Raw genomic sequence first — 56,469 nt, forward strand, 5'->3', positions numbered from 1 at the left:
GGCCGGCCGTCCAGGGCGCCTCCGGCCCGGGCGGCGGCGGCCGGCACGGCGGGCAGGGCTTCCCGGGCAACGGGCGGGCGTTCCAGCCCGGCCAGAACGGCGGCGGGCAGAACGGCGGCTGGCAGAACGGCGGCGCACCCGGCTTCCCCGGCGGGGGCGGCGGGCAGAACGGCGGCCGGCCGGGCGCCCAGGGCGGGGGCAACGGGTTCAACGGCGGGGGCAACGGCGGCCAGGGCGGCTTCAACGGCGGCAACGGCGGCAACGGCGGCTGGCCGGGCGGCGGTTCGGGCAAGGGCCCGGGCGGCGGCAACGGTCACCGCGAGCGCGGCACGGGCGCCAACCCCGACACCGGCAACCCCGACACCGGCAACCCCGGCAGCGGCGAGGATCCCGGCGCCTTCGGCCCGGGCGGCGCGGGCGGCCCCGGAGCGGGCGGCATGGGCGGCGCGGGCGGCATGGGCGGTCTGCTCGGCGGCACCAAGGTGAGCGAGGAGGCCTCCGCCCTGCTCAAGGAGAACGCCGACCAGTACACCTGGGCGGCCGCCACCAGCGGCTCGCAGAACGCCGCCAGCTACCAACTCGCCACCGGGAAGCCGGTGATGGCCCTCGGCGGCTTCAACGGCACCGACCCCTCGCTCAGCCTGGCCGGCTTCCAGAAGTACGTCCAGGAGGGCAAGGTGCACTGGTTCATCGCCGGCGGCTCCCACCGCGGCTTCGGCGGGGCCGAGAGCGGACGGGGCGACACCGGGGAGAAGGAGTCGGAGACCTCCCAGATCGAGAGCTGGGTGACGAGCCACTTCACCGCGAAGACGGTCGGCTCCACCACCTTCTACGACCTGACGGCCCCGACGTCCTGACCGTCCGACCTCCTGACCGTCCCACCCCAGGGGGCGCACCGCAGCCGGCGGTGCGCCCCCTTCGCGTTGCCCCTGGCCAGCTCCCGCCGGCCCCCGTCAGCTCCCGTCAGGCGGACGGGCAGTGCGTCCCGGCGGCGGGCAGCGTGCCGTCCACCAGGAACGCGGCCACCGCGTCCCGCACGCACCCGCTCTTGTCGTAGCCGGTGTGCCCGTCGCCGTCCCGGGTGAGCAGGACGGCGTCGGCGAGGGCGGAGGCCATCCGCTGCGCCCACGGGTACGGCGTGACCGGGTCGGCGGTGGAGCCGACCACCAGGATCGGGGCGCTGCCCTCGGCCCGGATCCGGGCGGGCCGTTCGGCGGTGCGGTACGGCCAGGAGCGGCAGTCCGGGGCGAACAGCGCCGCCGAGGTGTCGTGCCGGCTCATCAGCGGGGCGCGGGCGGCGAGTTCGGCGCGGTCGGTGCGCAGGTCCCCGGTGCCGGGGGCCATCAGGGCGTCCGCGCAGCTGATGGCGACGAAGGCGTCCGCCGCGGTGGAGTAGCCGCCGTCCTCGGCGCGGCCGTTGGCGCCGTCGGCGAGGGCGAGCAGTTCGGCGGCGTCGCCGCGGGTGATCGCCGGGTCGAGGGCCTGGCGCAGCCGCTCCCAGGAGCGGTGGCCGTCGTAGAGGGTGTCGAGGGTGCCGTTCCAGGCCAGGGTGGCGGTGAGGCGGCGGCCGTCGGCGGCGGGCAGCGGGTGCGCGCGCAGGCCGTCCAGGAAGTCGGCGAGCCGCTGCGGGGCGGCGGCGCGGTCGCGGCCGAGCGGGCAGCCGTCGCGGCCCGCGCAGTCGGCGGCGAAGTCCCGCAGCGCGGTCTCGGTGGCGGCGGCGGCCTCGACGTTCATCCGGACCGGGTCGAGGCTGCGCTCGAAGGCGCCGTCCAGGGCGAGGCGGCCGGTGCGGGCGGGGAACTCCTCGGCGTAGAGGGCGCCCAGGTAGGTGCCGTAGGAGCTGCCGAGGAAGTCGAGCCGCCGTTCGCCCAGGGCGCCGCGCAGCACGTCCAGGTCGCGGGCGGTGTCGCGGGTGGAGAGGTGGGGCAGCAGCGTGGCGTACCGGGCCTGGCAGGCGTCGGCGAGCACCCGGCCGCGGTCGTAGCCGGGGTCGTCGGTGCTGGTCCACTCGTCCCGGGTGCGGTCGTCGAGGCAGTGCACGGGGGTGGTGCGGCCGGCGCCGCGCGGGTCGAAGCCGACCAGGTCGAAGTGGTCGGAGAGGGTGCCGCGGTAGTCCTCCCAGCCCCAGACGACCCGGTCCACGCCGGAGTTGCCCGGCCCGCCGGGGTTGAGCACCAGTGCCCCGATCCGCCGGTCGGCCTCGGTGGCGCGGATCCGGGAGACGGCGACGTCGATCGTCTCGCCGCCCGGATCGGCGTAGTCCAGCGGGACCTTGAGTCCGGTGCACTGCGCGACCGGCTCCCCGGCCGGGCGCTCGGGCCGGTCCGGGCAGTCCTTCCAGTCCAGCGGCTGGAGGTACAGGGCCGCGAGCGCGGGGGCGGCCGTGCCGGGCACCAGGTCCTGGGGCCCGGCCGCGGCCGCGGTGCCGGGCCGGCGGGCGCCCGGGTCCGACGGCCCGGTGCAGCCCGCGGCGAGCACGAGGAGGGCGACGGTGAGCAGGGCGCGGAGCGGGCGCCGGGGGTTCGACGAGTGCACCGCCCACGAATACCACCCGGCGCCCGCTGCCGTCACACCAGCACCTGCCGTAACGATTCCTCAGCCGCCGCACTGCTGCAGCATGGCCTGCTTGTCGGCCGCGGTGACGGGGAGCTGGTACTTCAGGGAGACCTGGGCGAAGCGGACGGCGTAGGAGCAGCGGACGGCGGTGTTGGCGGGGAGCCAGGTGGCCGGGCCGGAGTCGCCCTTGGAGCCGTTCTGCGAGCCGTCGGCGGGGATCAGGTTGAGCGGGTCGTTGGCGATCTGGACGCGCTTGGCCTTGTCCCACTTGGCGGCGCCCAGCTGCCAGTCGTAGGACAGCGGCATCACGTGGTCGATCTGGATCTTCGTGGCCTGCTGCTTGGTCCACTGGACGTTCTTGCCGGTGTACGGGTCGTAGATGGTCATCGCGGTGACGACGCAGTTCGATCCGTCCTTGCGCTCGACGGCGGTGCCGTCGCGGGCGAGCAGGTCGTTGCGGGTGTCGCAGTTGTTGTGGCCGAGCGGGACGCCGTCGACGTTGTCCGTCCAGGCGGGGCCGAACTCGTTGCGGTCGTAGCCGTCCTTGGGGCCGGCGGCGGCGGTGGCGACCTTGGCTATCACGTCCCGGCCCGCCTTCTGCTCCTCCGGCGTGGTCAGCGGGGCCAGGCCGGGCTTGGTGCCGTCCGGGTTCTGCAGCGGGCTGGTGCCCAGGCCCCCGGCGGGCGCGGCGGAGTCGCCGCTCTTGTGGTCACGGCCGCCGAGCAGCCAGCCGGCCAGCGCGAGCGCGCATATCAGGAACACGGTGGCGGCGGACAGGGCGGTGCGGCGGGCGGGCACGGATAACTCCCGGGATCTGGGGCGGGTTGACGGCGAACCAGCAGATCAGCCACCCCGAGAGCAGGTCAAGGCGACGCCACGCGAACCCCGCCGACCATGTCGAAGCTCACACCCCGGGCGTCAGCCGCCGATGGCGGACATCGGGCGGTCGGGCCGGACGAAGCCGGCGGAGTTGACGGCGTGTCCGGGCCCCTTCCCGGCCACCGAGGCCCGCCAGGCCGCCTCGATCCGGTCGTCGTCGGCACCGCCGCGCAGCAGCGCGCGCAGATCGGACTCCTCCGTCGCGAACAGGCAGTTGCGCAACTGGCCGTCGGCGGTGAGCCGGACCCGGTCGCAGCCCCCGCAGAACGGGCGGGTCACGGAGGCGATCACCCCGATGACGGCGTCCGTGCCCGCGACCCGCCACTCCTCCGCCGGGGCGTTGCCCCGCCGCCCCACGGGCAGCAGGTCGAAGCGCTCCACGAGCCGCTCCAGGACCTCCGCGGCGGTGACCATCGCCGAACGGTCCCAGGCGCCCTGCGCGTCCAACGGCATCGACTCGATGAACCGCATCCGGTACCCGTGCTCCACCGCGAAGGCCGCCAGCTCCGGGATCTCGTCCTCGTTCACCCCGCGCACCGGCACCGCGTTCACCTTCACCGGCCCCAGCCCCGCCGCCCGCGCCGCCGCCAGGCCCGCGAACACGTCCGCGATCCGGTCCCGCCGCGTGATCCGCGCGAACCGCTCCGGGCGCAGCGTGTCGAGGCTGACGTTCACCCGCTCCAGCCCCGCCGCCCGCAGCGCCACCGCCGTGCGGGCCAGCCCGATCCCGTTCGTCGTCAGCGACACCTCCGGCCCCAGCGCGGCGATCCGCCCCACCAGTTCCGGCAGGCCCCGCCGCAACAGCGGCTCCCCGCCGGTCAGCCGCACCGAGGCGATCCCCAGCCGCCCGACCGCGATCCGCACCAGCCGCACCACCTCGTCGTCGCCCAGCGTCTGCGCCCTCGGCAGCCAGTCCAGGCCCTCGGCCGGCATGCAGTAGGTGCAGCGCAGGTTGCAGCGGTCGGTCAGCGAGACCCTCAGGTCGGTGTGGACCCGGCCGAAACGGTCCAGCAGCGGGCGCGGTGCGGTGTTCATCGACCCAGTACAGGGGCCGGCGGGCCGCAGGACCAGCGGCCGAACCGCCGGGGGGCGGCCACCACCTGCGGGTTCCCCTTGTGCATTCGTACAACTGTGGGTTGGTACGGCTGCGCGGCGGCGGCACCGGCGGGCAGGCTGGGCCCATGCAGACCACCGAAGACCCGACCGGGCCCGTTGCCGCGCTGGTGCTCGCCGCCGGGGGCGGGCGACGCCTCGGCGGGCGGCCCAAGGCCCTGATCCGGTACGCGGGCCGCCCGCTGGTCGAGCACGCGGTGGCGGTGGTGCGGGCGGGCGGCTGCGCGGACGTCACGGTGGTGCTGGGCGCGGCCGGCGAACGCGTCCGCTCGACGGCGCACCTGCCGGGCTGCCGGCTGGTGGCCAACCCGGACTGGGCGGGCGGCATGGGCTCCTCGCTGCGCGCCGGGCTGGCCGCGCTGGCGCCGGAGGTGTCGGCGGTGCTGGTGATGCTGGTGGACACCCCGGGCGTCACCGCGGCCGCGGTGGCCCGACTGCTGGCCGCGCACCGGGCCGGCGCGGAACTGGCCGCGGCGGCCTACGGAGGACGGCGCGGGCACCCGGTGCTGATCGGCGCCCGGCACTTCGCGGAGGCGGCCGCCGGCGCGTCCGGCGACGCCGGGGCCCGCACCCTGCTGGCCGCGCACCCGGGCGCGGTCACGCTGGTCGAGTGCGCCGACGTCGCCGTCCCGGACGACCTGGACACCCCCGCCGACCTGGCCCGCTGGTCCGCCGGCTGACCGCACCCCGCCGACCGGGGTGTCCGAAGCACCCGTGGTGGGAACCGGCCGGGCGCACACCCCTGATCCGACCCTGAGGATTGCCCCATTCCGTGCCAAGGACCCAACGTTTCGGGGAGCATGGAAACCGTTCCACCACCCGACTCGAACGGACGGAGCCCGCGATGGCCGGACTGCCCGAAGACTTCACCGGACACGACCCCGCGAGGCCAGGGCACGGGGCGGGCGGTGGCGCCCGGGCGATCCGCTGCCCCGCCTGCCGCCGCGAGCACCTCTACGAGCCGCCGTCGCTGCCCTGTCCGTGCGGCGCCTCGCTGAAGGTGCCGCTGCTGCGCGGCGGGGTGCCGGTGCAGGTGCGGTTCCGCTCCTGGGAGGACTCCTGGCTGAGCATGCGCTGTCCGCACTGCGGCCGCTCCGACCAGTGGCCGCAGCCCGAGTTCACCTGCAACTGCGGCGCCACCGTCCGGCTGCCGGTGGACCGCACCACCCGGCTCGGCGGCGGCACGGCCGGCCCGCTCGCCACCCCCGGCCCGCAGTCCTCCCGCCCGTACCCGGCCCACCCGATGGGCGCCCCGGTGCCCGCCCCGCCCGGCGGCTCCGGCGGCCAGCCCAAGCCCTTCCGCCACCGCGCGCCGTTCCGCCCGCACCCGGTGCGCACCTCGCAGGACGCGGTCTTCACCGCCGCCCGCTACCTGGAGTGGCTCGGTTTCGACGACCTGGAGCTGACCGAGGCCCAGGAGCGCGACGGGGTGACCCTGCTGGGCAGCCGGATGGTCGCCCAGGTGGACACCTGGACCGAGCCGGCCGACGTGAAGTCGGTCGAGTGCCTGTGGCTGCAGACCCTGCACGCCGAGGAGATGGCCGCCGCCATGTTCACCCTGGCCGGCTACTCGCACCAGGCCACCGTGCGCGGCGAACAGCTGCTGGTCGCCCTGTTCAGCCTGGACCTGGCGGGGGTGCCGCAGCCCGCCAACGGCGCCGCCGAGGCCCTGATGGAAACCGGCTGGACGTCCTGACCGACCGGAGGCCGCCGGGGCGCGTCCGCCAGGGCGTGCCTTGTGGATCAGGCCAGGCCCTAGATCATTTCCCCCGCGAATGCAAGAACCTCCGCTCGTGATCTGGTGCACAAGCTCACCCCCGTGTTGAATTGCCGCCACAGCGCGGGCCCTTGCGCTGCCGTCGCCGTGCCGCCGACAGTCGACGGCGGCGACGCCGGGCAGGGCCGCGCCCCGCTGGATGGCGCACACAAGGAGGTGGCGTTGTCAGAGCACGGATGGGGCCCGAACGGCCCGAACGGGCGGGGGCGGGCGGCAGCGGAGGAGCCGGGCGACACCGTGTGGCGACTGAGGTCCCGGGGGTGCTGGCAGGAGGCGGCCGAACTGCTGCGCCCGGCCGCCGAACAGGACCCGACGGCGGCCCTGGCACGGGCCGAACTCCTCATCGAGCAGTGCCTGTTCACCGCCGCGCAGTGGACCCAGGCGGAACAGGCGCTGCGCCTCGCGGAGGCCGTGGTGGCCAGCACCGAGCAGCGCGCGGCCGCGGCCTGCGCCCGCGGCTTCCTGGCGTACGTGGCCAGCGTGCTCGGCCCCCGGGACCGACTGGACGAGGCGCAGGCCGCGCTCGGACGCACCTCGGCACTGCTGCCGCCGGACGCGCCGGGCCGCCCGCTGCTGGACTTCCGGCGCGGACTGGTCGCCGAGAACCTGCTGCGCGACCGCGGCGCCGCCTGGATCGCCTACCGCCGGGCGCACGACGGCGCGGGCGAACGCGGGGACGAACTGCTGCGCTCGTACACCTGGCGCCACCTGGCGGCACTGGCCCTGGCCCGCGGGGACCGCGACCACGCCCGCGAGGGCTTCGACGCCTCGCTGCGGCTGCGCGAGCAACTCGGCTTCACGGTGGGGGTGGCGCCGGCGCTCGCGGCGCTCGCCGAGGTGTCCGAGCCGGCCGAGGCCGCCCGGCTGCGCGCCGAGGCGGCCCGGCTCGTCCACGCCCTGGGCGGCGTGCCGGTCTGGCTCGCGCGCCAGTTGGGCACCACCCGCACGCCGGGGCCTGCCCCGGAAGGGGCCCGCACGCCGGGGCTCCCCCCGGACGGGGCCCACACGCCGGGGCCTCCCCCGGACGGGCGCATCACCCGCGAGACCTGGGGGACGATCAGCTAAGGTGAGCCTAACCTGGCCGGGGTGAGCAGTACCCCGGCCGGGTTCGCCTTGCCGTTCCCCGGGCACCGCCATGCCCCGGTCCGGCCGGGCCCGGGCGGGCCACCACCCCGACCGGGCACCGCCGGGCGGTCCATGGGCGGTCCCCGGTCGACCCGATGGGGCCCGCCCATGACCGCGAGCAGCACCCGGCCCGGCCCCACGCCGTGCGCCCCCCGCACCACCGAGGCGCACGCCCTCACTCCCACGCCGCCCGCCGACGCCCCCGGCGCGACCTCGTACCACCGGCTCACCGCGCTCGCCCCCGTCCTGCGGGTGCGCTGCGCCCCGCCCCGCCGCGGCGACGGCTGGATCCCCGCCGCCGACCTGACCACCCGGCCCGAGGCGGTCCGCGAGCTGATCGCCCACGACGCCCGGCAGGGCCTGGCCCGCTACGGGCGGCCGCTGCGCCCGGACGTGGCGGCCGGATTCGGCCTGCACCGCGTCGTGTGGCCGCTCTCGCTGCTGTTCACGCTGCCGTGGTTCCTGGAGCGCCGGGTCCTGCTGCTCGGCCCGGAGGACGTCTCGGTGCGCCGCGGTGCCGACCGGGTGGAGCTGACGGTCCGCCCGGAGGCGTTCGCCTGTCTGCCCGACGACCCGGCGGGCGGCGTGCCGCAGGCCCGTACGGTGCCGGACGCGAACGCGTTGGCCACCGAACTGCGGTGCGCGCTGGGCGGGTTCCTGGAACCGGTGCTGGCCGCCTTCCGGCCCGAGGTGCGGCGCGGGCCGCGGGTGCTGTGGGCGATGGCCACGGACGCGGCGGTGGAGGGGCTCTGGTACGCCGGCGGGCTGCTCGGGGAGCAGGAGCGGGCGCGCGCCGAGCTGTCCGCGCTGCTGGAGCCCCCGCAGGCGGGCGGCGCGGCGGCGGCACCGGCGTGCGCGCCCGGCGTGACCGGCGGCCCCGCTCCGGCCCCGTCCCCCTTCACCCCGGGTGCCGGTTTCGCCGCGCCGGCGGCCGGGTGCGGGGATGCTTCGGGCACCGACCGGGCCCGGGCCAGCTGCTGCCTCGTGTACACCGCCCAACCGGAGGACATCTGCGGCGGCTGCCCCCGCGTCATGCGGGGTTGACGAAAACACGTGCGAGGCCGGATCCGGAAAGCCCGGAATTCCGGGAATAACCCGCTTCAAATGCATAAGAAAATGCGATTGTCGCGGGGTCAGAAATCCCTCTACTCAGCGCATTGGCACCGAATCGGCCATTCCCCCGCCGAGCATCCGCCATGATGGTCCCCGCCATCACGACGCAGGAACGCGACGCAGGAAAGCGAGGCTGGTTCCGGCGATGAAATTGTCCGACATACCGCTCGGCTGGGCCGTCACCGGAGGTGCGGGGCTGCTGGTCAGCGCGCTCCTGGTGGCCCTGGTCCGGAGCCGGGGATCCGCCGCCGCCGGAGGGCCGGATTCCTGGGAGCGTTCCGAGGAACGGCGCCGCCGCAAGGAATCCCTGTACGGCGGCGCCTCGTACACGCTGCTGTTCTGCTGCGCCGGTGTCGCCGCCGCGCTGTCCTTCCACGGGCTGGTCGGCTTCGGGGTGCAGAACCTCGGGCTGTCCGGCGGCTGGGAGTACCTCGTGCCGTTCGGCCTCGACGGCGCCGCGATGTTCTGCTCGGTGCTCGCCGTCCGCGAGGCCAGCCACGGTGACGCCGCGCTCGGCTCCCGGCTGCTGGTCTGGCTGTTCGCCGGCGCCTCGGCCTGGTTCAACTGGGTGCACGCCCCGCGCGGCTTCGGCCACGCCGGCGCCCCGCAGTTCTTCTCCGGCATGTCCCTCTCGGCGGCCATCCTGTTCGACCGGGCGCTCAAGCAGACCCGCCGGGCCGCGCTGCGCGAGCAGGGACTCGTCCCCCGCCCGCTGCCGCAGATCCGCATCGTGCGCTGGCTGCGCGCCCCGCGCGAGACCTACGCGGCCTGGTCGCTGATGCTCCTGGAAGGCGTCCGCAGCCTCGACGAGGCGGTGGACGAGGTCCGCGAGGACAAGCGGGAGAGGGCCGTGGAGCGGGAGCGCCGCAGGCTGGCCGGCCGCCGCGAGCGGGCGGAGATCCGGGCGATCAGCCGCAGCAACAGCGCCTGGCGCGGTCGCGGCGGCGGCGCACGGCAGTTGGAGTCCGGTTCGGAACCCGCCATAGCCGGCGGGCCCGCGGCGGAGCGGCCCGCCGGGCCGCGCGAGGTCGAGGCCGCCGAGGGCGCGGTGGTGCCCGCCGAGGGCACGGTGGCGCAGCCGGGCCTGCCCGCCCGCCCGGAGCGGCGCACCATCGACCTGACCGTCGACGAGGACACCGTGACGCTGCCCCGGCTGGACTCGCTGGAGCGCAAACTGAAGGACCTGGAGCAGCAGTTCGGGTGACCGGACCTAGGTTGCGGGCGTGCCGCTGAGCTCGAACCACATCCGCTTGCCGGAGCCGCGCGGCTCCACGCCCCAGGCGTCCGCCAGCGCCTCGACGAGCATCAGCCCGCGCCCGGAGGAGGCCTGCTCCCCCGGGGTCCGGCGGGTCGGCCACAGGTCCGACTCGTCCTCCACCTCGACCCGCAGCCGGGCCCGGCCGCCGTCCGAGGCCGGCTCCCGGTAGAGCCGGGCGGTGAACATGGCGTCCCGGTCGGTGTGCCGGATGGCGTTGGTGACCAGTTCGGAGGAGAGCAGTTCGGCGGTGTCGATGAACTCGGCGACGCCCCAGCGGCGCAGCGCGTCGCGCAGTTCGGCCCGGACCTCGGAGATCCGCGCCAGGTCGGCCTGGCCGATCCGGCGGCGCAGCTGCTGGGCGGCCAGGCCGCCGGCCGGACCGTCCCAGCGCAGGAGCAGCAGCGCTATGTCGTCCTCGCGTTCGCTGGAGTCGGCGGCCTGGGAGGCGATCCGGTCGGCCAGGTCCTCCAGCGGGTCGCGGGCCGCCTCCTCGGCGGGCGGCAGCGGACGGGCGAGCGCCCGGGTGAGCCGGGCGATGCCCTCGTCCAGGTCCATGCCGCGCGCCTCGACCAGGCCGTCGGTACAGAGCAGCACCGTCTCGCCCGGGTCCAGGCTGAACCGGGTGACCCGGTACTCCTGGTCCGGGTCGATGCCCAGCGGCAGCCCGCCGGCCACCGGCACCACGGCGGCGGTGCCGTCCGCCCGGCGCACCACCGGGTCGAGGTGGCCGGCCCGGACGGCGTAGACCACGCCGTAGTCCACGTTGACCTCGGCGTAGGCGCAGGTCGCGAAGTGGTCGGTGTCCAGGTCGGCGAGGAAGCGGGAGGCGCGGGCCATCACCGCGGCCGGCGGGTGCCCCTCGGCCGCGTAGGCGCGCAGCGCGATCCGCAGCTGGCCCATGATCCCGGCAGCGTGCACGTCGTGGCCCTGGACGTCCCCGATCACCAGGCCGACGTGCCCGCCCGGCAGCGGCACCACGTCGTACCAGTCGCCGCCGATCTGCAGGCCGGAGCCGGCCGCCAGGTAGCGCACGGCGGTCGTCACCCCCGGCACCGACGGCACGGTGCGCGGCAGCATCACCCGCTGGAGGCCGGCCGCCAGTTCGTGCTCGGCGTCGTGCAGCCGGGCCCTGGCCAGGGACTGGGCGACCAGCCCGCCCAGGGTGGACAGCAGGGTGCGCTCGTCCGCGTCCAGCTCGCGCTCGTCGTCGAAGCTGACCACGCAGACGCCGATCGCCCGCCCGCTGGCCACCAGCGGCAGGAACGCCCAGGAGCCGCGCCCGGTACGGCTGGTCGGCTCCCAGACCTCGGGGTAGGACGCGCGGAACTCCTCGCGGGTCGGGATGAACACCGGCGCCCGGTGGCGCACCGCCTCGGCGGCCGGGTGCCCGGCCGGCAGCACCGTGCGGTCCCAGACCGCCAGCGCCTCGGTCCGGTAGCCGGAGGCGCCGAGCACCTGCGCCCGGCCGGCCTCGAAGGAGGCCAGCACCAGGCCGTCCGGCGGCAGTCCGGGCAGCGGCAGTCCGGTGAACACCCGGGCCACGTCGCGGACGGTGACGGCTTCGGAGAGGGCGCGGGCCGCCTCCTTGATGAACCGGGAGCGCTCCTCGCGCAGCAGGGCCATCCGGTCGGCGCGGTCGCGCTTGTGCAGTTCGACGGTGGCGTCCCAGACGAAGCCCACCATCCGCGAGGCCCGGCCGAAGGCGTCCGCGAGCACCCGGCCGCGGAAGCGCACCGCGCGCATGGTGCCATTGGGCCCGACGGTGCGGTAGTAGGCGCCGCACTGGCCCAGTTCGGCCACCGCGCGCTCGACCCGGCGGCGCACCACCGGCGCGTCCTCGGGGTGCAGCAGGGCCAGGAAGGAACCGGCGGTGCGGTCGAAGCGGCCCTGGTCCATGCTGTCCAGGCCGATGATCGCGCAGGCCCGGTGGTCGCCCTCCAGGACGTCGCGGCGGATGTCCCAGTCGAAGGAGCCGATGCCGTTGGCGGCCATCGCGGGCTCCAGCCAGTCCGGCATGGTGTCCGCGGAGGCGGGCGGCAGGCTGCCGGGGAGCACCGTCGCCAGCCGTCCGGCGGCGAGCGCGGGCGCCGGGCGCGGCACGGGCCGGCGCACCGCCTGCGCGGGCGGCTTCGCCCGGCCCGGCCCGGCCGCGGTGGGGCCGGCGGGGGGCTGGTCGACCGTCACGGGAGCGGGACCGGCGGGGTTCGGACCGGTGGTGTGGGTGGAGGCTGCCTGCTGCGGTTCGGCGGTGGGCGCACCGGATGGAAGCGCCGGCCCCGGCGACTCGGGCTCAGTGGGCATGCTGCTCCTGCCGCTGCCGTGGCGGACCGCGCCGACCGTCCGGACGGGCCGCGTGGCGGTGTGATGGGTGGTGCTGGATCGGACGGTGTCGACGGGCGGGGTCGGTCGAGGTTCGGTCTCCCCGCTGCTTCCCGCACGTGGACACACATTCCCACCATCCTGTCCAATGTTGGGCCGAGCGGCAATGGTAACGGGCCGGAAATCTTCCGCTCCGCCTTCTGTTCTGGGCATGCTTCGAAGGCGAATGAATCGACGGCGAACGGTGCGGCGGGCTGCGTACCCCCACATGCCCCGCGCCCCGAGCGCCCCGGGCCCGTGCTCCGCGCTCCGTGCCCGCGCTCCGTGCCCGCGCTCCGTGCCCGTGCCCCGCGAGCGGCCGGGCTCAGGGCAGGGCGAGCTCGAACCAGGTGACCTTGCCGTCGCCCCGCAGCTGCACGCCCCACGCGTCCGCGAGCGACTCCACCAGCAGCAGGCCGCGCCCCGAGGTCGCGTACTCGGCGTCCGGATCGCGGCGCCGGCCGGGCAGCCGGGTCGTGCCGTCCTGCACCTCGATCCGCAGCCGGTGGTCCGACCCGAGCACCGCGTCGAACACCGCGCCCTTGCCGGTGTGCAGCAGCGCGTTGGTCACCAGCTCGGAAGAGAGCAGTTCGGCGGTGTCCGACAGCTCCGGCACCCCCCAGTGGCTGAGCGCCGTCCGCAGCCGCCGGCGGACCGAGCCGACCGCGACCAGGTCGGCCGGGTCGAGCGTCAGGTGCAGCCGGCGGTGCAGGGCGCAGCCGGGGGCCGAGGTGCCCGGCAGGGTCGTCCCGGTGCCGCCGGCCGCGCCCGGGGCGGGCCCGGACCGGTAGGCGTCACCCGAACTCGTCCGCTGCCGCGGGAATCGCGACTGACCGTCCATCAACACATGCCCCCGCCCTCGAATCCGAGCCCCCGCCTCCGGATCCCCCGCCGGCCGGGTGGCCCCCACGTTCTGACCACCCATCCTCATGCCCAGTTGACGGCGTTTGCAACAGTGTGCGTCCGATCACGTGGGGTGAAAGGGGCACGGGGAGGTTCACGTGATCCAACTGCCCGCGCCGGACAGGTTTGCGAAGCGCAGAGCCTGTTTTCGAGTCCGCCCCCGCCCGATCCCGCGCACACCCAGCGCCCGGGCGCCGGCCCGCGCCGCCCTCCCACTCCCCGTCGCACCCCGCCGCGCGCCGGGCCCCGTCCTGCTCCGCGCGCCCGGCGCACCCCGGCCGCGCGCCCTCCCCTCCGGGGCTCCGCCCCCGCCGCTCCGGGGCTTCACCCCCGCCGCGCGCCCGGCGGGCCGAACCCCTGCGGACCGGCAACGCTGGACACGGCGGCCCGGTCCGGGTTCAATGGCCCGAGATGTTTGAACGACGTTCTAACATCGCCCCCGAAAGCCGACCCCCTCCCCCGGCGACCGCGAGCGAGGAACCGTGCGACTGACCCCCACCGAGCGGGACCGGCTGCTGATCTTCACAGCAGCCGAACTGGCCCGCGCCCGCCGCGCCCGGGGCGTACGCCTCAACATCCCCGAGGCCACCGCCCTGATCGCGGACACCGTCTGCGAGGCCGCCCGCGACGGCCGGCGCCTGGCCGAGGCCATCGAGGCCGGCCGCAGCGTGCTCACCGCCGCCGACGTGCTGCCCGGCGTGCCGGACGTCGTCACCGTCGTCCAGGTCGAGGCCGTCTTCGACGACGGCACCCGCCTGGCCGTCGTCAACGACCCGTTCCGGGGCGCCGGCTCGCTCGGCGACGAGGCCCCCGGCGGCGCGCTGATCGGCGACGGCGCCGGCTACGACCCGGTCGAGGAGACGGTGCTGCTGCCCGTCCACAACACCTCCCAGGTGCCGATCTCGGTCACCTCGCACTTCCACTTCTTCGAGGCCAACCCGCGCCTCGCCTTCGACCGCGCCGCCGCCTACGGCACCCACCTGGCCGTCCCGGCCGGCTCCTCGGTGCGCTTCGACCCGGGCGCCACCGTCCAGGTCGGCCTGGTGCCGATCGGCGGCGAGCGCGTCGCGATCGGCTTCGCCGGCCTGGTCGACGGCCCGCTGGACGCGCCCGGCGCGAAGGAGGCCGCCCTGGCCAAGGCCCGCGCGACCGGCTACCTGACCACCTTCGACGACGCGGAGGTGCCGTCATGACGTCCATCACCCCCCACGACTACATCTCGGTGCACGGCCCCCGGGCCGGCGACCGGATCCGGCTCGGCGACTCCGGCCTGATCGTCCGCGTCGAGTCCGACTCCCAGGCCCCCGGCGAGGAGTTCCTGGCCGGCTTCGGCAAGACCGCCCGCGACGGACTGCACCTCAAGGCCGCCGCCGTCCGCGACACCTGCGACGTGGTGATCAGCAACGTCCTGGTGATCGACGCCATCCAGGGCATCCGCAAGACCTCGATCGGCCTGATCGGCGGCCGGATCGCCTCGATCGGCCGCGCCGGCAACCCCGACACCCTCGACGGCGTGGACGTCGTCGTCGGCACCGGCACCACCATCGTCTCCGGCGAGGGCATGATCGCCACCGCCGGCTCCATCGACACCCACGTCCACCTGCTCTCGCCGCGGATCATGGAGGCCTCCCTCGCCTCCGGCGTCACCACGATCATCGGCCAGGAGTTCGGCCCGGTCTGGGGCGTCGGCGTCAACTCCCCCTGGGCCCTGCGCCACGCCTTCAACGCCTTCGACGCCTGGCCCGTCAACATCGGCTTCCTGGGCCGCGGTTCGTCCTCCGACGCGGCCCCGCTCGTCGAGGCCCTGGCCGAGGGCGGCGCCTCCGGCTTCAAGGTCCACGAGGACATGGGCGCCCACACCCGCGCCCTGGACACCGCGCTGCGCGTCGCCGAGGAGTACGACGTCCAGGTCGCCCTGCACACCGACGGCCTGAACGAGTGCCTGTCGGTGGAGGACACGCTCAAGGTGCTGGAGGGGCGGACGATCCACGCCTTCCACATCGAGGGCTGCGGCGGCGGACACGTCCCCAACGTGCTGAAGATGGCGGGCGTGCCCAACGTCATCGGCTCCTCCACCAACCCCACCCTGCCGTTCGGCCGCGACGCGCTCGGCGAGCACTTCGACATGATCGTCTCCGCCCACGACCTCAAGACCGACCTGCCCGGCGACGCCGCCATGGCCCGCGACCGCATCCGCGCCGGCACCATGGGCGCCGAGGACGTCCTGCACGACCTCGGCGTCATCGGCATCACCTCCTCCGACGCCCAGGGCATGGGCCGCGCCGGCGAGACCGTCCGCCGCACCTTCGCCATGGCCGGCAAGATGAAGGCCGAACTCGGCCCCCTGGACGGTGGTTACGGCACCACCGAGAGCGGCGACGACAACGAGCGCGTCCTGCGCTACATCGCCAAGCTCACCATCAACCCCGCCATCGCCCACGGTCTCTCCCACGAGGTCGGCTCCATCGAGGTCGGCAAACTCGCCGACATCGTGCTGTGGCGCCCCGACCACTTCGGTGCCAAGCCGCAGCTGGTCCTGAAGGCCGGCTTCCCCGCCTACGGCGTGGTCGGCGACCCCAACGCCTCCACCGACACCTGCGAACCCCTCGTCCTCGGACCGCAGTTCGGCGCCCACGGCGCCACCGCCGCCGACATCTCGGTCGCCTTCGTCGCCCAGGCCGCCGCCGACGGCGCCTACCTCGACCGCCCCGCCGACGGGCTGCCCACCCGCCGCCGCCGCGTCGGCGTCCGCAACACCCGCGGCATCGGCCCGCGCGACATGGTCCGCAACGCCCGGGTCGGCCGCGTCGACGTCACCCAGACCGGCCTGGTCTCGCTGGACGGCGAACCGCTGCGCTCCGAACCCGCGGACAGCGTCTCGCTCAGCCGCCTCTACTTCCTCTGACACTTCCGCTGACACCTCCGCCGAACGCCTCCCCCCACTAGGACTCCCGGATGACCACCCCCACGCCCGCCTCCCTCGGCTACCGGATGCCCGCCGAGTGGCACCCGCACGACCGCACCTGGATGGCCTTCCCCACCGCCAACCCCACCTTCGACACCCCCGAGAACCTGCACGCGGGCCGCGAGGCCTGGGCCGCCGTCGCCAACACCATCGTCCGGTACGAGCCGGTCACCCTGGTCGTCAACACCGGCGAGACCGCGGACGCCCGCCGGTACGTCTCCGAGCAGGTCGAGATCGTCGAGCGCCCGCTCGACGACGCCTGGATGCGCGACATCGGCCCGTCCTTCCTGATCGACGGCAAGGGCTCGCTGGCCGCCACCGACTGGATCTTCAACGGCTGGGGCGCCCAGTCCTGGGCCCGCTGGGACCACGACCAGCACATCGCCGAGCACATCAGCGAACTGACGGGCGTCCAGCGCTTCGCCTCCCGGCTGATCAACGAGGGCGGCGGCATCCACGTCGACGGCGAGGGCACCGTCCTGGTCACCGAGACCGTCCAACTCGGCGAGGGCCGCAACGCGGACTGGACCAAGGAGGAGGTCGAGGCCGAGCTGCACGCCTTCCTCGGCACCACCAAGGCGATCTGGCTGCCGCGCGGACTCACCCGCGACTACGACGAGTTCGGCACCCGCGGGCACATCGACATCGTCGCCTCCTTCGTGCGCCCCGGCGTCGTCGTCGCCCACGTCCAGCCGGACCCCGCCCACCCGGACCACGCGGTCTGCCAGGAGCTCGTCGCCGTCCTGCGCGCCGCCACCGACGCCCGGGGCCGGGCGCTGGAGGTCATCGAACTGGCCGCCCCCACCGTCCTGCTGGACGAGGACGGCGAACCGGTCGACTACTCCTACATCAACCACTACGTGGCCAACGGCGCCGTGATCCTGTGCGCCTTCGACGACCCACGCGACCAGGAGGCCGCCGCCGTCCTCGGCCGCGCCTACCCGGGCCGCACCGTCGAACTCGTCGACGCCCGCGAGATCTTCGCCAACGGCGGCGGCATCCACTGCATCACGCAGCAGCAGCCGAAGTCCGTCTGATCCCAGGCCACTTGAGGTACCTGGGCCACCTTGGGCACCTGGGCCACCCGGCTGCCGGGGCGGGGGCACCTCCCCCGCCCCGGCAGCCTTCCGACCTCCGCACCACCGAGGGAGCGCACCGCACATGGCCGACCCCCGCCCGCGCCGGCCGGCGCGCCCCCGCGAGGAGGTCTTCGCCACCGCCCGGGCCGCGATCGCCGAACACGGGCTCGCCAAACTCACCATGGCCGGGCTCGGCAAACAGCTCCAGATGAGCGCCGGACACCTGCTCTACTACTTCGGCAGCAAGGACCAGCTGCTGCTGGAAACCCTCCGCTGGAGCGAGGACCAGCTCGGGGCCCGGCGCCGCGACGCCCTCGCCGACCGCTCGCGCGACCCCTGGCAGCGGCTCGACGCCTACCTGCGCCTCTACCTGCCCGACGGGGCGGGCGATCCGCGCTGGATCCTGTGGGTCGAGGTGTGGGGGCGCTCCCCCGCCAGCGCCGAGATCCGCCAGGGGCAACAGGAGATCGAGGCGCCCTGGCAGGCCGACCTGGTCGCCCTCATCGAGGAGGGCACCGCCACCGGCCACTTCACCCCCGGGCCCGCCGCCGACCGGGCCACCCAGATCCGCGCCCTCCTCGACGGCCTGGCCGTCCCCCTCGCCATCGGCCTCCCCGGCACCCACCGCCCCGCCGCCCTCACCCAGGCCACCGCCGTCACCGCGATCCTCCTGCGCACCTGACCAGGGGCTGCGGCGGCGAGGGAGAAAATATACCGACCGGTCTATAGATTTCCCTCGGTGACGCGACGGCGCGATGCGCGCGCGTGATGCGTGGCGTGTGGGGCGCGTGGCGTGTGGGGCGCGTGAGTGCGCGCGGTGCACAGGAAGTCGGCCCGGTCGACTTCCTGCGCGATCCACTCCCGTCGGCGCGGTCGGCGCGGTCGTGACCAGGGAAAAATATGTCGGTCGGTCTACATATTCACTACCCGCAAGCGCGAGCAGCGCGCGAGAAGTCGGGCCCGCCGACTTCTCGCGCGGCCGGGAAATCTGTCGGTCGGTCTACATATTTCGCCGCGGGAGGGGCCCGGATCAGGCTAGGGCTTGCTCAGGTAGGTGAGGACGGCGCGGACGCGGCGGTCGGTGTCGTCGTCGTCGGTCATGCCGCCCTCACCGTCGTCCTGCCGATCGCCCTCATCGGCGTCAACCGATCCCGGGCGTCTGCCCGCCCTGGTACGCCGCGGTGCAGGTCGTCTGGGTGCTGCCCGCCCTCCGGGCCGCAGTCACCGTCCGCGGCTCCGCGCCGCGCGCCGCCTTCCCCCCGGGTGCGCCGAACGGGTGCGCTGACCGGGTGCGCTGACCGGGTGTCGGGCGCGGCACCGGCGGGCCGGCGGCGCTCCAGCCGCCCCGCGGTCGTCATGCGGTCGTCATTCGGTCCAGACGGCGGCGGCCGTGCGGTCGTCGGCGTAGCCCTTGGCACGGACCTGGACCTGGCGGAGGAAGTCGACGGTGCCGGGCGGGTGCGGGTGGGCCCAGTGGGTGGACAGGAAGTGGGCGACAGCCGGCTCGTCGGCGATCGGGCTGGCCAGGCCGGGGGTGCAGAGCAGCAGCACGTCGCCCGGGGTGGCGGGGACCAGCCGGAAGCGGAACGGCCTCGGCTCCTCCGGCGGCTGCCGGCCGTCCGGGTGGTGCAGCAGGCGGGCCGCGTAGGCGTCGATCCAGTGGCCGGAGCGCAGCAGGTAGAGCCCGCCCGGGCCGACCCCGAAGGCCGCCCGGTGGCCGACCGCCGGGTCGAGCGACAGCAGCAGGCAGTGCAGCGAGGCCGGGGACGGCGTGCCGTCCTCCTCGTTCCCGGGCACGAGCGCGCGCAGCGGGGCGACGGCGCCGGTGGCGAGCCGCTGGAGGCCGTAGCGCAGCCGGTCCCGGGCGCCGTCGCGCAGGTCGGCGGCCAGGCCCTCGCGGCTGCGGCCGACCGCGGCGGCCAGATGGCGGCAGGCCTCGCGGGTGCTGGTGGCGACGGCCCCCGGGGCGAGCGCCTCGTCCGCGGCGGTGCCGGTCCGGTCGATGCCGGCGAGCACGGCGAGCAGCAGCCCGTCCGGGCCGTCCCCGAACCTGGTGATCAGCAGCGCGTCCCGCCGCGACTCGCCCCGGTAGCGGGCGGAGTCGCCGCGGACGGAGACGGCGCGCAGAACGGACGGGCCGTACTGGGCGCCCTCCAGGACGGTGTCCGGCACGAGTGCCCCGAGCACGCCCGGGTCCGCCTCCGGGACGGCGGTCGGCTCCGGCCCGTAGGTCGGCGGGCGCTCGCCGATGTGCGGCACGGTGGGGGCGCCGTCGGAGAGCGGCGAGCGGACGGCCGGGCGCGGGTCGGGGACGGTGGCGGTGGCGTCGGGTTCCTCGGTGGCCTCGGCTTCGGGCTCGGGCTCGGGCTCGGGCTCGGGCTCGGGCTCGGGTTCCTCAGTGGCGGCCTCCGGTTCGGCCTCGGGTTGCGGTTCGGGTTCCGGTTCCGGTTCCGGTTCCGGTTCCGGTTGCGGCGCGGGCTCGGGGGCGGGCTTGTCCAGGGAGACCGGTGTGGGGAGGGTGTTGGCTTCGCTTTCCTGGACGTCAGGGGCGAAGACCCGCTCCTCGTCCGCCCGCTGGGGTCCGATGACGCCGATCGCGGTGTCGAACCAGTCGTCGATGCTGTCCCGTTCCAGCACCTCGGCCGCTGCCGGCACCACTGCCGACTCCGGCTCCGGCTCCGGCACCGCTGCCGACTCCGACGCCGGATCCACGCCCAGCACCGGCCCCGCGTCCAGCACCGACTCCGGTTCGGCCGTGCGCTGCTGGCCGATGAGGCCGACCGCCGTGTCGAACCAGTCGTCGACGCTGCCGTCGCCGGGGTCCGCGTGCGGGGTGTCGGGGAGGGTGCCCGCCGGGCCGTCGTAGACCGTGTCCCACCAGCCGTCGTCCGGCCGGTGCGACTGTGCGGGGGCACCCTGCTTGCTCATCTGGCGGCTCCTGGTCGGTCCGTGGTCGCGCCGCCCCCGGCGGGGCCGGACTCGACGTCATTGTCTCCAAGTGCAACGACGCTGTCCGGGTTTCGGCGACAACCGGTCAGCGCCGGGCCGTTCCCGGCCACCGCGCCCACCTCGGGTTTCACCGGGGAATCCGGCCCCGCGTCCACCCCCGGGTTCACCCCCGGGTTCACCCCCGCGTTCGGTCCCGTTCCGTCCGTGCTTGCCGGATGTGCCCGGAGCAGGGCGTTTCCGGGGTGTTCGGGTCCGGGAGCGGCCGAAAATGGGGGTGGAGGAGGGGCATCGCTTCACTCGTTCGGCTGATTAAATGTGCGCATGACCGCGTCGGCCCCCAGCTCACCTCGACCGGGGAGGGCCGCACCGGCGGGCCGCCCGGTGGGTGTGCTGTGGGTCCTGCTGCTGGTCGCGCTGCTCACGACGCTGCCGTGCGCCGGTCAGTCGAAGGCGGTCGGCGCGCACGCCGCTCCGACGCCGACCACCGTCACCGCCGCCGTCACCGTCACCGTCACGACGGTCGCCAGTCACGTCCCGCACGCCGGCCCCGCCGCCAAGGCCTCCGACCAGCGCCAGCGCGCCGGGGAGCAGCGGCACTGGACGTGGTGCACCGCCGACGGCGGGCAGCCGCGCCGTGACAACGGCTGCTCCAGCCACCCGTACTGCGCGCAGGACGCCCAGCTGCCGAACCCGCCGCCGCATCCGCAGCCGGCCGCGTCACCGCTCGCGCCGGCAGCCGAGGCGCTGCCCAGGGTGGTGCCCGCCGGGCTGCTGGACGGTCCGCATCCGGCACCCGATCTACACGAGCTGCAAGTACACCGGTCCTGAGCGGAACCCACCGCCCGGCATCCGCCGGCGGATCCGCCCCTCCCCTTCTTTCAGCTGACCGCCGCGCCTCCAGCAGTGCGCGGCGGGGACAAGGACAACCACCATGGGTTCCGCCTCGAAGCAGTCCAGCAAGCAGTCCGGCAAGCCCGGCCCGACCGACCGCCGCGCCCGGATAGCCGAGCTGCGCGCCGGCGAGCAGCGCCGCGACCGCCGCAACAAGGTCATCGCCTCGGTCGCGGCCGGTGTGCTGGTGATCGGCGCGATCGCCACCGGCACCTGGATCGTCATGGACGCCAACCAGAGCAAGAAGAAGGAGCAGGCCGCCGCCAACGCGGACATCCCGGGCGTGCAGACCTTCGGCGAGCTGAGCCGCACCCACGTCAAGGACAAGGTCAGCTACCCGATGACCCCGCCGGTCGGCGGCGACCACAACGCGATCTGGCTGGACTGCATGGGCCACGTCTACGACCAGCCGGTCGAGAACGAGCGCGCCGTCCACTCGCTGGAGCACGGCGCGGTCTGGGTGACGTACAACGGCAAGGCGACGCCGGACGACATCAAGACCCTGTCCGACAAGGTCAAGACCACCCCGTACTCGCTGATGAGCCCGTACCCGGACGAGAAGGGCACCATCACCCTGAACGCCTGGAGCACCCAACTGATCGTGGAGAGCGCCAGCGACCCGCGGGTGAACCAGTTCTTCACCAAGTACGTCCAGGGCAAGCAGACCCAGGAGCCGGGCGCCTCCTGCACCATGGGGCAGATGTGACCGCCGACGCGGCGCCGCCCGAGGACGGCTCCGAACACGCCGCCCGCGAGGAGTTCGCGGACGAGGCCGAGGCGCCGCGCCCGGCCCGTCGGCGGCTGTGGTGGCCGGCCGCGCTGGCCGCCGCCCTCGCGTTGGCCCTCGGGGTGCCCGCCCTGGTGGCGAGCGGGACGTCGGCGTCCGGGTCGGCCTCGGTGGCCGTCCCGGCGGACGACTCGCCCGAGGCCGGGTTCGCCCGCGACATGGCGACCCACCACCAGCAGGCGGTGGACCTGTCGTTCATCGTCCGGGACCGCACCGGCGACGACGCGACCCGCACCCTCGCCTTCGACATCATCAACACCCAGGCCAACCAGCGCGGGATGATGATGGGCTGGATCGACCAGTGGGGGCTGCCGCAGCACTCGGCGGCCAAGCCGATGGCGTGGATGAAGATGGGCCACGACTACCAGGCCCACGACGGTTCGCTGATGCCCGGCATGGCCACCAACACCCAACTGGCGAAGCTGCGTTCGCTCAGCGGGCGGGACGCCGAGGTGTCCTACCTGCAGCTGATGATCCAGCACCACAAGGGCGGCGTCGAAATGGCCCAGGGCTATGTGGACCTGGCGAAGAACGACGCCGAGAAGCGGCTCGCCCAGTCGATGGTGGTCGCACAGACCTCGGAGGTGCAGCTGATGACCGACATGCTCACGGAGCGCGGCGCCGCACCCGGCGTGCCCGAGTCCTGACCCACCCCACTGCGCGTGTCCTCGGACGGCCGGGGCGCGGTCGACGGTCCCGTACCGTGCGTACCGTGCCCCGGCCGTCCCGCGTCCGCGACAAGCCCCTGGAGTTCCCGATGACCCCCGCCGCACCCTGGCTGATCGCCGGACTGGGCAACCCCGGCCCGTGGTTCCGGCTGACCCGGCACAACGCCGGCTTCCTGACCGTGGAGCGGCTGGCCGAACGGTACGGCGCGCGGTTCCGACGGCGCGGGATCAGCGCCCTGGTGGCGGAGATCGAGGTCGACGGCCACCGGGTGGTGCTGGCCAAGCCGCAGTGGTTCGTCAACCTGTCCGGCCGGCCGGTGTCCGGTCTGCTGCGGCGTTACGGCGTCCCGGTCGAGCACCTGGTGGTCGTGCAGGACGACCTGGACTTCGCGTTCGGCACCGGACGGCTCAAGCGCGGCGGCGGCCCCGGCGGCCACAACGGCGTGCGCTCGGTGGGCGAGGTGCTCGGCACCCCCGACTTCGTGCGGCTGCGCTTCGGCATCGGGCGCCCGCCGAAGGGGCAGAGCGTCGGCGACTTCGTGCTGAAGAAGTTCTCGGACCGCGAACAGGCCGCCCTGCCAGGGGTGTTGGACCGGTGTGCGGACGCGCTGGACACGCTGGTGCGACGCGGCCTCAACCGGGCCCAGGACGCGCTGAACGTCCGCTCGGAGGCTTAGGGGAAGGGGCCCCGGCTTCAGGCCTGGCGGACCGGCCGGGTCAGGGCCACGGCCGCCACCGCGACCGCCGCGAGAGCGAGCAGCACCGTCCGGCCGCCGGACGCCGGGCCCGCCAGATGGACTCCGAGGACGGGCAGCGCGGTGCCGAGCGCCGTCCCGAGGCTGCGGGCCATGTTCACCATGCCGCCGCCGACCGCCGAGCACTGCGCCGGGATCGCCCGCATCACCAGCGCGTTGTTGGCGGGCAGCAGCAGTCCCAGCCCGTAGCCGGCGAGCAGCAGCGGCACCGCCACGGCCGCCCCGGAGACCGGCAGCAGGGCGAACAGCAGCAGCCCCGCGCCCGCGAGCACCGCGCCCGCGCGGCAGCGGGCGACGTCCGACCAGCCGCGCGGCAGCAGCGCGCCGCCGACGGTCGCGGCGAGCGCGAACGCGGCGGGCAGCAGGGTGATCACCAAGCCGGCCCGGGCCACCGGCACGCCCGCGCCGGTGAGCAGCACCGGGCCGAGCACGAGCGGGCAGAACAGCAGCAGGTAGCCGATCAGCGAAACCACCAGCCCGGACCGCACCCCGGGGGTGTTGACCAGGCCGGGCGCCAGGATCGGCCGGGCGGCCCGCCGTTCCTGCCGGACCAGCGCGAGCGCGAGGACGGCGGCGGCGAGCAGCAGGGCGGCGGCGGCCCAGCCGGGCAGCGGCAGTCCGGAGGCGGTGGACAGGGCGAGCAGCAGCGCGGTGGTGGAGCCGGTGAGCAGCAGCAGGCCGGGCAGGTCGAAGCGGGCTCCGGACGCGGTGGCGGGCACGGTCGCGGGAGGGCTCGCGGCGGCACTCGCGCGGGGGGCGCCCCCGGCGCGGGGAGCGGGCAGGCTCGCGGCGGCCCCTGCGGGCGGGGTCCCGGGATCGGCGGTGAGCGGGCCCCCGGTACCGGCGATGAGCTGCTTCCCGGCACCGGCACCGGCGGCGGGCGGGGGCCCCGTGCGGGTACGGGGCAGCAGGAACCATCCGGCCAGGATGCCCAGCACCCCGATCGGCACGTTGATCCAGAACACCCACCGCCAGGAGGCGTGCTCCACCAGCAGCCCGCCGAGGCTGGGGCCCAGCGCCAGACCGAGCCCCTGGGCCGCTGCCTGGATGCCGAGCGCGCGCCGCATCGCGTGCTCCGGGACGCCGCGCGCCACCAGGGCGACGCTGTTGGCCTGCATCATCGCGCCGCCGACGGCCTGGACGGCCCGGCAGGCGACCAGCACGCCGAGGCTTCCGGCGTATCCGGCGCCGAGCGAGGCCAGGGCGAAGACGGCGAAGCCGCCGAGGTACATGGTCTTGCGGCCGATGAGGTCGGAGAGCCAGCCGACCGGGGCGAGCAGGGCGACCAGCACCAGGAGGTAGGCGAGGGCGACCCATTCGACGGCCGCGAAGCCGGCGTTGAAGTGCCGGCCGAGGGCCGGGAAGACGAGGGCGGTGACGCTGGCGGTGAGCTGGCCGAGGAAGGCCCCGAGGCAGACGGTGCCGACGGCCAGCCAGTGGGCGTGACGCCAGCCGGCTATGCCGCGGGGCCGGGGCCGCTCGGTGAGCAGCCGCGCGGCAAGGGCGGTGGCGTTCATGGCACAAATATATCGGACGCAGATATGTTCTTTCTACGAGCTGCTCGCTTTCCGACGGGAGCCCGCAGAGTTCCACCGAGCTCCACGAGGCCCCGCAGAGTTCCGGGAGGCCCCCGCTCGACGGTGGACAACCCGCCGGACCGGCCCGTACCAGGCGATACGCTGTCCGCCATGCCGTCGTCACCACACGTCCCCGACCCCGCCACCGAAACCCCCGAAACGGCGGTCGACCACGCCCGGCGGCTCACCGACACCGTCACCCGCCTGCGCCGCGCCCTGCGCAGCAGCATCCGCACCGACTACCCGTGGGAGTCCCTGCCCATGGCGCAGGTCGAACTCCTCCAGACCCTCGCCGCCGCCCCCCTGCGGGTCGGCGAACTCGCCGCCCGGCAGCGGCTCGCCCCCAACACCGTCAGCGGGCTGATCGGCAAGCTCCTCGACGCCGGATTCGTCGACCGCCAGGCCGACCCCGGCGACCGTCGCACCGCCCGCATCGCCCTCACCCCGGCCGGCCGGCGCCAGCTCGACGACTGGCAGCGCGCCCACGAGCGCCGCATCGCCACCGCCCTCGACACCCTCGATCCCACCGACCGCGACGCCGTCGTCCACGCCCTGCCCGCCCTCGAACAGCTCGCCCGCGCCCTCGCCGAGACCGGCCAGGGCCCCGACCAGGCCTGAACCCCGGCCGGGCCCAAACCGGGGCCGATCCGGGGCCGAGCCGGGGCCGAGCCGGGGCCGATCCGGGGCCGAACCCCGGCCAGCACCCCCGGATGCCTGCAAAACCGCTGGTCACCTACCCGTACGGACCACTACCGTCCCCGGCATGAGCACAGCACAGGTACAGATCGAGCCCTGGACGGACGCCGACCTCGCACTGCTGCGCCGGGTCAACACCCCGGAGATGAAGAAGCACGTCGGCGGCCCCGAGACCGAGGAGCAACTCCTCGTCCGGCACCGGCGCTACCTGGACTTCGTCCCGTCCGGCCTGGGCTGCATGTACCGGATCGTGCTGCTCCCCGAGGGCGAGGCCGTCGGAACCGTCGGCTACGGCACCCGCACCTGGGAGGGCGAGACCGTCCACGAGATGGGGTGGAACGTCCTGCCCGGCCACCAGGGACGGGGCATCGCCGTCGCCGCCACCCGCGCCGCCGTCGCGGCCGCCCGCCGCGAGGCCGCCCACCGCCACCTGCACGCCTTCCCCTCGGTGGACAACCCGGCCTCCAACGCGGTCTGTGCGAAGGCCGGGTTCAGCCTCGTCGGCGAGACGGACTTCGAGTTCCCGCCCGGGCGGCTCATGCGCAGCCACAACTGGCGGGTGGACCTGCGGGCGGCGGGCTGAGCCGCGCCGCCGCCCGGGCGGACGTGTCAGAACAGCGTGCCGCTCTCCAGCTCCAGCAGCCGGCGCTTGCAGTCCACGCCCGCCGCGAAGCCGGTCAGCGAGCCGTTGGCGCCCATGACGCGGTGGCAGGGGCGGACGATGAGCAGCGGATTGGCGCCCACCGCGCCGCCGACCGCCCGCACCGCGCGCGGCGACTCCCCCGCCAGATCGGCGAGTTGGCCGTAGGTGACGGTCTCGCCGTACGGGATCTCGTCCAGGGCGGCCCAGATCCGCCGGCGGAACTCGGTGCCCGCCGGGGCGAGCGGGAGGTCGAAGGAGGTGCGCTCGCCCGCGAAGTAGGCGGTCAGCTGGGCGACCGGCTCGGCGAGCGCCTCCGGGTCGAGGACCCAGTCGTCGGCGGGCTCGGCCAGCGCGTACTTCTGCCCGGGCGCGGTGACGGTGGCCAGCGCCGCCGCGCCGCCGCCCTCGGGCAGGACGCCGGACAGCAGCAGCCGGCCGAACGGGCTCTCCATGGTGGTGTAGACGGTGGTGCTCATGCCTCTGCCTTCTCCGTTCCAGTGCTGGCGCTCGTGGGCCCGGCCCACAGCCGGTGCACGGCGTAGGAGCGCCACGGGGCCCACGCCTCGGCCGCGCGGGCGGCGTTCTTCGGGTCGCCGGGGGCGCCGAGCCGGACGAGGCCGTGCTTGACGCCCACATCGCCCGGGAGGAAGACGTCCGGGTCGGCGAGGGCCCGCATCCTCAGGTAGCCGACGGTCCAGGGACCGATGCCGGGCAGGGCCAGCAACCGGGCCGCGGACTCCTCCCGGTCCACCCCGCCGTCGAGTCGCACCGCCCCCTCGGCCAAGGCCGCGCACAGGCCGGTGAGCGCGCGGCGGCGGGCGGCGGGCATCGCGAAGTCCTCCGGGTCGGCGGTGGCCAGCACCGCCGCCGGCGGGAACAGCAGCCGCAGGCCGCCGCTCGGCTCGGGCAGCGCGGTGCCGTACTTCTCGGTCAGCCGGCCGGCCAGCGTACGGGCGGCGCCGACCGTGATCTGCTGGCCGAGCACGGCGCGGACGGCCAGCTCGTGCGGGTCCACGTGGCCGGGCGAGCGCAGGCCGGGGCGTTCCCGGACCAGGGGGCCGAGCACGGGGTCGGCGCCGAGCTGCTCGTCGACCGCGTCCGGGTCGGCGTCCAGGTCGAACAGGCCGCGCAGGCGCTGGACGGCGGTCGGGAGGTCGCGCAGGTCCCCGAGCAGCAGTCGGCAGTCGAGCCAGCCGCGGGTGCGCGGTTCGCCCGGCGCCAGCCCGTCGACTTCGGCGATGCCGTGCCCGTACGGGAGCGCCAGGGTGCGCCGGTACGTGCGGACGCCGGGGCGCGGACCGGGGACGACCTCCTCCACGCCGGGGACGGCGCGCAGGGCGAGGAAGTCGATCAGGTGGTCGCTGTCGAGCGCGCCGCGGTAGGCCAGGCGCAGGGTGAGGCCGCCGGCCGGGGTCGCGACGCGGCGGCCGGCCACGACCTCGGCGCGCAGACCGCTGGGGGTGCGGTCGTAGACCTCGCGGACGGTGTCGTTGAACTGCCGCACCGAGGCGAAGCCGGCGGCGAACGCGATGTCGGTGACCGGGAGTTCGGTCGTCTGCAGCAGCAGGCGGGCGGTCTGGGCGCGGCGGGCGCGGGCCAGCGCGATCGGTCCGGCGCCCAGTTCGGCGATGAGCTGGCGCTGGAGCTGGCGGGAGCTGTAGCCGAGGCGGCTGGCCAGGCCCGCGACGCCCTCGCGGTCCACCACGCCGTCGCCGATCAGGCGCATCGCGCGACCGACCAGGTCGGCGCGGTGGTTCCACTCCGGGGAGCCCGGCACGGAGTCGGGGCGGCAGCGGCGGCAGGCGCGGAAGCCGGCCCCCTGGGCGGCCGCGGCGCTGGGGTAGAAGACGCAGTTGACGCGCTTGGGGGTCACGGCGGGGCAGCTCGGTCGGCAGTAGATGCCGGTGGACGTGACGGCCGTGAAGAAGACGCCGTCGAAGCGGGCGTCTCGGCTGTCCACGGCTCGGTACCGGATGTCGTCGTCGATCACGCTGTCCAGTCTGCGGCACTGGGGCGGGGGGTGACTGGCGGAAATCGGACATGGCCGTTGGGGTCCCTCCCCCTCCCCTCCCCCTCCCCTCCCCCCACCCACCTCCACCCACCCATCCCGAGCACCGGCCCGGAGGGCCCACGCCGGGGCCCGCACAGCCCGCACAGGGGCCCGCCGGGAGACCCGCGCTGGGCCCCACACCGGGAGACCCGCGCTGGGCCCCACACCGGGAGACCCGCACCGGCGAGCCCGCCCCGGGTCCACGCCGGGGGAAGACCGCGCCGCAGCGCTCGGCGCACGCGCGCGTTGCTCGCGGTCTGGCCGCCGGCCAGGGCCGCTCGCCGCCCTCGGTGACCCGGGTTTCACCGTGGACGACGCCACCGCGGTGGCCCTGAAGCACTTCCGGCTGCCGGCCCGCCCGGCCTCCGCCGAGCCGGGTGGCCCGGGCGGAGGCCGGCCGCGGCCTCCTGATTTCCTGGTCGGCTTTCCTGGTCGGCTTTCCTGGTCAGCGCTTCACGGGGCCTCCCGCGGCGCGCATCGACTTGGAGAGCGACTTCCACTTCTTCGCCCGGGCCGAGGCCAGTCGGGCGTCCGAGCGGGAGGCGATCCACTCGTTCTCGCGCTGGAGCTTGAGGTAGCTGTCCATCCGGCGCTGCGGCAGGGTGCCGTCGGCGAGCGCCGCCTGCACCGCGCAGCCGGGCTCGGTGTGGTGGCCGCAGTCATGGAAGCGGCAGTCCTCGGCCAGTCCGGCGATGTCGGCGAAGGCCAGGTCCACGCCCTCGCCACCGTAGAGGCCTACCTCGCGCAGCCCGGGGGTGTCGATGAGCACGCCCCCGCCGGGCAGCGGGATCAGTTCACGGGTGGTCGTGGTGTGGCGGCCCTTCTGGTCGACCGATCGGGCCTCCTGGACGGCCATCGCCGTGACGCCGGCGAGCGCATTGGTGAGCGTGGACTTGCCGACGCCGGACTGGCCGATCACGGCCGTGGTGCCGGGCGCGCAGGCGCGCAGCACGTCCATGCCCTCGCCCGTCCCGGCGCTGACCACGAGCACGGTGACACCGGGCGCGACCGCCTCGACGTCGGCGCGGATGAACTCGGCGTCGTCCACCAGGTCGGCCTTGGTGAGGACGACCAGGGGGTCGGCGCCGGACTCCCAGGCCAGGGCGAGGAAGCGCTCTATCCGGCCGAGGTCCGGATCGGCGGCGAGCGAGGCGGCGATCAGGACGGTGTCGACGTTGGCGGCGAGCACCTGGCCGTCGGAGCGCTTGCCGGCCACCTTGCGGATGATCGCGGTCGAGCGGGGCAGCAGTGCGGTGACGGCGGCCATCGGCTGGGCGTGGAGGTCCACGGCGGCCCAGTCGCCGGTGCACGGGCAGTTGATCATGTCGGCGTCGCCGACCGGGCGGGTGTCGAGCCGGACGGTGCGCGGCTCGCCCGTCTCCGGATCGGCGAGCACGGCGTCGCACTGGCCGCGGTCGACCCGGACGATCCGGGCCGGAATCAGCCCGGCCTCGGCGAGCGGGGTGAAGAGTTCGGCGAGCTCGGGCGTCCAGCCGTAGCCGGACAGCGGCAGTTCGTCAGAGAGGGAGCCAGAGGTGGAGGGGGACGACGAAGTGGAGGCAGCGTTGAACAACGCGGTGGGCCCTTCGGGAGGAGATGATCCCGGCGGGCTGCGGCTGGCGCGGAAAGGGTCAGCCGGCGGCCGGGAAGAGGAGGTGAACGCGAGTACTGCCCAAGGCAGCTATCGGGGCGACAACGACCACGGGGTTCACCTCCTGCTCTCTACTCCTCGGGCGGCCGTGAAGGCCCCCGATCTGGACGGGAGAAACGCTAGCGGGTCGGGGTGGCGGGGCCAACTGATTTTTGACCTGCGGAAACGCGGTGAAGGGATCCACAAGGGGCCAGCATTGGACCTACAGAAGTGCGGGCCCTCGCTCAGGAACCCGCCGGAGCCGGCTACCCTCCGGAGCCGACTACCCGCCGTACCGGTGCTTGAGGTTCGGGTCGTCCAGCCACCAGGGCCGCATCCCGGCCTCCTCCTCGGCCGGCAGCCCCGCCGCCTGCGCCCGCGCCGCGGCCTCCTCGAAACGGGCGTCGAGTTCGGCGTCCACCGCCTTGATCTCCTCCCGCCCCTGCACCACCATCCGCCGCACCAGCGCGGCCAGGAACGGCAGCCCGACCAGGTCGCCCAGCACCCAGAGCATGTTGCCGCCCCAGGTCTGGTCCTGCGCCAGGCTCGGCCCCCACGGCCGCCCGAGCGCCACGTAGTAGTGCTCGGCGACCAGGTGGCCGCCGTAGATCAGCACCAGCCCGAGCCCCGCGTCGAAGATCACCTCGGCGAAGGTGATGAACAGCCCGACCAGGTGCGGGTACTCGCGCCCGACCGGGTCGATCTGCAGCCGCGGCCAGAAGTACGCCAGCCCGAGCAGCACCAGCGCCAGGTGCAGCAGCACGTTCCCGAACGCGCTGGACACCGACTCCTCGTACCAGGGCGTGAAGTAGAGCAGCCACGGCGGGGCCATCAGCAGCGCGGTGGAGACGGCCGGGAACATCAGCACCTTGGACGGCCGGCTGCGCAGCGCCCACAGGATGCGCTCGCGCCGGGCCGGCGGCGCGGCCGCGACCAGCAGCGAGACCGGCGCACCGAGGGCGAGCAGCAGCGGGACGAGCATCAGCAGCAGCACGACCTGGACGGCCCGGTCGGTGAACAGGATCCGCTCGTACACGCCGAGGCCGGAGCAGGTGCACCAGATCCACAGCAGCAGCCCGCCCAGGAAGGCGGCGGTGCGGGACGGCTGCCAGCGCTCGCCGCCCGCCCGGTGGACCGTGCGCACCGCGGCCAGGTACCAGCCGCCGAGCAGCACGGAGAGGGCGAGCACGAGCGGTTCGGCCGTCCACGAGGTGGCCAGGTCGGACCACTGCCAGGGCGGCGGTCCGCTGTAGGCGAGCATTCGCACCGCGCCGTCCATCCGTCCGCCCACCTCGTTCGCGCCCTGCCGCCGCCCGCGCCGTCCGGCGGTCCGTCGGACGCCGCGGACCGGACCGCGGCGCCCGGCCATGATGGCCTCCCGGCCGGGGCCCGCCGCGCCCGGGGCCCGCCTCTATACCTGCACCTGAACAAAGCTTTACCGAGCCCGGAAAAAGCTTTGCCCAGGCAAAGTTCAGGCCTCGACGGCCCCCGGACCGCAACCGGCGCAGGGGCGTGTTCGTCTGGCAGGATGCACCGTCGGCGATACCGGCCACGCGGGTGATGACAAGGGGACGACAAGGGTGCAAAGCACTGCACGCGGCGAGGGCCGCCGGCTGGCGGCGCGCCACCGCAACATCGAGCTGGGCCTGCTGGCGCTCGCGGTGGCCGTCTGTCTGGCGGGGCACGTCGACGCCGATCTGGCGCTGACCGGCAAGATGCCGCCCGGGCTGCTGGTCCACGGCCTGGCGCTGGGCGGCCTGGCCGGGGCGGCGCACCTGGCGGTGCGGCGGTTCGCCCCGTACGCGGATCCGCTGATCCTGCCGCTGGGCGTCTTCCTGACCGGCTTCGGGCTGATGCTGCTGGACCGGCTGGACATCTCCTACGCGGCGGCGCACGCGAGGAAGGGCGACTACCAGAAGCTCCCGGCCGCGCCCTCGCAGCTGATGTGGGTGTTCATCTCGGTCGCGGTGGCGATCGCGCTGATCGTGCTGATCAAGCACCACAGGTTCTTCCAGCGGTACGTGTACCTGCTGATGACGGGGGCGCTGATCCTGCTGGCGGCGCCCGCGTTCTTCCCGGGCCGGGCGGAGGACTTCGGCGCCAAGCGCTGGATCCGCCTGTTCGGGCTCTCCTTCGAGCCGGACGAGTTCGTGAAGGTCGCGATCACGATCTTCTTCGCCGGCTACCTGATGGCCTCCCGGGACGCGCTCGCACTGGCCGGCCGGAAGATCTGGGGGATGACCCTGCCGCGCGGGCGGCACGTCGGCCCGGTGCTGGCGATCTGGGTGGTCAGCCTGCTGGTGCTGGTCTTCGAGCGCGACCTCGGCACCTCGCTGATCTTCTTCGGCGTCTTCGTCGTGATGCTGTACGCGGCGACCGAGCGCACCAGCTGGGTGGTGCTCGGCCTGCTGATGGCGGTCGGCGGCGCGGCCGTGGTCGGCACCGTGGAGCCGCACGTGCACGGGCGCGTCGAGGCCTGGCTGCACCCGCTCGACATCTACAAGGAGCACCACGACCCGGCGATCATCTCCGACCAGCCCGCCGAGGCGCTGTTCAGCCTGGGCACCGGGCACCTGACCGGGACGGGCCTGGGCTCGGGGCGGCCGTGGCTGATCGGCTTCGCCGGGCGCAGCGACTTCGTCTTCACCACGATCGGCGAGGAGCTGGGCCTGGCCGGGGTGACGGCGGTGCTGCTGGTGTACCTGCTGCTGGTCCAGCGCGGGCTGCGGACGGCGGTCGGGTTGACCGACCCGTTCGGCAAGCTGCTGGCGACGGGACTGTCGACGGCGCTGGCGCTGCAGGTGTTCGTGGTGGTCGGCGGGGTGAGCGGGCTGGTGCCGCTGACCGGCAAGGCGCTGCCGTTCCTGGCGGCGGGCGGCTCGTCGCTGCTGGCGAACTGGCTGATCGTGGCGCTGCTGATCAAGCTGAGCGACTCGGCCGGGCGCACGGCGCTGGAGCCGGCGCCGCCGAGCCCCGATCCGCTCCCGGCGCAGGCCGGGCCGGCGGGTCGGTCGGCGGCCCCGGGTGGTCCGGCCGCGATGGATCCGAACCCGAACCCGACCGCGCCGAGCGGCCCGAACCCGACGGCCCCGGAGCTGACGCTCCCACGCCCGGCCGCCCCGGGCCCGGATCCGGATCCGGACCGGACCGAGGTCAACCCGGCCGCCCCGCACCCTCCGGCCGAGCAGTCCCCGTACGGGTACCACCCGGCCCCGCCGTCCCCCTTCCCGCCGAACCCGGCGACCGCCTGACCCACCGCCTGACCCACCGCCTGACCCACCGCCGGGCCCCGGGCCGCCCTCTGGGCAACGGGCGACGGCGAACCGGCGAACCGGCACCAGGAGACGACGAACGGACGTCAGGAGACGACGAACGGCACAGGGCCTCCCCCGCATCCCGCGGGGGAGGCCCTGTGCCGTTCGTCGTGGTGCCGGAACCCTGCCCCTACTGCCGCTCCCACGGCGGCCGGGGCGGGTAGTCGGGCGCCCGCCGCTCCGGCGGCGGCCCGGACGGCCGGTCGCTGTCCGGCGGGGGCGGACCGGGCCGGTGGTGGGGCCCGCCGCGGGCGGTGAGGCGGCCGCGGACGTTGTCGGCGGCCAGGACGTCGGCCCAGCGCTCCGGGTACTCGGAGGGGACGTCGACGTCGTCGCCGTCCTCCTCGCCCCACTCCTCCTCGGCGCCTTCGGCGAGGCCGAGTTCGCGGGCGCGCCGGGCCCGTTCGGCGGCGCGCCGGGCGGCGACCTCGCGGACCACGGCGGCGGCGGCCTCCTCCTGGGCGCGCTCGTTCTCGGCGCGGGCGTCGGCGGTCTCCAGGGTGGGCCAGCGGCGGTCTATGGCGGCGTTCATGGCGGCGCCGATGAGGACGGCCAGGGCGACCACGAAGATCCACAGCAGTACGGCCACCGGCGCGGCCAGCGAGCCGTACACCGAGGGGACCTCGACCGAGCTGACCAGGTAGATCCGCAGGGCGACGCTGCAGACGACCAGCACCACGAGGGCGACCAGGGCGCCGGGGACGTCCTCGCGCCAGGGGGTGGAGACGGGGACGGCCAGGTGGTAGAGGGTGGTGAGGGAGACGATCAGCAGCACGATGGCGACCGGCCAGTAGGCGGCGCCGACCAGTCCGGCGACGCCGGGCACGGCGTTCTCGATGAGTCCGGGTCCGGCCATCAGCAGCGGCAGCACCAGGGAGCTGATGACGAGGGCGCCGAAGTAGAGGCCGAGGGACATCAGCCGGGTCTTGACGATGCCTCGCTTGCCGTCGAGCCCGTACATGACGGTGATGGTGTCGATGAAGATGTAGAGCGCTCTGGAGCCGGACCACAGCGACAGCAGGAAGCCGATCGAGACGAGGTCGGGCCGGGAGTGGGCGAAGACCTGGTCCAGCAGCGGCACCACGACCTCCTTGACGGACGAGTCCGACAGGACCGTCCCGGAGGCCGAGACGATGTCGTGCTTGAGCCGGTCGATGGTGCCGGCGCCGAGGAACTCGTCGAGGTAGCCGAGGGTGCCGGCCAGGCCGAGGAGCAGCGGTGGGATCGACAGCAGGGTGAAGAAGGCCGCCTCCGCGGCGAGTCCGGTGACCCGGTACTCGACGCAGGTGTTGGTGGTGTCCTTGACCAGCTCCCACGCCGTGCGGCGCCAGGCGGCCTGTTTGGCCGCGCGTCGGGAGCCCTTGCCCCGGCGCCGGGAGGGCCGTTCGGGGTTCGGTCTGCTCGTCTCGCCTGCTGCTTGCACGGGTCTAACGGTATCGGGCCGGGGCCGCGCGGTTGATCTCCCCCGGGGTACGGGCGCGTGGACGGACGTCGGGGCGGGGAGCGGCGGGGATCCCCGGCAGTCTCACATGTCGAAACCTCAGCGTCCGCCATCCGGATGTTAGTGGACCGCGAGTCCCGCGCCGTGCCAATCTCTTGCCATGCCGAGCGCCGGAACCACCCTAGTTGGTCGACTCCACGTCGATCTCCTTCGCGTGTCCAGCGCCATCTGTCCGGCGATCTGAGCCCACCCCGCCGCACCACCGCACCCGGCGCCACCCACCTCGCAGTCCCCGCTGGAGCGGACGCGCGGGCGCCCGGCCGGCCACGGTCACTGCTCTCCCCGGCCCTGGGAATACCCGCAGGTCACAGCAGCACCGCACCGCCACGCACCCCCAGCGACCCACCCGGCGTCAGAGCCATCTGCCCCGAAGGACTTCACCATGGCCACCACCCCCGAGACCGCCGAGCCCACGGCCGACCGCGCCGCCGCGCGCCGCCCCGCCGCGCCTCGCAAGGTGACCCGTCACCGCGGCGAGGGCCAGTGGGGCATGGGCCACTTCACCCCCCTGAACGCCAACGAGCAGTTCAAGAAGGACGACGACGGTCTCAACGTACGGACACGTATTGAGACGATCTACGCCCACCGGGGCTTCGACTCGATCGACCCCGCCGACCTGCGCGGCCGGATGCGCTGGTGGGGCCTGTACACCCAGCGCAAGGAGGGCATCGACGGCGGCAGGACCGCGATCCTGGAGCCGCACGAGCTCGACGCCGAGTACTTCATGCTGCGCGTGCGGGTCGACGGCGGCCGGCTGACCGTCGCCCAGCTGAAGGCGATCGCCGAGGTCTCCGAGCAGTACGCCCGCAACACCGCCGACCTGACCGACCGCCAGAACGTCCAGTACCACTGGATCCGGATCGAGGACGTCCCGGCGATCTGGCAGAAGCTGGAGGCCGTCGGCCTGTCCACCACCGAGGCCTGCGGCGACACCCCGCGCGTCATCCTCGGCTCCCCGGTGGCCGGCATCGCCGAGGACGAGATCATCGACGGCACCCCCGCCATCGAGGAGATCCAGCGGCGCTTCATCGGCAACAAGGACTTCTCCAACCTGCCGCGCAAGTTCAAGTCCGCCGTCTCCGGTTCCCCGCTGCTGGACGTCGCGCACGAGATCAACGACATCGCCTTCGTCGGCGTGGTCCACCCCGAGCACGGCCCCGGCTTCGACCTGTGGGTCGGCGGCGGGCTGTCCACCAACCCCAAGCTGGGCGTGCGCCTGGGCGCCTGGGTCCCGCTGGACGAGGTGGCCGACGTCTACGGCGGCGTCATCGGCATCTTCCGCGACTACGGCTACCGCCGGCTGCGCAACCGCGCCCGGCTGAAGTTCCTGGTCGCCGACTGGGGCGTGGAGAAGTTCCGCCAGGTGCTGGAGGACGAGTACCTCGCGTACCGGCTGGTCGACGGCCCCGCGCCGCAGGAGCCCAGCGGCCGCTGGCGCGACCACGTCGGCGTCCACCGGCAGAAGGACGGCCGGTACTACATCGGCTTCGCGCCGCGCGTCGGCCGGGTCGACGGCCGGCTGCTCGGCCAGATCGCCGACCTCGCCGCCGCGCACGGCAGCGACCGGCTGCGCACCACCGCCGAACAGAAGATGCTGGTCCTCGACATCGCCGAGGACCAGGTCGACTCGGTGGTGGCCGGCCTGGAAGCGCTGGACCTGCGGGTCACCCCGTCGCCGTTCCGCCGCGGCACCATGGCGTGCACCGGCATCGAGTACTGCAAGCTCGCCATCGTCGAGACCAAGGAGCGCGGCCGCACGCTCATCGACGAGCTGGAGAAGCGCCTGCCGGACTTCGCCGAACCGCTGACCATCAACATCAACGGCTGCCCGAACGCCTGCGCCCGCATCCAGGTCGCCGACATCGGCCTCAAGGGCCAGCTCGTCCCGGACGGCAACGGCGAGCAGGTCGAGGGCTACCAGGTGCACCTGGGCGGCGCGCTCGGCCTGGAGGCCGGGTTCGGCCGCAAGGTCCGCGGCCTCAAGGTCACCAAGGACGACCTGCCCGACTACGTCGAGCGCGTCCTGACCCGCTACCAGGCCGACCGCACCGAGGGCGAGCGCTTCGCCCAGTGGGCGGCCCGGGCCGGCGAGGAGCAGCTGTCGTGAGTGAGCGTGCCGCGCCGTTCTTCTGCCCGTACTGCGGGGACGAGGACCTGCGCCCCTCCGAGGCCGGGCACGGCGCCTGGGAGTGCCACGGGTGCCGCCGCGCCTTCCAGCTGAAGTTCCTCGGCCTGCTGTCCCCGACCGCCTCGACCGCCTCGACCGCGGCCAACTCGACCGCCTCGACCGCCTCGACCGCCTCGACCGCGGCCAACTCGGCTTCGGCCGCCACGACTTCGGCCAACTCGACTGCGAACGACGGGGGTTCGTCCGGTGACCAGCGCGAAGACTGACCACGAGGAGATAGCCGTCCGGGCCGGCCGCGAGCTGGAGGAGGCGACGCCCCAGGAGATCCTGGCCTGGGCCGCCGACACCTTCGGCCGCCGCTTCTGCGTCACCTCCTCGATGGAGGACGCGGTCGTCGCCCACCTCGCCTCCTCGGTGTTCCCCGGCGTGGACGTGGTGTTCCTGGACACCGGCTACCACTTCCCGGAGACCATCGGCACCCGGGACGCGGTGGCCGCGACCATGCCGGTCAACGTCATCACCCTCAGGCCGCTGCGCACCGTGGCCGAGCAGGACGCCGAGCACGGGCCGCACCTGCACGACCGCGACCCGGACCTGTGCTGCTCGCTGCGCAAGGTCGAGCCGCTCAACCGCGGCCTCGGCGGCTACGACGCCTGGGCGACCGGGCTGCGCCGCGACGAGTCCCCGAGCCGGGCGGACACCCCGGTGGTGTCCTGGGACGCCCGGCGCCGCAAGGTCAAGATCGCCCCGATCGCCCGGTGGACGCAGGAGGACGTGGACGCCTACGTCACCGCCCACGGGGTGCTGCTCAACCCGCTGCTGTGGGAGGGCTACACCTCGATCGGCTGCTCGCCGCTGTCCTGCACCCGCAAGCCCGCCGAGGGCGAGGACGCCCGGGCCGGGCGCTGGTCCGGCTCCGGCAAGACCGAGTGCGGCATCCACCTCTGACCCACCCCCCACTACCGACGAAGGACTTGAGACTGTGACAGCTCACACCCGGGCCGCCGACGGAGCCGCGGAGGCGGCCCCCGCGGCCGCCCCCTGCGAGCGCGGCGCCACCGTGTGGCTGACCGGGCTGCCGAGCGCGGGCAAGACCACGCTCGCCTTCGCGCTGGCCGGACGGCTGCGCGCCGAGGGCCACCGGGTCGAGGTCCTGGACGGCGACGAGATCCGCGAGTTCCTCTCCAAGGGCCTCGGCTTCACCCGCGAGGACCGGCACACCAACGTGACCCGGATCGGCTTCGTCGCCGAGAAGCTCGCCGCCCACGGCGTCAAGGTGCTCGCCCCGGTGATCGCCCCGTTCGCCGACTCGCGCGCCGCGGTGCGCGAGCGGCACGCGGCGGCCGGCACCGAGTTCCTGGAGGTCCACGTCGCCACCCCGGTCGAGCTGTGCGCCGAACGCGACGTCAAGGGCCTGTACGCCAAGCAGGCCGCCGGGGAGCTGGCCGGCCTCACCGGCGTGGACGACCCGTACGAGGCGCCGGAGAAGCCGGAGCTGCGGATCCAGACGCAGGGCCGCGCGGTCGCCGAGTCCGCCGCCGAGCTGCACGCCTTCCTGACCGAGAGGGGTCTCGCATGACCACCGCGACCGACGGCCCGGTCCGCACCGCCGACGCCCAGAACCAGCCGGCCAGGGGCCCTTTCGCGCTGTCCCACCTGGACGTGCTGGAGGCCGAGTCGGTGCACGTCTTCCGCGAGGTCGCGGGGGAGTTCGAGCGCCCGGTGATCCTCTTCTCGGGCGGCAAGGACTCCATCGTCATGCTGCACCTGGCACTCAAGGCCTTCCACCCGGCCGCCGTGCCGTTCTCGCTGCTACACGTCGACACCGGCCACAACTTCCCCGAGGTGATCGCCTACCGCGACCGCGTCGTGGCCGAGCACGGCCTGCGCCTGCACGTCGCCCACGTCCAGGACTTCATCGACGACGGCCGGCTGCGCGAGCGCCCGGACGGCACCCGCAACCCGCTGCAGACCGTCCCGCTGCTCGACGCCATCGAGACGAACCGCTTCGACGCGGTGTTCGGCGGCGGGCGCCGCGACGAGGAGAAGGCCCGCGCCAAGGAGCGGGTGTTCTCCCTGCGCGACGAGTTCGGCGCCTGGGACCCGCGCCGCCAGCGCCCCGAGCTGTGGTCGCTGTACAACGGCCGGCACGCCGTCGGCGAGCACGTGCGCGTCTTCCCGCTGTCCAACTGGACCGAGCTGGACGTCTGGCAGTACATCGAGCGCGAGGGCATCGACCTCCCGGAGATCTACTACGCCCACGAGCGGGACGTCTTCTCCCGCGGCGGCATGTGGCTGACCGCCGGTGAGTGGGGCGGCCCCAAGGAGAACGAGCCCGTCGAGCGGCGGCTGATCCGCTACCGCACCGTCGGCGACATGTCCTGCACCGGCGCCGTCGACTCGGACGCCACCGACATCCAGGCCGTGATCGCCGAGATCGCCGCCAGCCGCCTCACCGAGCGCGGCGCGACGCGGGCCGACGACAAGCTGTCCGAGGCCGCGATGGAAGACCGCAAGCGCGAGGGGTACTTCTAACGATGACCAGCACCACCCAGGAAGCAACCGCCACGTCGCTGCTGCGCTTCGCCACCGCCGGATCCGTCGACGACGGCAAGTCCACCCTGGTCGGCCGCCTGCTGCACGACTCCAAGTCCGTGCTCGCCGACCAGTTGGAGGCCGTCGAACGCGTCTCGCTGGGCCGCGGCCAGGAAGCGCCCGACCTCGCGCTGCTCACCGACGGCCTGCGCGCCGAGCGCGAGCAGGGCATCACCATCGACGTGGCCTACCGCTACTTCGCCACCCCCCGGCGGCGGTTCATCCTCGCCGACACCCCCGGGCACGTGCAGTACACCCGCAACATGGTGACCGGCGCCTCCACCGCCGAACTGGCCGTGGTACTGGTCGACGCCCGCAACGGCGTCGTCGAGCAGACCCGCCGGCACGCCGCCGTCGCCGCGCTGCTGCGGGTGCCGCACGTGGTGCTGGCCGTCAACAAGATGGACCTGGTCGACTACGCCGAGCCCGTCTTCGCCGCCATCGCCGAGGAGTTCACCGCCTACGCCGCCTCGCTCGGCGTGGGCGACGTGGTGGCCGTGCCGATCTCCGCCCTCGCCGGGGACAACGTCGTCGAGCCGTCCGCGCACATGGACTGGTACGGCGGCCCGACCCTGCTGGAGCACCTGGAGACCGTCCCGGTCGGCAGCGACCCGGGCGCCGAGCCGGCCCGCTTCCCGGTCCAGTACGTGATCCGCCCGCAGAGCGAGGAGCACCCCGACTACCGCGGCTACGCCGGGCAGTTGGCCTCCGGCGTGCTGCGGGTCGGCGACCCGGTGACGGTACTGCCCTCGGGCCACACCACCACCGTCGCCGGGATCGACGCGCTCGGCCGCGAGACGGACCTCGCCTGGGCACCCCAGTCGGTCACCGTCCGGCTCGCCGACGACCTCGACGTCTCCCGCGGCGACCTGATCGCGGCCGGCGTGATCCCCGCGCCCACCAGGGACATCGAGGCCACCGTCAGCCACCTCTACGAGCGCCCGCTGCGCGCCGGCGACAAGGTCCTGCTCAAGCACACCACCCGCACCGTGCGCGCGCTGGTCAAGGACATCACCTACCGCATCGCTCTGCCGACCAAGGCGGGCGACACCCTCGAACAGCGCTCCGGCGCCGAGGGGTTGAACGTCAACGACCTCGGCCACGTGGTGCTGCGCACCGCCGAGCCGCTGGCACTCGACGCCTACTCCGACAACCGCCGCACCGGCTCGTTCCTGCTGATCGACCCGGCCGACGGCACCACCCTCACCGCCGGCATGGCGGGCGAGGCCTTCGCGACCGTACGCGCCACCGAACCCGCTGAGGAGGACTGGGTCTGATGCCCAGCGAGGCGTTCTCGGACATGGACAAGGAAGGCGGCCGCATCGGCAGCGGCGTCCTCGGCAGCGGCCAGGGCGGCCTGACCCGATGTGCGGGCCGACAGCGCTGAGTTGCGACCCCCGGCCGCCCCGACGGGCGACCGCCACGTCCCCGAGACCGCCTCCTGACGGTCCGTCGATGAACAGGACTTCACCATGGCACCGAACCCGGCCCTCTCGCATACCCGTGCCCGCCCCGACGCCGGCCGGATCAGACGCTCCGCGGTGGCCGCGGTGGCCGGCCTGACCGCCGTGACCCTGCTGTCCGCGTGCAGCTACGGCTCCAAGGCGGACGACAAGAAGGCGGGCGCCGACTCCGCCGCCAGTTCGGCCGGCGCCTCCGGCGCGAAGCTGTCCGCGGACACCGTGAGGATCGGGTACTTCGCGAACCTGACCCACGGCACCGCCCTGGTCGGCCTCCAGGAGGGGCTGTTCCAGAAGGAGTTGGGCGCCACCCAGATCAAGACCCAGGTCTTCAACGCGGGCCCGTCCGAGATCGAGGCGCTCAACGCCGGCTCCATCGACATCGGCTGGATCGGCCCCTCCCCCGCGATCAACGGCTACACCAAGTCCGACGGCCAGTCCCTGAAGATCATCGGCGGCTCGGCCTCCGGCGGGGTCAAGCTGGTGGTCAACCCGGACAAGATCTCCTCGCTGGACGACCTCAGGGGCAAGAAGATCGCCACCCCGCAGCTGGGCAACACCCAGGACGTGGCGCTGCTCAACTACCTGGCCGGCAAGGGCTTCAAGGTCGACGCGGCGTCCGGCGCCGGCGACGTCTCGGTGGTGCGCACCGACAACAAGGTCACCCCCGACGCCTACCGGCAGGGCTCCATCGACGGCGCCTGGGTGCCCGAGCCCACCGCCTCCAAGCTGGTCACCCTCGGCGCGAAGGTCCTGCTCAACGAGAAGGACGTCTGGCCGGACAAGAAGTTCGTGATCACCAACATCATCGTCTCGCAGAAGTTCCTCAAGGAGCACCCGGACGTGGTGGAGGCCGTGCTGCGCGGCTCGGTGAACACCAACGCCTTCATCAAGGCCAACCCGGACAAGGCCAAGGCCGACGCCAACGACGCGATCAAGAAGGAGGCCGGCAACGCGCTGGAGCCGGCCATCCTCGACCCGGCCTGGGCCGACATCGACTTCCTCGACGACCCGCTGGCGAACACCCTCCAGGCCGAGGCCGACCACGCCGTCACCGCCGGGCTGCTCAAGAAGCCCAACCTGAACGGCATCTACGACCTCACCCTGCTCGACAAGGTGCTCGCGGCCAAGGGCCAGGGCCCCGTGGCGGACGCCGGACTCGGCGCCAAGTAGCGCCACCGGCTCCGAAACGGCACCGAGCGGTGCCGAGTAACGCCGAGCCGCGCCGAGTCCGCCCCAGACTCCGCCCCCGACTCCGCGGTCCGGACCCCCGCCCGCCCTGTCGATCCGCGATCGATGCCCACCGGGACGGGCGGGGCCGGGCCCCGGCCCCGCTCCCGCTCCGCCAGCCCTCAGCCAGACCACTCACGCAGGAGGTGCCCGGATGACACCGGCACTGACCACCTCGGCGGACACCGCCGGCGCCGACGCCGGCGGCGCCGCGCCCGCCGTCCGGATCTCGCACGTGCACAAGTCCTTCGGCCGCCCGGGCGCGCAGACCCACGTCCTGGACGACATCACCCTCGACGTCGCGCCCGGCGAGTTCGTCACCCTGCTCGGCGCCTCCGGCTGCGGCAAGTCCACCCTGCTCAACCTGGTCGCCGGCCTCGACCAGCCCACCGCCGGCGCCATCGAGGTGCCCGGCGGCCGCCCCGCGCTGATGTTCCAGGAGCACGCGCTGTTCCCCTGGCTCACCGCCGGCCGCAACATCGAACTCGCCCTCAAGCTGGCCGGCGTCCCCCGCCCCGAGCGCCGCGCCGAAGCCGAGCGCCTGCTCGAACTCGTCCGCCTCAAGGGCTCGTACGGCAAGCGCGTGCACGAGCTGTCCGGCGGCATGCGCCAGCGCGTCGCGATGGCCCGCGCGCTCGCCCAGGGCAGCCAGGTGCTGCTGATGGACGAGCCGTTCGCCGCGCTCGACGCCATCACCCGCGACGTGCTGCACGACGAGATCACCCGGATCTGGGCCGAGCGGCAGCTGTCCGTCCTGTTCGTCACCCACAACGTGCGCGAGGCCGTGCGCCTGGCCCAGCGCGTCGTCCTGCTCTCCTCCCGCCCCGGCCGGGTCGCCCGCGAGTGGCGGATCGACCTGCCGCAGCCGCGCCGCATCGAGTCCGCCGGCGTCGCCGACCTGTCCATCGAGATCACCGAAGAACTGCGTGGGGAGATCCGTCGCCATGGCCAGCACTGACAGCACCCCGGTCCTGGAGAAGACCGGCAAGGCCGGCAAGGCCGACAGGACCGACGGGGCCGCCGCCACGGACACCGCCGGTGTCGGCGCCGGCCTGGACGCCCTCGACGCCGTCTCCGCCCAGCGCGGCTCGCTCGGCCAGGCGCTGCGGACCAAGGCCCTGCCGCCGCTGATCGGCGTCCTCGTGGTGCTCGCCCTGTGGCAGGGCGCCTACAGCCTGCACCTCACCTCCGCCTACAAGTTGCCCAGCCCGACCGACGTGTGGCACTCCGCCCAGGAGCTCTGGTACCAGGGCACGCTGTTCTCGATCATCTGGACCAGCGTCTGGCGCGGCCTGTCCGGCTTCCTGCTCGCCGTCGTCATCGGCACCCCGATCGGGCTGGTCGTCGCCCGCGTCCGGCCGGTGCGCACCGCCATCGGCCCGGTCCTCCAGGGCCTGCAGTCGCTGCCCTCGGTCGCCTGGGTGCCGGCCGCGGTCATCTGGCTCGGCATCAACGACCAGATGATGTACGCGGTCATCCTGCTCGGCGCCGTCCCCTCCATCGCCAACGGCCTGGTCGCCGGCATCGACCAGGTGCCGCCGCTGTTCCTGCGCGCCGGACGCACCATCGGCGCCACCGGCCTCACCGGCGCCCGGCTCGTGCTGATCCCCGCCGCGCTGCCCGGCTACCTGGCCGGCCTCAAGCAGGGCTGGGCGTTCTCCTGGCGCTCCCTGATGGCCGCCGAACTCGTCGCCTCCTCCCCCGACCTCGGCCGGGGCCTCGGCCGGTTCCTGGAGGACCAGCGTGAGTTCTCCGACATGTCCGGGGTGCTGCTCGGCATCATCCTGATCCTGTTCGTCGGCATCGCCATCGAACTGCTCGTCTTCACCCCGGTCGAGCGCCGGGTGCTGCGCAACCGCGGCCTGCTGGCCGCCGTCAAGTAAGGCCGACGCCGATGCCCGCCCTCCTGCTGATCGCCCACGGCAGCCGCGACCCGCGGCACGCCGCGACCGTGGCCGCACTGGTCCAGGAGGTGCGGGCGCTGCGCCCCGGGCTGGACGTCGCCACCGCCTACCTGGACCACTGCGCGCCGCGCATCCCGCAGGTCGTCGGGCGGCTCGACGACGCGGTGGCCGTCCCGCTGCTGCTCAACCGGGCCTACCACGCCAAGCACGACGTCCCGGCCGCCCTGCGCACGGCCGGCGCGGCCCTGCCCGTCGCCGCCGTCCTGGGCCCGTCGCCGCTGCTGCTCGCCGCCCTGGACCGCCGCCTCGCCGAAGCCGGGGTGGACGTGCGCTCGGCCGCCGTCCGGGCCCGCACCGGCGTGGTGCTCGCGGCGGCCGGCTCCTCCGACCCGGCCGCCGACGCCGCCACCCGCGCGGTGGCCGCCGCGTGGCGCCGCAGCCGCGGCTGGGCCGCCGTCGAGGTGGCCTACGCCTCCGCCACCGGCCCGCGCGTGCCCGACGCCCTGGCCGCCCTGCGCGCCGCGGGCGCCGCCCGCACCGCCGTCTCCCCCTACCTGCTGGCCCCGGGCCTCCTGCCCGACCGCATCGCCGAGGCCGCCGCCGGAGCGGACGCCGTCGCCGCCGTCCTGGGCCCCGCCCCCGAACTCGCCACCCTCCTCCTGGAGCGCTACGACGAGGCGCGTACGGCTGCCACGATGCCCCGGACGCTCACCGCCTGACCACGGGGCCGACTCACTCGTGATCGAGGATGCTGTGCTCGCTCAGGTCGGCGGCGTGCCGCGCCACCGTGCGGTAGCCCGCATCGTCGTGGAGGACCGTGAGGCCGTGGTGCGCGGCCGTCGCCGCGATCATGAGGTCGACCGCGGAGGCACTACGGTGCTGCCCGGCGAGGGCCGTGCGCCGCTGAACCGTGTCGATCCAGCGCCCAGCGTTCTTCGGTACCGAGACGTCCGGGTACAGGTCGGCGAACATCTCGGTGATCTCGTCGTACTCCCGGCCGCTGCGCGCGTTGTGCAGAAACTCCGCGCGCTGCGGATAGCACGACGCGATCGACCCCGCGTCGATCGCGTCGTACCAGACGGCCAGGAGCTTGGGCTCGCCCAACAACCGGACGAGTCCGGAGGTGTCGAGGAGATAGATCACCGGGCGTCCTTCTCCGCTCGGTGCATCCGCTCTGCGTCCTCGACGGCTCCCCAGTGCCGAGCCCGCTCGAAATGCCGGCTGATCCGGGCAGCACGTTCCTGCCGCTCGGCGTAGAAGCGCAGTGCTAGGTTGACGGCGTCCTTCTTGGTCCGAACTCCGGCGAGCGTCATTGCTCGTTCCAGCGCGTCGTCATCGATGTCGGTCTGTGTCACGGACATCCGGATACCTCCGTCGATCGATGGTGGTGATGTACATAGCACTGCACATGACCAACATCAACGGAGATTCGCCCGGGTCGGACCGCCGCGGGGTGATGGTGTCCGTCGGACAGCCGGGCCCACGACGAGACGGCCCGGCCCCCTCGGTGCGAGGGGGCCGGGCCGTCGGGCGGTCGCCGGGGATCAGTCGATGGCGCGGCGCTGGCGGCCGGTGCCGTAGTTGGAGCCGGACTTGGCGCCGCTGCCGGGCTTGGCGCGGCCGGAGGAGCGGCCGATGAAGCCGGCCGCCTGGGGGCGGTCGCCCTGGGTGGCGGCGCCGCCCATGCGCTGCTTGGGGCGGGGGCGGCGCGGGTTGCCGTTCATGTCGACGTCGGCGGGCAGCGCGGAGCGCTTGCCGGGGCGGCGACGCGGGTTGCCGGACTTGGCGTCGGCCTTGGCGGCGGGGGCCTCGGCGGGCGCGGGGACGGCGACGGCGACCGCGACGCCGCTGGGGGTGCGGGCGCCGGTGATCTTGGCGAGGTCGGCGTCGCCGGGGCGGACCTTGGTGACGGTGGGGCGGATGCCCGCGACCGTCATCAGCCGGTTGACCTCGCGGCGCTGCTCGGGCAGGACGAGGGTGACGACGGTGCCGGACTCGCCGGCCCGGGCGGTGCGTCCGCCGCGGTGCAGGTAGTCCTTGTGGTCGACCGGCGGGTCGACGTTGACGACCAGGTCGAGGCCTTCGATGTGGATGCCTCGGGCGGCGACGTTGGTGGCGATCAGCGCGGTGACGTGGCCGTCGCGGAACTGGTCGAGGACCCGGTTGCGCTGCGGCTGGGACTTGCCGCCGTGCAGGGCCGCGGCCCGGACGCCGGTGGCGAGCAGCTGCTTGGTGAGGCGGTCGGCGCCGTGCTTGGTGTGCACGAACATGATCACGCGCCCGTCGCGGGAGGCGATGTGCGCGGTGGTGGACGCCTTGTCGGCCTGGTCCAGCTGGAGGACGTGGTGGTCCATGGTGGTGACCGCGCCGGCCGACGGGTCGACCGAGTGGGTGACCGGGTCGGTGAGGAAGCGCTTGACCAGGCGGTCGACGTTGCGGTCCAGGGTCGCGGAGAACAGCATCCGCTGCCCGCCCTCGGCGACCTGCTCCAGCAGCTTGCTGACCTGCGGGAGGAAGCCCATGTCGGCCATCTGGTCGGCCTCGTCGAGGACGGTGATGGCGACGTCGGACAGGTTGACGTCACCGCGGCCGATCAGGTCGTCGAGCCGGCCGGGGGTGGCGACCAGGACCTCGGTGCCACGGCGGACGGCGTTGGCCTGGCGGTTGATCGACATGCCGCCGACGACGGTGGTGATCCGCAGGTTGACGGCGGTCGCGTAGGGGGTGAGCGCGTCGGTGACCTGCTGGGCGAGCTCGCGGGTGGGCACCAGGACGAGCGCCAGCGGGTAGCGGGCGACGGCGCGGCGCCCGGCGGTGCGGGCGAGCAGCGGCAGGCCGAAGGCGAGGGTCTTGCCGGAGCCGGTACGGCCGCGGCCGAGCACGTCGCGGCCGGCGATCGAGTCGGGCAGCGTGGCGCCCTGGATCGGGAACGGCGCGGTGACGCCTTCGCGGGTGAGCGTGCTGAGGATGCCCTTGGGCAGGTCCAGTTCGGCGAAGGTGTCCGCCGGGGGCCGGGCCGGGGTGCCCTCGACGACGGTGAAGTCGGCGGCCTCGGGCACGGCGGCGGCGCGGGTGTTCTTGGGGGCGCCGGTGCGGCCGCGCGGCTTGCGGGCGCGCTCGGCGTCGCCGGTGGCGCGCGGGTTCTCGCCGCGGCGGGCGCGGTCGCCGGCGCCGGTGCGACCGGCGTTCTCGCCGCGGCCGGCGCCGGCGCTGCGGCGCGGGTTCTCGCCGCGGCGGGCCTGGTCGGTGGTGCGGGCGGCGCGGTCACGCGGCGGGCGGGCAGGGGTGGTCACGAAGTCTCCGTACGTCGGTCGGCAGCCCCGGGTGGGGGCTGGTCGGCCGTCGGTAGGAAACTCGCCGCCCCGGCCGTACGGCGGCATGCGCGGGGGCCCGCACCGTGTGGTACGGGCCCCCGCTTCGCGAGATCGCGAGTCAGCGTGGAGGCTGACGTCAGCCGATGACGCGGATGTTCTCGGCCTGCGGGCCCTTCTGGCCCTGGGTCACGTCGAACTCGACGGCCTGGCCCTCAACGAGCTCACGGAAGCCGTTGGCCTGGATGTTCGAGTAGTGCGCGAACACATCCGGGCCGCCCTCGGCCTGCTCGATGAAGCCGAAGCCCTTTTCGCTGTTGAACCACTTCACGGTGCCGGTAGCCATAACCGTCTCCTCAAAAAACTGGGGCATCAGGGATTCACACCGCGTGAACCCCGGAGTAGCCGCGATCCCCATCCGGAGACTGAAACACCGGACAAAACAAATGCGCCTGTTGGTTGGACCAGCAGGCGCACACATGCGTTCATGGGAACCAAAACTGCAACTGAGTCGACTGTAGCACGGCGACACCCCGATTGACCGGGGACTTTTGTGCTCAACAGATCACGTTTGACGGCCAGGGAAAGGGGGCAAGCGGCGCCCCGCCGAAGCGGGACGCCGCCTGTTTGGCGCGTCGGTCGGGCGTCGCCCGTGTCCGAACGAGGCGATCAGCGCCGTCCGGCCGGCTCCGGCACGCCGTACGCGTCCGCCGCCGGCGCCGGGCCGGCACCGAGGCTTGCGCCGTGGCCGTGCTCGGGGTCGGCGCCGTGGCCGGGCCACCAGGCCCGGTTTCCGATCAGCGCGGTGAGCGCCGGGGTGAAGAACATCGCCATCACGAAGGCCGCCAGCACGATGCCGAAGGCCATCGCGAAGCCGAACTCCATCATGAAGGTGTTGCCGGCGAGCATGAACGTCCCGAACGAGGCCGCCAGGATGAAGCCGGCCGCGGCGACGGTCGGGCCGGCGTGGCGCAGCGCCTCGCGGGCCGCCTCGCGCGGGCTGCGGCCCGCGCGGGCCTCCTCGCGCAGACGGGCGATGATCAGGATGTTGTAGTCCGTCCCGATCGCCACCACGAAGAGGTAGATGAGGATCGGCATCATGAACATCAGGCCGGTCTCGTTGCCGATCTTCTGGAAGATCAGCGTGGTGGCGCCCAGCGTGGCGCTGAAGCCGAGGCCGACCGAGGCCATCAGGTACCAGGGGGCGACCACGCTGCGCAGCTGGAGGGCCAGGATGAGCAGGATCAGCAGCCCGGCGATCGGGAAGACCAGCTTGTAGTCGTGGGTCATCGCCAGGTTGATGTCCTTGAACACCGAGGTGAGGCCGCCGACCTTGGCCTCGCTGCCGGCCGGGGCCTGCGCGTGGGCGACGGTGCGCAGCTCGGTCACCGCGTCGATCGCCTCGTTGCTGGTCGGGGCGTCCTTGAGCATGACGGTGAACTGGGCGGTGGCGCCGTCGGCGCTGATGCTCTTGGCGTCGGCGCTCGGCAGGTAGACCTTGGACACCCCGCCGACGCCCTGCAGCTTGTCGGCGTAGGCCGGGAAGGAGGCCGGGTCGAGCTTCTTGCCGTCGGTGCTGCTCAGGTAGACCTGGCTCGGGTCGGCGGCGCCGGCGGAGAAGCCCTTGGCCATCTTGTCCTGGACGACCATCGACTCCTTGTCCTTGGGCATGGAGCTGCCGGCCATGTCGAAGAGGCCGTTGTAGCCGAGCGCGCCCACGGACAGGGCGACCAGTACGCCGCCGGAGGCGACGGCGGCCAGCGCCGGGCGCTTCTGGACGACCCGGCCGAGCGCGGTGAAGCGCGCGGTGCTCGGCTCGTCCGTCCACTTCTTGCCGGGCCAGAAGACGGCGCGGGCGGGGATGACCGCGAGCAGCGCGGGGGCCAGGGTGAGCGAGGCCAGGGCGGTGACCACGACCGCGATCGCCAGCGCGGGGCCGAGCGCCTGGAACATGCCGAGGCTGGAGAGGATCAGCGCGGCGAAGGCGATGGTGACGGCGCCGGCGGCGGAGGCGATCGCCTCGCCGACCCGGCCGACCGCGTTGGCCACGGCGGCGTTGCGGTCGTCGCCGGCCCGCAGCCGCTCGCGGTAGCGGAAGGCGAGGAACAGGAAGTAGTCGGTGCCGACGCCGAGCACGACGACGATCAGGATCGCCATCAGGATGGGTGTGCTCTTGAGGTTGAAGATGTCGGTCGCGTAGTTGATCAGGCCGATGGAGGCGGGCAGCGCGATCATCAGCGAGACCAGGACCGGCAGCAGGCCGGCCAGGATGCCGCGGAAGATGATGCCGACGATCACGATGACCAGGAGCACCGTGGCCATGGTGATGATGCCCTCGGCCGAGCCGGAGGCTTCCTTCTGGTCGAGCGCCTGGGCGGCGGGGCCGCCGAGCTGGAACTTCAGGTCGGTGCCGGAGGCCAGTGCCTTGCCGTCGTCGCGGAGGGCCTTGGCGATGTCCGCGGTCCCGTTCTGGTCCTGCTGCTTCGACTTGTCGACGGCGATCATGGCCATCGCGTACTTGTGGTCCGGGGATATGCCCAGCTGGTCGGACGGCGGGATGATCTTCTCGACGCCGTCGATCTTCTTGGCCGTCAGGTCCTGGACGAGCTTGCCCATCGCGGCCTTGTCCGCGTCGGTGAACGCGGCGCCGTCGTTGCGCTCGAAGAGTGCGAGCGCGCCCGGGGTGAAGGCGGCCGGGAAGGCGCGCTCCTGCACCTGTGCGGCCTGGATGGACTCGTAGTGCTTGGGGAGGAACGCGGCTTCGTCGGTCTGCGAGCTGACCTTCGGCGCGGTCATGAGGACGGCGATCATTCCGATCACCCACGCGATGATCACCCACCACGCGCGGCGTACGACGAATTGTCCTAGTCGGTGGAACATGCTCGATGCCTCCTGGGCATGGTTCACCGCAGCCCTTGGGGGACGGGACGCCGGGCGACGGCTGGACCGGTGGGAGACGCGCGGCGGCGCTCCCTAGCCGGTCGGCAGGTAAGTGGATTTGGGCGTCATCCTACGAGTACTTGCTTGCCGCCCGGCAAGGAGCCCCCGTGGTCCAACCCCCGTCAGGCCGCTCCGAAGCGGCCCCGACCCAGTCTCTCCCGGGCGCACGCCCCTTGACCTCGTGCTCCGGGTGGAGACAGCTCCCCCTCAGGGTGGATCTCTCCCCTACCCCCTGGGAGGAGATGTCAGGGTGGGAGGGTAGGGAAAACCCCACCCCGGTCCGTCATGATGATCACCGTCCGGAGGCCTCCGGATGAACGCCGCCCCAACGGAGCACCGCCATGATCCCCTTCGACGAAGGCCGCGCCCGGCTGCTGCTCGCCCACGCCTGCGAGTCCGCCGGACTGCCCGGCCCCGGCGACGCCCGGCTGCTCGCGCTCGGCGAGAACGCCGTCTTCGACCTCGGCGACCCGGCCGTCGTCGCCAAGGTCGGCCGCGGCCCCGAACTGTACGAACGGGCGCGGCACGAACTCGCCGTCGCCCACTGGCTCGCCGCCCAGGACGTCCCGGTGGTCCGCCCGTACGACGCGGTGGAAGCCGAGCCCCAGCTCGCCCACGGGCACCCCGTCACCTTCTGGCACCGGCTCGCCCCCGCCGTCCGCCCCGCCCGCCCCGCCGACCTCGCCCCGCTGCTGCGCGCCCTGCACCGGCTGCCGCTGCCGCCCTTCCCGCTCGCCCACCGCGACCTGCTGGCCCCCGTCGAACGCTGGCTGGCCTCCGCCGAGGGCCACGTCGACCCGGCCGACGTCGCCTTCCTGCGCCACCGCCGCGACGGCTTCGCCGCCGCCCTGCCCGACCTCGCCCCGCACCTGCACCCCGGTGTGATCCACGGCGACGCGCTGCCCCGCAACGTCCACGTCGGCCCGGACGGGCCCGTCCTGCTCGACCTGGAGAACGTCTCGCACGACCTGCGCGAACACGACCTGGTGGTCCTCGCGCTCAGCCACGACCGGTACGGCGTGCCCGGCGAGGAGTACCGGGCCTTCGTCGAGGCGTACGGCTGGGACGTGCGCGCCTGGCCCGGCTTCGCGGTGCTGCGCGGGGCCCGGGAGACCGCCAGCGCCTCCTGGGTCGCCCAGCAGGTACCCGGCAATCCGGCCGCGCTGGCGGAGTTCCGGCGCCGGGTCGCCTCGCTGCGGGAGGGTGCCACCGAGGTGCGCTGGTACCCGTTCTGAGGCGTCGGGCTCCCGGGGCGTCGGGCTTCCGAAGTGGCGGGCTCCTGAAGTGCCGGGCCTTGAAGTGCCGGGCCTTGAAGTGCCGGGACGCCCCCGTCACGGCCCCCGGGATACCCGGCGGGCCGCGGGGGCGCCAACCCGGGCGCGTGTGAGAAGACTCCTACGGCGCTCCGGTCCGCTCCGCAACCGGGGCACGTACGCTCGGCGTCCTATCGGACAGTCATCCTGACCGAGGGATCGGCACCCGTCCTCTGCACCCCTCTGCACCACAGGAGCCGCCGCCATGCCCCACTCCGCCACCCGCCGGCCCTCCCCTCCGACCCGTACGGCCCTCACGGCCCGCCGCCGGCTGGTCGCAGGCTGCGTCGTGGCGGCCGCCACCCTGGGCCTGGCCGCGTGCGGCACCGCCAGCGGAGCCCTCCAGCCGACGGCCGGCGTCAGCACCCAGCCCCCGATCACCATCGCGCCGACCGACTCCCGGCCGACCGACGGCCCCGTCGCCACCGTCGCGCCCGCCCCCGGCTCCGACAGCGCACCCGCCTCCGCCGCCCCGCCGGCCGTCCCGAAGCCGCGCACGCCCAAGGCGCCGGCCGGGACGACCGCCGCGCCCCACAGCGGCACGCCGAGCGCCCCGGTCACCACCACGCCCGTAGCGACCACGCTCTCGGGCACCCCCGCGCCGCCGCCCGCGCCGGTCAAGCCGGGCACCGTCATCGGCTCCACCGCCTCCGGCGGCCACACCGTGGCGCTCACCTTCGACGACGGCCCCGGCCCCGCCACCGGCCAGATCCTCGACCTGCTCGCCCAGTACCACGCCAAGGCCACCTTCTGCGAGATCGGCCAGAACGCCGCCGCCAACCCGGCCCTGGTCAAGCGCGTCCTCGCGGCCGGCCACCGGCTCTGCGACCACAGCGTCCACCACCCGCAGCCGTTCGCGAAGCTCCCCCACGACAAGGCCGCCTACGAGATCTCCGCCGCCAGGGACATGATCGTCAAGGCCGGCGGCCCCGGCACCCGGGTCAGCTGGTTCCGCGCCCCCGGCGGCGGCTTCAACGCCGACAACGAGCAGATCACCGCGAGCCTCGGCATGTCCTCGCTCGGCTGGTCCGTCGACCCGCGCGACTGGTCCCGCCCGGGCGTGCCGGCCATCGTCTCCACCGTGCAGAAGCAGCTCAAGCCCGGCGGCGTGATCCTGATGCACGACGGCGGCGGCGACCGCACCCAGACCGTGGCCGCGCTCAAGCAGCTGCTGCCCTGGCTGGTCGCCCAGGGCTACACCTTCGACTGGCCGGCCGGCTAGGCCCCGCCCGGCCCGCCGGCCTCACCGGGGGCGGTCACCTCATCGGCCACCGCGGGTCGACCACGGCCTGCGGGTCCTTGCCGCGGCGCAGCCACGCCTGCAAGCCCTCGGCCCACTCCCGGTACCAGCCGATCTGGCGCTCGTGCAGCTCGGCCGGCGCGACGTCGCCGACCTCGGCCCGGTAGCGCTCGGCGAGGGCGACGGCGACCCGGACGGCCGCCAGCGCGTCGCTGCCCGCCTCGTGCGCGTCCGTCAGCTCGACGCCGTACACCTCGCAGACCCGCTGCAGGGTGCGCGAGCCCTTGCGGTACTTGTCCACCGCCCGGTCGACGACCAGCGCGTCCAGCACCGGCCCGACCGGGGCGCCGAGGCGCTCGGCGAGCGGCACCAGCCCGTACCGGCGCAGCTCGGCGTCGAGCAGCGACAGGTCGAACGGCGCGTTGAACGCGACCACCGGGCGCCCTGCGGCGAGCCGCTCGCAGAGCGCGCCGGCTATCTCCTCCACCGCCTCCTTGGCCGGCCGGCCCTTGCCGCGGGCCAGGTCGTCGCCGATGCCGTGGATCGCCTCCGCCTCGGCCGGGATCGGAACCCCGGGGTCGAGCAGCCAGTGCGCGGCCCCCACCCGGCGGGCCCCGACGGTGTCCACGAGCGCGGCCGTGACGATGCGGTCCACGGCCGGGTCGGTGCCCGTGGTCTCCAGGTCGAAGCCGACCAGTGGCTGCTGCCACCAGCTCATAAGGGGGTGTCCTTCCGTCCTGCCTCTCGAAACAGCCCCCATCATCACCCGCCCCACCGACATCCCGGCCGCCGGGGCGGTCGGGGTGCGGGCCGGTACGGCGGCGGACGGCCCCCTCGGTTTCGGCAGGTCGCCCCAACGGCGGGCGCCCGCGCCCCGGTTGGGCGACGGGCGCGCGAACCGGGGCGTCAGGTGGCGGTGAGGAGGGTGCGGCCGAGCCAGTCGGTGGTGTCGTGGGCGCCGGGGAGGACGTAGAAGTAGCCGCCGCCGGTGGGGCGGAGGTGGCGGGCGAGGGGTTCGGTGTTGAGGCGGGTCTGGACGGCTTCGAACTGGCGGGCCACGTCCTGCTGGTAGCAGCAGAAGGCGAGGCCGAGGTCGGGTTCGCCGTCGGAATCGAGGCCGCGGTCGTAGTTGAAGGCGCGGCGCAGGATGCGGCTGTCGCGGGTGCCGTCGGTGCGGGGGTTGGCGAGGCGGATGTGGGAGTCGAGGGGGATGACGGCGCCGTCGGGGTCGTTGCGGTAGTCGGGGGTGTCGGTCTCGCCGGCCGCCCCGAGCGGGGCGCCGTCGTTCTTGCGTCGGCCGATCAGGCGTTCCTGCTGCTTGAGCGGCACCTCGTCCCAGCCGGCGACGAGGGTGCGGATGGCGCGGATGACCTGGTAGCTGCCGCCGGCGGCCCAGCGCGGTTCGTCGCCGCCCTCGCCGACCCAGACGAGGGCGTCCAGCTCGCGGGCGTTCGTGGTGTCGGGGTTCTCGATGCCGTCCTTGAAGCCGAGCAGGTTGCGGGCGGCGCCGGTGGGGCGGGAGCGGTTCTGGAAGCCGTCGAGCTGCCAGCGCGGGCGGATCAGGCCGTTGGTGCTGCGCAGCAGGTCGCGGATGGTGTGCTGGACGGTGTCGCGGTTCTCGGCGCAGATCTGGAGCGAGAGGTCGCCGTGGCATTCGGCGGGGCGCAGCGCGTCGACGGGGAAGGCCCGCATGGCGGTGAGCCGGCGGGGGCGGTGGCGGGTGAGGCCGTAGCGGGTGTCGAAGAGGGAGGCGCCGACGGCGACGGTGACGGTGAGGTCGTCGGCGGGCAGGTCGGGGCCGAGGGTGCCGCTGTCGGAGGGGGCGGCGGCGGGGCCGAGGTCGGGCGGGGTGCCGCCGGCGGTGAGGAAGCGGATGCGGTCGGTGAGGGTGCGCAGGAGGGTTTCGAGGGCCTTGCGGTCGCGGGCCTTGACGTCGAGGGCGAGGAAGGTGCCGTAGCCGGGGGGCGGGTTGGTGATGCCGGCCTGGTGGAGGCCGTGGAAGTCGATGCGCCGGGTGGCGGTGCGGGGCGCGGCCTGGGCGGGGCGGGCGCCGGTGAGGGTGAGGGCTCCGGCGGTGGTGGCGCCGAGGGCGGTGCGCAGCAGGCCGCGGCGGGTGGCGCGGGGGTGTTCGGAGCCGGTGGAGTGCGGGCTGTCGATCATGGACGGGACGCTAACAAGCGGTCGGGCCCGGTGCTCGGGTGAGCGCCGCGCCCGACCGCCGGTCACCATCCGTCCGGCCTACTCGCGTCACCCGGGCGAGCGTCACCGGGCGCCACGCCCCGACCAACGGGCCGGCCCCGGTTCAGGCGGCGGGCTCGCGGACCAGGTAGACGTCGATCGGGTCCTCGTGGTCGAGGACGAAGCCGTGGCGTTCGTAGAGGCTGCGGGCGGGGCTGCCCTGGAGGACGTCGAGGCGCACGGGCTCGCCGGCGGCGTCGGCCTGGGCGAGGAGGTGGCGCAGGACGGCGGTGCCGAGGCCGCGGCCCTGGTGGGCGGGGGCGAGGTAGAAGTGCTCGATCCAGCGGCCGCCCTGCTCGGCGGGGCGGACGGTGACGGAGCCGGCGAAGGCGCCGTCGACGAGGATGACGGAGCTGTGGCGGCTGGAGAAGCCCGCCCGCAGGCGCCGGCGGACCCGGTCGTCGTCGTAGCGGCCGAGGCGTTCGAGGTCGGCGCGCAGGACGACGGCCTTGAGTTCGGCGACGGGTTCGACGTCGGCGGCGGTGGCGGGGCGCAGGGTCCAGGCGGGGAGGCTGTTCACGGCCCGCAGTGTGGCAGCGGCCGCACCGGCCTGGCCAGCGGGTTTCAGGGGCCGGACGCCGGGGCGGGGCGTGCCGAGGGGGCCGGGCGGTGGCCCGGCCCCCTGCTCCGGTGGGAAGGCGGGAAGGCGGGAAGGCGGGAAGGCGGGAAGGCCTCAGCGGGTGCCGAGGTCCAGGGCGGGGAAGGAGTAGTCGTCCCAGAGGGCGCGTTCGTCGTCGTGCGGGGCGTACTGGACGCTGGGGTTCAGGTCCCAGATCCGGGTGGCCCGCGCGTCGGCGGTGTAGGACGGCCAGCCCGGGTCGCCCTCGCGGGCGAAGGAGGCCCAGGCGTCGGCCATCCGCTCGGACAGCCGGGTGAGTTCGGGCCGCTGGGCGGCGACGGTCTGCGCGCCGCGCGGGATCGCGCCGAGGTCCAGGCCGCCGAAGACGAAGGGCAGTTCCAGGGTGTGCATGGCGCCCAGGTTCTGGGCGGCGGGCAGGCCGGGGACGTAGGGCACGTGCCAGTCGAACTGGTAGACGTGGGTGGGCCGCCAGCGGGACTGGGCCTCGGCCAGGCGCAGGGTGGGGATCCGCTCGGTCTGGTCGGTGAGCATCGCGTTCACCACCCGGCCCTCGGTGGCCCCGGGGGTGTCGCCGCCGCACGGATGGAGTTCCGGGTCTCCACCCGGGGGTGGAGAGAGGAATCCGATGGTCCGTCAGAGGTGGGGGGAGGGTTCAGGACACCGGCCGGGAGTCGCCCCAGGCGCCCTCGAACTCCTCGCGGTAGACCTCCAGCAGGCCCTGTTCGCTGCCGCCGGGCTGCTGGCCGGCGCCGCCGCGCAGCACCAGGGCCGGGGACTCCATGCCCCGGGCGCGGCGCAGGTAGGGCTGGATGACGCCGAGGTCGCGGCTCTGGCGGCGGCCGCCGACCTGGCCGGTCGGGCGGGGGCCCTCGACGAGGTAGGCGGTGAAGCGCGGGGTCTCGTCGAAGACCCGGATCTCGAAGCCGCCCTGGTCGCGCAGCCG

Annotated in this window: 52 protein-coding genes (2 of these 52 running past the window's edge); 30 read left to right on the plus strand and 22 right to left on the minus strand. The window is 74.3% G+C overall.

Annotated elements, in window-relative coordinates:
* Positions 1–857, plus strand: partial view of a glycosyltransferase family 39 protein gene (locus AB0O82_RS16160; RefSeq protein ID WP_363584068.1) — the 3' portion only. 1,669 nt of this gene lie to the left of the window's left edge; 857 of the gene's 2,526 nt are visible here — the last part of the coding sequence; the start codon falls outside the window, past its left edge; the stop codon is at positions 855–857.
* A 106-nt stretch (positions 858–963) separates the two neighbouring features.
* Here the strand turns inward: AB0O82_RS16160 and AB0O82_RS16165 are convergent, their stop codons facing one another.
* From AB0O82_RS16165 to moaA, 3 genes are all read right to left on the minus strand, one after another.
* On the minus strand, positions 964–2,535 hold the full coding sequence (locus tag AB0O82_RS16165) for an alpha/beta hydrolase (RefSeq protein ID WP_363584070.1): 1,572 nt from the start codon (positions 2,533–2,535) through the stop codon (positions 964–966).
* A gap of 60 nt (positions 2,536–2,595) precedes the next feature.
* Positions 2,596–3,354 carry an HNH endonuclease family protein gene (locus tag AB0O82_RS16170; protein ID WP_363584072.1) on the minus strand — a complete coding sequence of 253 codons (759 nt, stop codon included), beginning with the start codon at positions 3,352–3,354 and terminating at the stop codon, positions 2,596–2,598.
* Between the two features lie 120 nt (positions 3,355–3,474).
* The gene (gene moaA, locus AB0O82_RS16175) at positions 3,475–4,470 is read right to left on the minus strand and encodes a GTP 3',8-cyclase MoaA (protein ID WP_363584074.1); all 996 of its coding nucleotides are present in this window, start codon (positions 4,468–4,470) and stop codon (positions 3,475–3,477) included.
* 146 nt (positions 4,471–4,616) lie between these two features.
* Between moaA and AB0O82_RS16180 the strand changes: the two genes are divergently transcribed.
* The 5 genes from AB0O82_RS16180 to AB0O82_RS16200 all read left to right on the plus strand — a co-directional run bounded on the left by AB0O82_RS16180 (position 4,617) and on the right by AB0O82_RS16200 (position 9,767).
* Entirely contained in the window at positions 4,617–5,228 is a 612-nt protein-coding gene (locus tag AB0O82_RS16180; RefSeq protein WP_363584076.1) for an NTP transferase domain-containing protein, read from the plus strand.
* 164 nt (positions 5,229–5,392) lie between these two features.
* The gene (locus AB0O82_RS16185) at positions 5,393–6,244 is read left to right on the plus strand and encodes a hypothetical protein (RefSeq protein WP_363584078.1); all 852 of its coding nucleotides are present in this window, start codon (positions 5,393–5,395) and stop codon (positions 6,242–6,244) included.
* A gap of 318 nt (positions 6,245–6,562) precedes the next feature.
* Positions 6,563–7,390, plus strand: coding sequence for a hypothetical protein (locus tag AB0O82_RS16190; protein ID WP_363584200.1), 828 nt, complete (start codon positions 6,563–6,565; stop codon positions 7,388–7,390).
* A 168-nt stretch (positions 7,391–7,558) separates the two neighbouring features.
* Positions 7,559–8,494 (plus strand): (2Fe-2S)-binding protein, encoded by a 936-nt coding sequence (locus AB0O82_RS16195; protein WP_363584080.1) that lies wholly within the window; start codon positions 7,559–7,561, stop codon positions 8,492–8,494.
* A gap of 214 nt (positions 8,495–8,708) precedes the next feature.
* Complete coding sequence (locus tag AB0O82_RS16200; protein WP_350881565.1) at positions 8,709–9,767, plus strand: DUF2637 domain-containing protein; 1,059 nt, start codon at positions 8,709–8,711, stop codon at positions 9,765–9,767.
* A 6-nt stretch (positions 9,768–9,773) separates the two neighbouring features.
* On the opposite strand, the gene AB0O82_RS16205 is transcribed toward AB0O82_RS16200, so the two are convergent.
* Both AB0O82_RS16205 and AB0O82_RS16210 read right to left on the minus strand, forming a co-directional pair.
* Positions 9,774–12,122 (minus strand): SpoIIE family protein phosphatase, encoded by a 2,349-nt coding sequence (locus AB0O82_RS16205; protein WP_363584082.1) that lies wholly within the window; start codon positions 12,120–12,122, stop codon positions 9,774–9,776.
* A gap of 382 nt (positions 12,123–12,504) precedes the next feature.
* The gene (locus AB0O82_RS16210) at positions 12,505–13,020 is read right to left on the minus strand and encodes an ATP-binding protein (protein WP_107452835.1); all 516 of its coding nucleotides are present in this window, start codon (positions 13,018–13,020) and stop codon (positions 12,505–12,507) included.
* 544 nt (positions 13,021–13,564) lie between these two features.
* Here AB0O82_RS16210 and AB0O82_RS16215 point away from each other — a divergent pair.
* The 4 genes from AB0O82_RS16215 (at position 13,565) to AB0O82_RS16230 (ending at position 17,808) form a co-directional block, all read left to right on the plus strand.
* Complete coding sequence (locus AB0O82_RS16215; RefSeq protein ID WP_363584084.1) at positions 13,565–14,275, plus strand: urease subunit gamma; 711 nt, start codon at positions 13,565–13,567, stop codon at positions 14,273–14,275.
* On the plus strand, positions 14,272–15,987 hold the full coding sequence (locus tag AB0O82_RS16220) for an urease subunit alpha (RefSeq protein WP_363584086.1): 1,716 nt from the start codon (positions 14,272–14,274) through the stop codon (positions 15,985–15,987). The genes AB0O82_RS16215 and AB0O82_RS16220 overlap by 4 nt, the downstream gene beginning before the upstream one ends.
* A gap of 50 nt (positions 15,988–16,037) precedes the next feature.
* Positions 16,038–17,084 (plus strand): agmatine deiminase family protein, encoded by a 1,047-nt coding sequence (locus AB0O82_RS16225; RefSeq protein ID WP_363584088.1) that lies wholly within the window; start codon positions 16,038–16,040, stop codon positions 17,082–17,084.
* A gap of 124 nt (positions 17,085–17,208) precedes the next feature.
* Positions 17,209–17,808, plus strand: coding sequence for a TetR/AcrR family transcriptional regulator (locus AB0O82_RS16230; RefSeq protein WP_350881577.1), 600 nt, complete (start codon positions 17,209–17,211; stop codon positions 17,806–17,808).
* Positions 17,809–18,491: 683 nt separating this feature from the next.
* Here AB0O82_RS16230 and AB0O82_RS16235 read toward each other — a convergent pair.
* Complete coding sequence (locus tag AB0O82_RS16235) at positions 18,492–20,054, minus strand: hypothetical protein (protein WP_363584090.1); 1,563 nt, start codon at positions 20,052–20,054, stop codon at positions 18,492–18,494.
* 342 nt (positions 20,055–20,396) lie between these two features.
* Here AB0O82_RS16235 and AB0O82_RS16240 point away from each other — a divergent pair, with 342 nt between their 5' ends.
* From AB0O82_RS16240 to pth, 4 genes are all read left to right on the plus strand, one after another.
* The gene (locus tag AB0O82_RS16240) at positions 20,397–20,903 is read left to right on the plus strand and encodes a hypothetical protein (protein WP_363584092.1); all 507 of its coding nucleotides are present in this window, start codon (positions 20,397–20,399) and stop codon (positions 20,901–20,903) included.
* A gap of 103 nt (positions 20,904–21,006) precedes the next feature.
* A complete protein-coding gene (locus AB0O82_RS16245) occupies positions 21,007–21,672 on the plus strand; it encodes a DUF3105 domain-containing protein (RefSeq protein WP_363584094.1) in 666 nt (221 codons plus the stop codon).
* Between the two features lie 143 nt (positions 21,673–21,815).
* Entirely contained in the window at positions 21,816–22,400 is a 585-nt protein-coding gene (locus tag AB0O82_RS16250) for a DUF305 domain-containing protein (protein WP_363584202.1), read from the plus strand.
* A gap of 110 nt (positions 22,401–22,510) precedes the next feature.
* The gene (gene pth, locus AB0O82_RS16255) at positions 22,511–23,098 is read left to right on the plus strand and encodes an aminoacyl-tRNA hydrolase (protein WP_363584204.1); all 588 of its coding nucleotides are present in this window, start codon (positions 22,511–22,513) and stop codon (positions 23,096–23,098) included.
* Between the two features lie 17 nt (positions 23,099–23,115).
* Here the strand turns inward: pth and AB0O82_RS16260 are convergent, their stop codons facing one another.
* Entirely contained in the window at positions 23,116–24,693 is a 1,578-nt protein-coding gene (locus tag AB0O82_RS16260; protein ID WP_363584096.1) for an MFS transporter, read from the minus strand.
* 171 nt (positions 24,694–24,864) lie between these two features.
* On the opposite strand from AB0O82_RS16260, the gene AB0O82_RS16265 reads away from it, so the two are divergent.
* Both AB0O82_RS16265 and AB0O82_RS16270 read left to right on the plus strand, forming a co-directional pair.
* Positions 24,865–25,371: a MarR family transcriptional regulator gene (locus AB0O82_RS16265; protein WP_363584097.1), complete on the plus strand. Its 507-nt coding sequence runs from the start codon at positions 24,865–24,867 to the stop codon at positions 25,369–25,371.
* Between the two features lie 145 nt (positions 25,372–25,516).
* Positions 25,517–26,032, plus strand: a complete 516-nt coding sequence (locus AB0O82_RS16270) for a GNAT family N-acetyltransferase (RefSeq protein WP_363584099.1) — start codon at positions 25,517–25,519, stop codon at positions 26,030–26,032.
* A gap of 26 nt (positions 26,033–26,058) precedes the next feature.
* Here AB0O82_RS16270 and AB0O82_RS16275 read toward each other — a convergent pair whose 3' ends face one another.
* The 4 genes from AB0O82_RS16275 to AB0O82_RS16290 form a co-directional block, all read right to left on the minus strand.
* Positions 26,059–26,568, minus strand: a complete 510-nt coding sequence (locus AB0O82_RS16275) for a methylated-DNA--[protein]-cysteine S-methyltransferase (RefSeq protein ID WP_363584101.1) — start codon at positions 26,566–26,568, stop codon at positions 26,059–26,061.
* Positions 26,565–28,082, minus strand: coding sequence for an AlkA N-terminal domain-containing protein (locus AB0O82_RS16280; protein WP_363584103.1), 1,518 nt, complete (start codon positions 28,080–28,082; stop codon positions 26,565–26,567). The genes AB0O82_RS16275 and AB0O82_RS16280 overlap by 4 nt, the downstream gene beginning before the upstream one ends.
* A 505-nt stretch (positions 28,083–28,587) precedes the next feature.
* Positions 28,588–29,715 (minus strand): ribosome small subunit-dependent GTPase A, encoded by a 1,128-nt coding sequence (gene rsgA / locus AB0O82_RS16285; RefSeq protein ID WP_363584105.1) that lies wholly within the window; start codon positions 29,713–29,715, stop codon positions 28,588–28,590.
* A gap of 340 nt (positions 29,716–30,055) precedes the next feature.
* Positions 30,056–31,141, minus strand: coding sequence for a cytochrome c oxidase assembly protein (locus AB0O82_RS16290; RefSeq protein WP_363584107.1), 1,086 nt, complete (start codon positions 31,139–31,141; stop codon positions 30,056–30,058).
* A gap of 211 nt (positions 31,142–31,352) precedes the next feature.
* Here AB0O82_RS16290 and AB0O82_RS16295 point away from each other — a divergent pair, with 211 nt between their 5' ends.
* A complete protein-coding gene (locus AB0O82_RS16295; protein ID WP_363584109.1) occupies positions 31,353–33,023 on the plus strand; it encodes an FtsW/RodA/SpoVE family cell cycle protein in 1,671 nt (556 codons plus the stop codon).
* A gap of 193 nt (positions 33,024–33,216) precedes the next feature.
* Here the strand turns inward: AB0O82_RS16295 and AB0O82_RS16300 are convergent, their stop codons facing one another.
* Positions 33,217–34,509 (minus strand): YihY/virulence factor BrkB family protein, encoded by a 1,293-nt coding sequence (locus tag AB0O82_RS16300; protein WP_363584111.1) that lies wholly within the window; start codon positions 34,507–34,509, stop codon positions 33,217–33,219.
* A 178-nt stretch (positions 34,510–34,687) separates the two neighbouring features.
* Here AB0O82_RS16300 and AB0O82_RS16305 point away from each other — a divergent pair, with 178 nt between their 5' ends.
* The 11 genes from AB0O82_RS16305 to AB0O82_RS16355 all read left to right on the plus strand — a co-directional run bounded on the left by AB0O82_RS16305 (position 34,688) and on the right by AB0O82_RS16355 (position 44,623).
* The gene (locus AB0O82_RS16305; protein WP_347878562.1) at positions 34,688–34,771 is read left to right on the plus strand and encodes a putative leader peptide; all 84 of its coding nucleotides are present in this window, start codon (positions 34,688–34,690) and stop codon (positions 34,769–34,771) included.
* Between the two features lie 198 nt (positions 34,772–34,969).
* Entirely contained in the window at positions 34,970–36,694 is a 1,725-nt protein-coding gene (locus tag AB0O82_RS16310) for a nitrite/sulfite reductase (protein WP_363584113.1), read from the plus strand.
* The gene (locus tag AB0O82_RS16315) at positions 36,691–36,981 is read left to right on the plus strand and encodes a hypothetical protein (protein WP_363584212.1); all 291 of its coding nucleotides are present in this window, start codon (positions 36,691–36,693) and stop codon (positions 36,979–36,981) included. The genes AB0O82_RS16310 and AB0O82_RS16315 overlap by 4 nt, the downstream gene beginning before the upstream one ends.
* Complete coding sequence (locus AB0O82_RS16320) at positions 36,962–37,663, plus strand: phosphoadenylyl-sulfate reductase (RefSeq protein WP_363584115.1); 702 nt, start codon at positions 36,962–36,964, stop codon at positions 37,661–37,663. The genes AB0O82_RS16315 and AB0O82_RS16320 overlap by 20 nt, the downstream gene beginning before the upstream one ends.
* Before the next feature lie 34 nt (positions 37,664–37,697).
* Positions 37,698–38,294, plus strand: a complete 597-nt coding sequence (cysC, locus tag AB0O82_RS16325) for an adenylyl-sulfate kinase (RefSeq protein WP_363584117.1) — start codon at positions 37,698–37,700, stop codon at positions 38,292–38,294.
* On the plus strand, positions 38,291–39,250 hold the full coding sequence (gene cysD, locus AB0O82_RS16330) for a sulfate adenylyltransferase subunit CysD (protein ID WP_363584118.1): 960 nt from the start codon (positions 38,291–38,293) through the stop codon (positions 39,248–39,250). Before cysC ends, cysD begins: the two co-directional genes overlap by 4 nt.
* Positions 39,251–39,252: 2 nt before the next feature.
* On the plus strand, positions 39,253–40,587 hold the full coding sequence (locus AB0O82_RS16335) for a GTP-binding protein (RefSeq protein ID WP_363584120.1): 1,335 nt from the start codon (positions 39,253–39,255) through the stop codon (positions 40,585–40,587).
* A gap of 195 nt (positions 40,588–40,782) precedes the next feature.
* Positions 40,783–41,943, plus strand: coding sequence for an aliphatic sulfonate ABC transporter substrate-binding protein (locus tag AB0O82_RS16340; protein WP_363584122.1), 1,161 nt, complete (start codon positions 40,783–40,785; stop codon positions 41,941–41,943).
* A 211-nt stretch (positions 41,944–42,154) separates the two neighbouring features.
* Positions 42,155–42,958 carry an ABC transporter ATP-binding protein gene (locus tag AB0O82_RS16345; RefSeq protein ID WP_363584124.1) on the plus strand — a complete coding sequence of 268 codons (804 nt, stop codon included), beginning with the start codon at positions 42,155–42,157 and terminating at the stop codon, positions 42,956–42,958.
* Positions 42,945–43,883: an ABC transporter permease gene (locus tag AB0O82_RS16350; RefSeq protein WP_363584126.1), complete on the plus strand. Its 939-nt coding sequence runs from the start codon at positions 42,945–42,947 to the stop codon at positions 43,881–43,883. Before AB0O82_RS16345 ends, AB0O82_RS16350 begins: the two co-directional genes overlap by 14 nt.
* An 11-nt stretch (positions 43,884–43,894) precedes the next feature.
* Complete coding sequence (locus tag AB0O82_RS16355) at positions 43,895–44,623, plus strand: sirohydrochlorin chelatase (protein ID WP_363584128.1); 729 nt, start codon at positions 43,895–43,897, stop codon at positions 44,621–44,623.
* A 13-nt stretch (positions 44,624–44,636) separates the two neighbouring features.
* Here AB0O82_RS16355 and AB0O82_RS16360 read toward each other — a convergent pair whose 3' ends face one another.
* The 5 genes from AB0O82_RS16360 to AB0O82_RS16380 form a co-directional block, all read right to left on the minus strand.
* Positions 44,637–45,047: a PIN domain-containing protein gene (locus AB0O82_RS16360; protein ID WP_363584130.1), complete on the minus strand. Its 411-nt coding sequence runs from the start codon at positions 45,045–45,047 to the stop codon at positions 44,637–44,639.
* Positions 45,044–45,265, minus strand: coding sequence for a type II toxin-antitoxin system VapB family antitoxin (locus AB0O82_RS16365; protein ID WP_363584132.1), 222 nt, complete (start codon positions 45,263–45,265; stop codon positions 45,044–45,046). The genes AB0O82_RS16360 and AB0O82_RS16365 overlap by 4 nt, the downstream gene beginning before the upstream one ends.
* 183 nt (positions 45,266–45,448) lie before the next feature.
* The gene (locus tag AB0O82_RS16370) at positions 45,449–46,963 is read right to left on the minus strand and encodes a DEAD/DEAH box helicase (protein WP_363584206.1); all 1,515 of its coding nucleotides are present in this window, start codon (positions 46,961–46,963) and stop codon (positions 45,449–45,451) included.
* Between the two features lie 391 nt (positions 46,964–47,354).
* Entirely contained in the window at positions 47,355–47,561 is a 207-nt protein-coding gene (locus AB0O82_RS16375; protein ID WP_350881634.1) for a cold-shock protein, read from the minus strand.
* Positions 47,562–47,884: 323 nt separating this feature from the next.
* Positions 47,885–50,026, minus strand: coding sequence for an MMPL family transporter (locus AB0O82_RS16380; protein WP_363584208.1), 2,142 nt, complete (start codon positions 50,024–50,026; stop codon positions 47,885–47,887).
* A gap of 470 nt (positions 50,027–50,496) precedes the next feature.
* Between AB0O82_RS16380 and AB0O82_RS16385 the strand changes: the two genes are divergently transcribed.
* Together AB0O82_RS16385 and AB0O82_RS16390 are read left to right on the plus strand one after the other, a co-directional pair.
* Positions 50,497–51,390 carry an aminoglycoside phosphotransferase family protein gene (locus AB0O82_RS16385; RefSeq protein ID WP_363584134.1) on the plus strand — a complete coding sequence of 298 codons (894 nt, stop codon included), beginning with the start codon at positions 50,497–50,499 and terminating at the stop codon, positions 51,388–51,390.
* A gap of 283 nt (positions 51,391–51,673) precedes the next feature.
* A complete protein-coding gene (locus AB0O82_RS16390) occupies positions 51,674–52,690 on the plus strand; it encodes a polysaccharide deacetylase family protein (protein WP_363584136.1) in 1,017 nt (338 codons plus the stop codon).
* Positions 52,691–52,724: 34 nt separating this feature from the next.
* On the opposite strand, the gene AB0O82_RS16395 is transcribed toward AB0O82_RS16390, so the two are convergent.
* From AB0O82_RS16395 to AB0O82_RS16415, 5 genes are all read right to left on the minus strand, one after another.
* A complete protein-coding gene (locus AB0O82_RS16395; protein ID WP_363584138.1) occupies positions 52,725–53,426 on the minus strand; it encodes an exonuclease domain-containing protein in 702 nt (233 codons plus the stop codon).
* Positions 53,427–53,614: 188 nt separating this feature from the next.
* Positions 53,615–54,868 carry an iron uptake transporter deferrochelatase/peroxidase subunit gene (efeB, locus tag AB0O82_RS16400; RefSeq protein ID WP_363584140.1) on the minus strand — a complete coding sequence of 418 codons (1,254 nt, stop codon included), beginning with the start codon at positions 54,866–54,868 and terminating at the stop codon, positions 53,615–53,617.
* Positions 54,869–55,010: 142 nt separating this feature from the next.
* Positions 55,011–55,466, minus strand: coding sequence for a GNAT family N-acetyltransferase (locus AB0O82_RS16405; RefSeq protein WP_363584142.1), 456 nt, complete (start codon positions 55,464–55,466; stop codon positions 55,011–55,013).
* Positions 55,467–55,619: 153 nt separating this feature from the next.
* The gene (locus AB0O82_RS16410; RefSeq protein ID WP_363584143.1) at positions 55,620–56,069 is read right to left on the minus strand and encodes a carboxylesterase family protein; all 450 of its coding nucleotides are present in this window, start codon (positions 56,067–56,069) and stop codon (positions 55,620–55,622) included.
* Between the two features lie 109 nt (positions 56,070–56,178).
* Positions 56,179–56,469, minus strand: the final stretch of a protein-coding gene (locus AB0O82_RS16415) for an SAV2148 family HEPN domain-containing protein (RefSeq protein WP_350881759.1). The gene runs 900 nt beyond the window's last position; 291 of the gene's 1,191 nt are visible here — the last part of the coding sequence; its start codon lies beyond the right edge, outside the window — the gene reads right to left on this strand; its stop codon occupies positions 56,179–56,181.

This window comes from Kitasatospora sp. NPDC088264 (genome assembly GCF_040685715.1).
In the GTDB taxonomy this organism is placed as follows: domain Bacteria; phylum Actinomycetota; class Actinomycetes; order Streptomycetales; family Streptomycetaceae; genus Kitasatospora.

Coding starts and splice junctions, on each gene's coding strand:
- moaA (WP_363584074.1), bottom strand. CDS start 4,470: ATGAACACCGCACCGCGCCCGCTGCTGGACCGTTTCGGCCGGGTCCAC.
- AB0O82_RS16180 (WP_363584076.1), top strand. CDS start 4,617: ATGCAGACCACCGAAGACCCGACCGGGCCCGTTGCCGCGCTGGTGCTC.
- AB0O82_RS16185 (WP_363584078.1), top strand. CDS start 5,393: ATGGCCGGACTGCCCGAAGACTTCACCGGACACGACCCCGCGAGGCCA.
- AB0O82_RS16195 (WP_363584080.1), top strand. CDS start 7,559: ATGACCGCGAGCAGCACCCGGCCCGGCCCCACGCCGTGCGCCCCCCGC.
- AB0O82_RS16200 (WP_350881565.1), top strand. CDS start 8,709: ATGAAATTGTCCGACATACCGCTCGGCTGGGCCGTCACCGGAGGTGCG.
- AB0O82_RS16205 (WP_363584082.1), bottom strand. CDS start 12,122: ATGCCCACTGAGCCCGAGTCGCCGGGGCCGGCGCTTCCATCCGGTGCG.
- AB0O82_RS16210 (WP_107452835.1), bottom strand. CDS start 13,020: ATGGACGGTCAGTCGCGATTCCCGCGGCAGCGGACGAGTTCGGGTGAC.
- AB0O82_RS16220 (WP_363584086.1), top strand. CDS start 14,272: ATGACGTCCATCACCCCCCACGACTACATCTCGGTGCACGGCCCCCGG.
- AB0O82_RS16225 (WP_363584088.1), top strand. CDS start 16,038: ATGACCACCCCCACGCCCGCCTCCCTCGGCTACCGGATGCCCGCCGAG.
- AB0O82_RS16230 (WP_350881577.1), top strand. CDS start 17,209: ATGGCCGACCCCCGCCCGCGCCGGCCGGCGCGCCCCCGCGAGGAGGTC.
- AB0O82_RS16235 (WP_363584090.1), bottom strand. CDS start 20,054: ATGAGCAAGCAGGGTGCCCCCGCACAGTCGCACCGGCCGGACGACGGC.
- AB0O82_RS16240 (WP_363584092.1), top strand. CDS start 20,397: ATGACCGCGTCGGCCCCCAGCTCACCTCGACCGGGGAGGGCCGCACCG.
- AB0O82_RS16245 (WP_363584094.1), top strand. CDS start 21,007: ATGGGTTCCGCCTCGAAGCAGTCCAGCAAGCAGTCCGGCAAGCCCGGC.
- pth (WP_363584204.1), top strand. CDS start 22,511: ATGACCCCCGCCGCACCCTGGCTGATCGCCGGACTGGGCAACCCCGGC.
- AB0O82_RS16260 (WP_363584096.1), bottom strand. CDS start 24,693: ATGAACGCCACCGCCCTTGCCGCGCGGCTGCTCACCGAGCGGCCCCGG.
- AB0O82_RS16265 (WP_363584097.1), top strand. CDS start 24,865: ATGCCGTCGTCACCACACGTCCCCGACCCCGCCACCGAAACCCCCGAA.
- AB0O82_RS16270 (WP_363584099.1), top strand. CDS start 25,517: ATGAGCACAGCACAGGTACAGATCGAGCCCTGGACGGACGCCGACCTC.
- AB0O82_RS16275 (WP_363584101.1), bottom strand. CDS start 26,568: ATGAGCACCACCGTCTACACCACCATGGAGAGCCCGTTCGGCCGGCTG.
- AB0O82_RS16290 (WP_363584107.1), bottom strand. CDS start 31,141: ATGGCCGGGCGCCGCGGTCCGGTCCGCGGCGTCCGACGGACCGCCGGA.
- AB0O82_RS16305 (WP_347878562.1), top strand. CDS start 34,688: ATGCCGAGCGCCGGAACCACCCTAGTTGGTCGACTCCACGTCGATCTC.
- AB0O82_RS16310 (WP_363584113.1), top strand. CDS start 34,970: ATGGCCACCACCCCCGAGACCGCCGAGCCCACGGCCGACCGCGCCGCC.
- cysD (WP_363584118.1), top strand. CDS start 38,291: ATGACCACCGCGACCGACGGCCCGGTCCGCACCGCCGACGCCCAGAAC.
- AB0O82_RS16335 (WP_363584120.1), top strand. CDS start 39,253: ATGACCAGCACCACCCAGGAAGCAACCGCCACGTCGCTGCTGCGCTTC.
- AB0O82_RS16340 (WP_363584122.1), top strand. CDS start 40,783: ATGGCACCGAACCCGGCCCTCTCGCATACCCGTGCCCGCCCCGACGCC.
- AB0O82_RS16345 (WP_363584124.1), top strand. CDS start 42,155: ATGACACCGGCACTGACCACCTCGGCGGACACCGCCGGCGCCGACGCC.
- AB0O82_RS16350 (WP_363584126.1), top strand. CDS start 42,945: ATGGCCAGCACTGACAGCACCCCGGTCCTGGAGAAGACCGGCAAGGCC.
- AB0O82_RS16355 (WP_363584128.1), top strand. CDS start 43,895: ATGCCCGCCCTCCTGCTGATCGCCCACGGCAGCCGCGACCCGCGGCAC.
- AB0O82_RS16365 (WP_363584132.1), bottom strand. CDS start 45,265: ATGTCCGTGACACAGACCGACATCGATGACGACGCGCTGGAACGAGCA.
- AB0O82_RS16375 (WP_350881634.1), bottom strand. CDS start 47,561: ATGGCTACCGGCACCGTGAAGTGGTTCAACAGCGAAAAGGGCTTCGGC.
- AB0O82_RS16380 (WP_363584208.1), bottom strand. CDS start 50,026: ATGATCGCCGTCCTCATGACCGCGCCGAAGGTCAGCTCGCAGACCGAC.
- AB0O82_RS16385 (WP_363584134.1), top strand. CDS start 50,497: ATGATCCCCTTCGACGAAGGCCGCGCCCGGCTGCTGCTCGCCCACGCC.
- AB0O82_RS16390 (WP_363584136.1), top strand. CDS start 51,674: ATGCCCCACTCCGCCACCCGCCGGCCCTCCCCTCCGACCCGTACGGCC.
- AB0O82_RS16395 (WP_363584138.1), bottom strand. CDS start 53,426: ATGAGCTGGTGGCAGCAGCCACTGGTCGGCTTCGACCTGGAGACCACG.
- efeB (WP_363584140.1), bottom strand. CDS start 54,868: ATGATCGACAGCCCGCACTCCACCGGCTCCGAACACCCCCGCGCCACC.